The organism is Pseudomonas syringae (assembly GCF_002157375.1).
Taxonomy (GTDB): domain Bacteria; phylum Pseudomonadota; class Gammaproteobacteria; order Pseudomonadales; family Pseudomonadaceae; genus Aquipseudomonas; species Aquipseudomonas syringae_T.
Genome location: NZ_MTSA01000005.1, coordinates 57,672 through 115,342 on the forward strand (window position 1 = coordinate 57,672; position 57,671 = coordinate 115,342).

General features: G+C 58.0%; 49 protein-coding genes and 1 pseudogene (2 of these 50 cut by a window edge). 22 read left to right on the forward strand and 28 right to left on the reverse strand.

Going from position 1 to position 57,671, the window contains the following annotated elements:
• Together BW686_RS07325 and BW686_RS07330 are read left to right on the forward strand one after the other, a co-directional pair.
• Positions 1–977: the 3' portion of a hypothetical protein gene (locus BW686_RS07325; RefSeq protein ID WP_084915685.1), read on the forward strand. It extends 166 nt beyond the left edge of the window; only the last 977 of its 1,143 coding nucleotides appear in the window; its start codon lies off the left edge, out of view; the stop codon is at positions 975–977.
• A 330-nt stretch (positions 978–1,307) separates the two neighbouring features.
• A complete protein-coding gene (locus BW686_RS07330; RefSeq protein WP_084915686.1) occupies positions 1,308–1,526 on the forward strand; it encodes an antitoxin Xre/MbcA/ParS toxin-binding domain-containing protein in 219 nt (72 codons plus the stop codon).
• A 551-nt stretch (positions 1,527–2,077) separates the two neighbouring features.
• On the opposite strand, the gene BW686_RS07335 is transcribed toward BW686_RS07330, so the two are convergent.
• Together BW686_RS07335 and BW686_RS26425 are read right to left on the reverse strand one after the other, a co-directional pair.
• The gene (locus BW686_RS07335; protein ID WP_084915687.1) at positions 2,078–3,388 is read right to left on the reverse strand and encodes a tyrosine-type recombinase/integrase; all 1,311 of its coding nucleotides are present in this window, start codon (positions 3,386–3,388) and stop codon (positions 2,078–2,080) included.
• A 2,346-nt stretch (positions 3,389–5,734) separates the two neighbouring features.
• On the reverse strand, positions 5,735–5,992 hold the full coding sequence (locus BW686_RS26425; protein ID WP_057430696.1) for a hypothetical protein: 258 nt from the start codon (positions 5,990–5,992) through the stop codon (positions 5,735–5,737).
• Positions 5,993–6,190: 198 nt separating this feature from the next.
• Between BW686_RS26425 and BW686_RS07350 the strand changes: the two genes are divergently transcribed.
• Together BW686_RS07350 and BW686_RS07355 are read left to right on the forward strand one after the other, a co-directional pair.
• A complete protein-coding gene (locus tag BW686_RS07350) occupies positions 6,191–6,376 on the forward strand; it encodes a hypothetical protein (protein ID WP_084915689.1) in 186 nt (61 codons plus the stop codon).
• Positions 6,377–6,380: 4 nt separating this feature from the next.
• Positions 6,381–6,575: a hypothetical protein gene (locus BW686_RS07355; protein ID WP_256898310.1), complete on the forward strand. Its 195-nt coding sequence runs from the start codon at positions 6,381–6,383 to the stop codon at positions 6,573–6,575.
• A 969-nt stretch (positions 6,576–7,544) separates the two neighbouring features.
• Here the strand turns inward: BW686_RS07355 and BW686_RS26430 are convergent.
• Positions 7,545–7,802 (reverse strand): hypothetical protein, encoded by a 258-nt coding sequence (locus BW686_RS26430; protein ID WP_057430696.1) that lies wholly within the window; start codon positions 7,800–7,802, stop codon positions 7,545–7,547.
• A gap of 1,541 nt (positions 7,803–9,343) precedes the next feature.
• Complete coding sequence (locus tag BW686_RS07375) at positions 9,344–10,669, reverse strand: NAD(P)/FAD-dependent oxidoreductase (RefSeq protein ID WP_084915690.1); 1,326 nt, start codon at positions 10,667–10,669, stop codon at positions 9,344–9,346.
• Positions 10,670–11,254: 585 nt separating this feature from the next.
• On the opposite strand from BW686_RS07375, the gene arnB reads away from it, so the two are divergent.
• From arnB to BW686_RS07415, 8 genes are read left to right on the forward strand one after another with little or no spacing between them, the layout of a single operon-like run.
• Positions 11,255–12,403, forward strand: a complete 1,149-nt coding sequence (arnB, locus tag BW686_RS07380) for a UDP-4-amino-4-deoxy-L-arabinose aminotransferase (RefSeq protein WP_084915691.1) — start codon at positions 11,255–11,257, stop codon at positions 12,401–12,403.
• Entirely contained in the window at positions 12,400–13,413 is a 1,014-nt protein-coding gene (arnC, locus tag BW686_RS07385; RefSeq protein ID WP_084915692.1) for an undecaprenyl-phosphate 4-deoxy-4-formamido-L-arabinose transferase, read from the forward strand. Before arnB ends, arnC begins: the two co-directional genes overlap by 4 nt.
• Complete coding sequence (arnA, locus tag BW686_RS07390) at positions 13,410–15,401, forward strand: bifunctional UDP-4-amino-4-deoxy-L-arabinose formyltransferase/UDP-glucuronic acid oxidase ArnA (RefSeq protein ID WP_084915693.1); 1,992 nt, start codon at positions 13,410–13,412, stop codon at positions 15,399–15,401. Before arnC ends, arnA begins: the two co-directional genes overlap by 4 nt.
• Positions 15,401–16,282, forward strand: coding sequence for a 4-deoxy-4-formamido-L-arabinose-phosphoundecaprenol deformylase (gene arnD, locus BW686_RS07395; protein WP_084915694.1), 882 nt, complete (start codon positions 15,401–15,403; stop codon positions 16,280–16,282). Before arnA ends, arnD begins: the two co-directional genes overlap by 1 nt.
• Entirely contained in the window at positions 16,279–17,931 is a 1,653-nt protein-coding gene (arnT, locus tag BW686_RS07400; protein WP_084915695.1) for a lipid IV(A) 4-amino-4-deoxy-L-arabinosyltransferase, read from the forward strand. The genes arnD and arnT overlap by 4 nt, the downstream gene beginning before the upstream one ends.
• Positions 17,928–18,272, forward strand: a complete 345-nt coding sequence (gene arnE, locus BW686_RS07405) for a 4-amino-4-deoxy-L-arabinose-phosphoundecaprenol flippase subunit ArnE (protein WP_084915696.1) — start codon at positions 17,928–17,930, stop codon at positions 18,270–18,272. The genes arnT and arnE overlap by 4 nt, the downstream gene beginning before the upstream one ends.
• 26 nt (positions 18,273–18,298) lie before the next feature.
• The gene (arnF, locus tag BW686_RS07410) at positions 18,299–18,703 is read left to right on the forward strand and encodes a 4-amino-4-deoxy-L-arabinose-phosphoundecaprenol flippase subunit ArnF (RefSeq protein ID WP_245399172.1); all 405 of its coding nucleotides are present in this window, start codon (positions 18,299–18,301) and stop codon (positions 18,701–18,703) included.
• Positions 18,681–20,075, forward strand: a complete 1,395-nt coding sequence (locus BW686_RS07415) for a UDP-glucose dehydrogenase family protein (protein ID WP_084915698.1) — start codon at positions 18,681–18,683, stop codon at positions 20,073–20,075. Before arnF ends, BW686_RS07415 begins: the two co-directional genes overlap by 23 nt.
• A 22-nt stretch (positions 20,076–20,097) precedes the next feature.
• Here BW686_RS07415 and BW686_RS07420 read toward each other — a convergent pair whose 3' ends face one another.
• From BW686_RS07420 to BW686_RS07445, 6 genes are all read right to left on the reverse strand, one after another.
• Positions 20,098–21,573, reverse strand: coding sequence for an ArnT family glycosyltransferase (locus BW686_RS07420; protein WP_084915926.1), 1,476 nt, complete (start codon positions 21,571–21,573; stop codon positions 20,098–20,100).
• Positions 21,574–21,761: 188 nt separating this feature from the next.
• Positions 21,762–22,781, reverse strand: coding sequence for a hypothetical protein (locus BW686_RS07425; protein ID WP_084915699.1), 1,020 nt, complete (start codon positions 22,779–22,781; stop codon positions 21,762–21,764).
• A gap of 362 nt (positions 22,782–23,143) precedes the next feature.
• On the reverse strand, positions 23,144–24,748 hold the full coding sequence (locus tag BW686_RS07430; protein WP_084915700.1) for a hybrid sensor histidine kinase/response regulator: 1,605 nt from the start codon (positions 24,746–24,748) through the stop codon (positions 23,144–23,146).
• Positions 24,749–24,904: 156 nt separating this feature from the next.
• Positions 24,905–26,005: a family 1 glycosylhydrolase gene (locus tag BW686_RS07435; protein WP_084915701.1), complete on the reverse strand. Its 1,101-nt coding sequence runs from the start codon at positions 26,003–26,005 to the stop codon at positions 24,905–24,907.
• Positions 26,006–26,034: 29 nt separating this feature from the next.
• A complete protein-coding gene (gene glf, locus BW686_RS07440) occupies positions 26,035–27,231 on the reverse strand; it encodes a UDP-galactopyranose mutase (protein ID WP_084915702.1) in 1,197 nt (398 codons plus the stop codon).
• Entirely contained in the window at positions 27,219–28,412 is a 1,194-nt protein-coding gene (locus BW686_RS07445; RefSeq protein ID WP_084915703.1) for a glycosyltransferase family 1 protein, read from the reverse strand. The genes glf and BW686_RS07445 overlap by 13 nt, the downstream gene beginning before the upstream one ends.
• A 354-nt stretch (positions 28,413–28,766) precedes the next feature.
• On the opposite strand from BW686_RS07445, the pseudogene galE reads away from it, so the two are divergent.
• A pseudogene (gene galE / locus BW686_RS07450) lies at positions 28,767–29,778 on the forward strand (UDP-glucose 4-epimerase GalE).
• A gap of 33 nt (positions 29,779–29,811) precedes the next feature.
• On the opposite strand, the gene BW686_RS07455 reads toward galE, so the two are convergent.
• The gene (locus BW686_RS07455; protein WP_084915704.1) at positions 29,812–30,360 is read right to left on the reverse strand and encodes a cupin domain-containing protein; all 549 of its coding nucleotides are present in this window, start codon (positions 30,358–30,360) and stop codon (positions 29,812–29,814) included.
• A 110-nt stretch (positions 30,361–30,470) separates the two neighbouring features.
• Positions 30,471–31,235: a gamma-glutamyl-gamma-aminobutyrate hydrolase family protein gene (locus BW686_RS07460; protein ID WP_084915705.1), complete on the reverse strand. Its 765-nt coding sequence runs from the start codon at positions 31,233–31,235 to the stop codon at positions 30,471–30,473.
• A 126-nt stretch (positions 31,236–31,361) separates the two neighbouring features.
• Here BW686_RS07460 and BW686_RS07465 point away from each other — a divergent pair, with 126 nt between their 5' ends.
• From BW686_RS07465 to BW686_RS07475, 3 genes are all read left to right on the forward strand, one after another.
• Positions 31,362–32,249 (forward strand): LysR family transcriptional regulator, encoded by an 888-nt coding sequence (locus BW686_RS07465; RefSeq protein ID WP_084915706.1) that lies wholly within the window; start codon positions 31,362–31,364, stop codon positions 32,247–32,249.
• Positions 32,250–32,395: 146 nt separating this feature from the next.
• Positions 32,396–33,460 carry an aromatic ring-hydroxylating dioxygenase subunit alpha gene (locus tag BW686_RS07470; protein ID WP_084915707.1) on the forward strand — a complete coding sequence of 355 codons (1,065 nt, stop codon included), beginning with the start codon at positions 32,396–32,398 and terminating at the stop codon, positions 33,458–33,460.
• 72 nt (positions 33,461–33,532) lie between these two features.
• Positions 33,533–34,483, forward strand: a complete 951-nt coding sequence (locus BW686_RS07475; protein WP_084915708.1) for a PDR/VanB family oxidoreductase — start codon at positions 33,533–33,535, stop codon at positions 34,481–34,483.
• Here the strand turns inward: BW686_RS07475 and BW686_RS07480 are convergent, their stop codons facing one another.
• From BW686_RS07480 to BW686_RS07495, 4 genes are all read right to left on the reverse strand, one after another.
• Positions 34,484–35,194, reverse strand: coding sequence for a GntR family transcriptional regulator (locus BW686_RS07480; protein WP_084915709.1), 711 nt, complete (start codon positions 35,192–35,194; stop codon positions 34,484–34,486).
• Between the two features lie 75 nt (positions 35,195–35,269).
• Positions 35,270–37,240: a putative bifunctional diguanylate cyclase/phosphodiesterase gene (locus BW686_RS07485; RefSeq protein WP_084915710.1), complete on the reverse strand. Its 1,971-nt coding sequence runs from the start codon at positions 37,238–37,240 to the stop codon at positions 35,270–35,272.
• Positions 37,241–37,653: 413 nt separating this feature from the next.
• The gene (locus tag BW686_RS07490) at positions 37,654–38,346 is read right to left on the reverse strand and encodes an ATPase (protein WP_084915711.1); all 693 of its coding nucleotides are present in this window, start codon (positions 38,344–38,346) and stop codon (positions 37,654–37,656) included.
• A gap of 138 nt (positions 38,347–38,484) precedes the next feature.
• Entirely contained in the window at positions 38,485–39,384 is a 900-nt protein-coding gene (locus tag BW686_RS07495) for a LysR substrate-binding domain-containing protein (RefSeq protein ID WP_084915712.1), read from the reverse strand.
• Positions 39,385–39,524: 140 nt separating this feature from the next.
• Here BW686_RS07495 and BW686_RS07500 point away from each other — a divergent pair, with 140 nt between their 5' ends.
• Together BW686_RS07500 and BW686_RS07505 are read left to right on the forward strand one after the other, a co-directional pair.
• A complete protein-coding gene (locus BW686_RS07500) occupies positions 39,525–40,865 on the forward strand; it encodes an MFS transporter (protein WP_179149208.1) in 1,341 nt (446 codons plus the stop codon).
• An 18-nt stretch (positions 40,866–40,883) separates the two neighbouring features.
• A complete protein-coding gene (locus BW686_RS07505; RefSeq protein WP_084915714.1) occupies positions 40,884–42,158 on the forward strand; it encodes a glucarate dehydratase family protein in 1,275 nt (424 codons plus the stop codon).
• 192 nt (positions 42,159–42,350) lie between these two features.
• On the opposite strand, the gene BW686_RS07510 is transcribed toward BW686_RS07505, so the two are convergent.
• Complete coding sequence (locus BW686_RS07510) at positions 42,351–42,659, reverse strand: putative quinol monooxygenase (RefSeq protein ID WP_084915715.1); 309 nt, start codon at positions 42,657–42,659, stop codon at positions 42,351–42,353.
• Between the two features lie 31 nt (positions 42,660–42,690).
• Entirely contained in the window at positions 42,691–43,875 is a 1,185-nt protein-coding gene (locus tag BW686_RS07515) for an L-dopachrome tautomerase-related protein (protein WP_084915716.1), read from the reverse strand.
• Between the two features lie 270 nt (positions 43,876–44,145).
• Here BW686_RS07515 and BW686_RS07520 point away from each other — a divergent pair, with 270 nt between their 5' ends.
• Complete coding sequence (locus BW686_RS07520; RefSeq protein WP_084915717.1) at positions 44,146–44,727, forward strand: TetR/AcrR family transcriptional regulator; 582 nt, start codon at positions 44,146–44,148, stop codon at positions 44,725–44,727.
• A 51-nt stretch (positions 44,728–44,778) separates the two neighbouring features.
• Here BW686_RS07520 and BW686_RS07525 read toward each other — a convergent pair whose 3' ends face one another.
• From BW686_RS07525 to BW686_RS07535, 3 genes are all read right to left on the reverse strand, one after another.
• Positions 44,779–45,753 carry a biotin-dependent carboxyltransferase family protein gene (locus BW686_RS07525; protein ID WP_084915718.1) on the reverse strand — a complete coding sequence of 325 codons (975 nt, stop codon included), beginning with the start codon at positions 45,751–45,753 and terminating at the stop codon, positions 44,779–44,781.
• On the reverse strand, positions 45,750–46,622 hold the full coding sequence (locus BW686_RS07530; RefSeq protein ID WP_084915719.1) for a 5-oxoprolinase subunit B family protein: 873 nt from the start codon (positions 46,620–46,622) through the stop codon (positions 45,750–45,752). The genes BW686_RS07525 and BW686_RS07530 overlap by 4 nt, the downstream gene beginning before the upstream one ends.
• An 87-nt stretch (positions 46,623–46,709) precedes the next feature.
• The gene (locus BW686_RS07535; RefSeq protein WP_084915720.1) at positions 46,710–47,465 is read right to left on the reverse strand and encodes a 5-oxoprolinase subunit PxpA; all 756 of its coding nucleotides are present in this window, start codon (positions 47,463–47,465) and stop codon (positions 46,710–46,712) included.
• A 125-nt stretch (positions 47,466–47,590) separates the two neighbouring features.
• On the opposite strand from BW686_RS07535, the gene BW686_RS07540 reads away from it, so the two are divergent.
• Positions 47,591–48,508, forward strand: coding sequence for a LysR family transcriptional regulator (locus tag BW686_RS07540; RefSeq protein WP_084915721.1), 918 nt, complete (start codon positions 47,591–47,593; stop codon positions 48,506–48,508).
• 10 nt (positions 48,509–48,518) lie between these two features.
• On the opposite strand, the gene BW686_RS07545 is transcribed toward BW686_RS07540, so the two are convergent.
• Positions 48,519–49,454 carry a LysR family transcriptional regulator gene (locus BW686_RS07545; RefSeq protein ID WP_084915722.1) on the reverse strand — a complete coding sequence of 312 codons (936 nt, stop codon included), beginning with the start codon at positions 49,452–49,454 and terminating at the stop codon, positions 48,519–48,521.
• Positions 49,455–49,596: 142 nt separating this feature from the next.
• Between BW686_RS07545 and BW686_RS07550 the strand changes: the two genes are divergently transcribed.
• Positions 49,597–50,001, forward strand: a complete 405-nt coding sequence (locus BW686_RS07550; RefSeq protein ID WP_084915723.1) for a RidA family protein — start codon at positions 49,597–49,599, stop codon at positions 49,999–50,001.
• A gap of 19 nt (positions 50,002–50,020) precedes the next feature.
• Here the strand turns inward: BW686_RS07550 and BW686_RS07555 are convergent, their stop codons facing one another.
• From BW686_RS07555 to BW686_RS07575, 5 genes are all read right to left on the reverse strand, one after another.
• Complete coding sequence (locus BW686_RS07555) at positions 50,021–50,365, reverse strand: hypothetical protein (protein ID WP_084915724.1); 345 nt, start codon at positions 50,363–50,365, stop codon at positions 50,021–50,023.
• Positions 50,366–50,499: 134 nt separating this feature from the next.
• Complete coding sequence (locus BW686_RS07560) at positions 50,500–51,744, reverse strand: thiolase family protein (RefSeq protein ID WP_084915725.1); 1,245 nt, start codon at positions 51,742–51,744, stop codon at positions 50,500–50,502.
• Entirely contained in the window at positions 51,741–53,627 is a 1,887-nt protein-coding gene (locus BW686_RS07565; RefSeq protein WP_179149195.1) for a feruloyl-CoA synthase, read from the reverse strand. The genes BW686_RS07560 and BW686_RS07565 overlap by 4 nt, the downstream gene beginning before the upstream one ends.
• 156 nt (positions 53,628–53,783) lie before the next feature.
• Positions 53,784–55,232 carry an aldehyde dehydrogenase gene (locus BW686_RS07570; RefSeq protein ID WP_084915727.1) on the reverse strand — a complete coding sequence of 483 codons (1,449 nt, stop codon included), beginning with the start codon at positions 55,230–55,232 and terminating at the stop codon, positions 53,784–53,786.
• 47 nt (positions 55,233–55,279) lie between these two features.
• A complete protein-coding gene (locus BW686_RS07575) occupies positions 55,280–56,110 on the reverse strand; it encodes a p-hydroxycinnamoyl CoA hydratase/lyase (protein ID WP_084915728.1) in 831 nt (276 codons plus the stop codon).
• Between the two features lie 210 nt (positions 56,111–56,320).
• Here BW686_RS07575 and BW686_RS07580 point away from each other — a divergent pair, with 210 nt between their 5' ends.
• Entirely contained in the window at positions 56,321–56,809 is a 489-nt protein-coding gene (locus tag BW686_RS07580) for a MarR family winged helix-turn-helix transcriptional regulator (protein WP_084915729.1), read from the forward strand.
• A 48-nt stretch (positions 56,810–56,857) separates the two neighbouring features.
• On the opposite strand, the gene BW686_RS07585 is transcribed toward BW686_RS07580, so the two are convergent.
• Positions 56,858–57,671 carry the 3' portion of an OprD family porin gene (locus BW686_RS07585; RefSeq protein WP_084915730.1) on the reverse strand. Its footprint extends 509 nt past the window's final position, so only the last 814 of its 1,323 coding nucleotides appear in the window; its start codon lies beyond the right edge, outside the window; its stop codon occupies positions 56,858–56,860.

The window sequence follows — 57,671 nt, forward strand, 5'->3', positions numbered from 1 at the left end:
GCTCTCAGCCTTCACAGCCGATCCAGCAAGCCGCTGTAATCATTTGGGACGAAGACACACCGGGCCTTGAAGCCTCGGATGCCCAGATCCAGCAGCGACTGGTTCAGTGTTCGTATCTCGCATTCTCTGCCTTAGTAGGTCGGTCGTTGTGCTCAACTTCCGACTATTGCAACGCCGACACACTCCAGGTCGTTGCGCAGCGGTTTGATGCCGCGTCACCGGCTCATTCCTGTGTGACCACGCGCCGGCGTGACGGTGGAACACAAATCATGCTGGCGGGCAGGGCAGGGCTCAAGTTCATTCGGCCGTACCACGTCGACAACAGCTCGCGGATTACGCTCGACACCCCACTGCTTGAGGCACTACTCAAGCTACCTGCTGGGGAACTTAAGGAACGTATCGACGAGGCGGTCGTTTCCTTTCTCAGAGCCAATACCGATGCGTCATCCATAGATGAACGATCCGAACTGATCCTGATGCGGGTCGCCATAGACACGCTGCTTGACGTTCCTCATGACAAAGCTGCCTTCCGCAGAGCCATCAACGAACACTTCGACGAGCTACCGAACCCGCCCATCTGGCATAAAGGGAGACTGGACGAACAGTGGTGGTGCAAGCACTGGGACAAACACGTAAATCGCCCGCTCGACGCCTGGGTACACGATTTCTGTGCCGCTCGTAACGCGGCAGCTCATGGCCCCGCAAATGGTGAGAAGGGAAGCATCTGGCCTCGCCATAACCACCTCATTTTCTCCGCCTGGTTGCTGCCGCTGATCGTCAAAAAGCTACTTGTCCAAGCAGGGCTCTACGAGTTCACCGCCGAAGATAAGGTCGCGAGGGCGGGCTTTGAGGTCTTTCTGGCGCACGATCTGCTGGCCATGACCGACAAAGATGAGAACAAGGTTTGGTGGCAAATAGCCGAGTCTGAGCTTTATCTGCCTCTGTTTGCTGAGCGATTGCAGCGAGCATGCGAATGACGAAAACATGGTGTTGTGGACTTGAGTCAAAGCGTGCTGATACGCAGTGGGATACGGGGAGGGAATCCGGGTGAGAAGAGAGGATCTAGCTTGAAACAGCCCTTGCCCCGGTGTGTTAACCAATTTTTTGATGTGTAAACCACCGCGCTTTACACGTCAAAAAGCTGGTTTACACCTTTTGTGAGACGCCAGCCTCAGGCCAACGTAACCTCCTGCCGGGATCGTAGTAATAGGCACGCCTGAAACTGGCGCCAGGCTCGCCTATAAGGAGGGACATTGAGCGGATGGCGATGGTGTAGTCTAGGATCAGACCGCAGAAGGAGCGTACTCATGAGCACTTTGCCCCCCGATCAACAGGCGCGTTATTTAGAAGTTCTCGACGCCGCTAAGCGCTTGTATGGCGGCGATATCGACGCAGCGATGAATTGGATGTCACGTCCGGTAAAAGCATTTGGCGGCAAAGCCCCTGCCGCTATGATCGCAACCAGGCTGGAGACGGACACGGTTATCGAGTTTATCAGGCGCTTGGAGCATGGATTTGTCGCCTGATTGTTAGTGAACAACGTTCTAAAGGCGTGTCAGATCTCGAGCCTGATTCGGTTCAGGGCTGCCAAGCCAGCCACACCCTGATGATGTAAACCTCCATATGCCCATCGGGCGAATTGGCCGTGCGCCTCCTGAGCGGCCCTGGGTGAGGTTAGTTCCTTCTCGATCTATGCTGAGTGCGGGGCGTCTAGGTGTCTCTCAGCAACTTTTCTAACGTGACCTGCCCCCTAGTGCTCAACAGCTCCACAGGGTCGGTACTGTACGACTGCAGCGAGTCAAAAACGTAAGCACGTCACTCGGGGCTGTTGCAGCTGTCGCAATAATCGAGGGTGTCTCAGAACACCCAAGGAGCGAATCAGAATGGTGACATGGGCTTGGCTAACTGGTAAATGCGCCCCTGCGCAAGCCAACGCCTCGATGGCTCGGGCGCATGGTCAAAAGCCTGTGGAAATCGCTGGCGGTTTCCTTGCGGCGCCATCCATCAACTACCACGGCCTGTGTAAGCATTCGCCATCGAAGGCTTGAGTGGCTTCTCTACCTTGCACCAGTGAAGATTACCCTCTGTCACGCATACCGATTTTCTTGACGGATCGACTGCGTTCTTGGTCGTGCGAGTGGTAATAGACATTCTGAGTGGTGCTGAGATTACTGTGGCGCAAATCCATCTGCAGATCCTTGGCACTACGCAGCGGCGCATCAAATGTGGCTGCTGTGTGCCTCAGCCAATGGGCAGAAGCAGCCTTAAGGCTATTCATCTCATGCTCTTCGCGCTCCTCATCGCGCATTCGCGCCAAAGCGTTGTCGAAGACTGATTGGAGGAGGGCGCGTACTTGTCGCCCTGATAGTCCTGAGCGACCTCGAAGAGTCATCAGCAGAGGTGTCTGCTCGTTCCATTCTGGCAACGGCGGAAGGCCAACAAACCGGCGGTAGCGCTTCAGGTACTTGGAGACGTACTCATCTCTGACTGCGACCTTGCCGGCTTTGTTGCCTTTGCCGATGACGTGGTACCACCAGTTTCCTTCTTCGTCCTGTCGAAAATCGCCCATGACCGGGTGCCAGTTGGGCCTGCCGACGATATCTGAAACCCGAAGGTACATGGCGAAGAGGGTAGCTAAGATGAACAGCGTCCGCTCGTGCCGTTCAGGCTCGGCGAGCGCCATCTGTTCAGCGGTTTCCAGAACGTAGTCCCATTGAAGAGGCGTCAACGCGCGATGAGCGCCTTCTTCCTGCGGGGTGCTGCGAGTCTGCCCCTTTTTTTTGATCATCCGAAACGGATTGGCAGCGGCGGCTCCGTCTTCGACCAGATGCTCGAAAAAGCGGCTACTGATTGAGTACACCTGATTGATGGTGCCTTGGGACGCTTGGTAGCTCGCGGGTACTACCACCCCTGAGGGCTGATCGCAGCATCCCTTCTCATGATGAGTAGCTTTGGAAGATTTCAGGCTGAATGGCCTCCATTTGTCGTTCGGCATAACCAAATCGCCCCACGTTGACTCTGTGTGGCTGCTGGAGACAAACCGTCCGCGAACAACCGGGCCAATCCAGTCCGCCGGCGGGTTTCGGCAGAATTCAAGATAGTCCTCAGCGTCTTGGCGCTTGAGCTGAGCGAAAGGTTTGCGCTTAACAAGCATCGACCATAGGAGCAAACGTTCCACATGCGTGCGGTAAGACGTAAACGTGAAACTGTTGTCCGAGAATGACCTCAGAAAACTACGTGCCGTCAGGTAACCCTTGTGTGCCTCTACCTCGGGTTCGAATGAGTCCAAGTAAACTCGGACACACACCATGCCAGGCTCAGGCAAACTGAAGTCCTGATCAATAAAGATCTCATAGGACTCGAAGATGGGCCGTGGCAGCTGAGGCATTAGAAAGATTTACCAAGTGGTTAGCTTTGCGAGAAACTTCCAGTATTGGCAGTAACTGGAAGTTGGAAGGGTGCGTATCACAACCCTGCTCTCGCCATCCGCTGATTAATAGAATGATTGTTTAACAATGGGCGATAGTAGCGCTCTACGTACTGGCGCGCAACTCCACTCTTGAAATTTCATGACGCTTAGATGGTTGATAGAATTCGACAGCAAGCCTTGACTTGCATCTTTAGCTGTACTAGCTGTATGGCCTGATATACTCAATTGTTCGGTTTAAAACTATATTGTCGATATGGTTATTTATTCGTGGGCTCAGTTTTGCCAAGCGTTTTTTAATTGCAGGGTTTACTTGTTAATTGAGCGTATCAATTCGGGTGTCTGCATTACTCTACTTTGACGTAAATTGAGTACCGGGACTGCCGGGAGGTTGGGGTTGGCTTGGGAGCACGCCTACGGGTTGGCTTGCCTATGCGGACTCCGGGTGCTGGCTGGCGGCTGGCGGGGACAGCCTAAGCGTTACGCAGGTTCTATCGACAAAATTGGAGCGGCCCGCCGCGTAAACCGACCGCAGTATCAGCGAGCATTCGGCTATGGCCGGCGAGGCCCATTGCAGATAAATGCAGTGGGTTACAGAGTTGAATTTCGGCTTTCAGTGCACGACGGTAAATTGTGCAGGCTTATGTGCTTTAAGCGTATTTACGTATGTTTACGTTGATGGATCTGTAGTGACTCTCACTCATCGGATATTGCATCGGCCGCAACTGCAATGGGCTCTTGATGAGTAAAGGTGTCGAGCAGGTTTTCTTTGCATTGCGAACAGCTCAATCACATTTCACCGGAATGAATTTCTACAGGTTTTCGCAATTAACGTTTCTACAGGTTTGTGAACAATAAACTTTTCTACAAGTTCTTGAAAAAATGCCGTTTCTACTTGTTGTTGAATAAACAGCCCTTAACTACCCAGATTCACTAGAGCGCGTGCGTGGAAACGAGGTGGTCGAGCGGTAATCCTGAGCTAACTCCTAGCGTGAGAATGTTGATTGAGCGCGTCAGTACTTACTGGGCTGACGTAGCTTCGGAGGTGGCGCTGTCAGCGCAGAAAAACAGCCTGTAGCCCCGCACAGCGAGGCTTCCGGGCGCGAGGGCTGCTTGGATACCAATCCAGCGACTGAACCAGCTGACGTTTCTCCGAGTAAGTGAAAGGTGGGCGTTTATCTTCGTTTGTGAAAATCGGGCTGGAGGCCATGAAATACGAGCCTTTCAGGCTATTTTGGGGGAGTAGATGCGGGCGCGACCATTCTGGTAGTTTTTGCAAAAAAGGGCTACGCCGCAACTCGGCGTAAATTCGGACTGAAACCCGATAATCTTCATGTATAACAACAGGATAGCTCGGCTTTTGGTGTCTACAGGTTTTTGCAAGATTGACGCGCTGTGCAAACACATCAAGACCGCTGGAGGTCACGTCTGACGCGGGGTTCAAGGAAGGCCGGGGTGGTTTTCTACTAGTTTCGCGAACGCTTCAGCGTGCTCGGCAAGAAGCCAGGAAGGGGATCATTTGTTCGGCGATATGCGGCGCTAACTGCGAGAAAGTTACAAACAGATAAAATTTAACATAATATACATTATGCGTACCTATGGGTTCGCATGCTGCGTCGTTATGCTGATCAATTGATCGTGCGCGCTGTGCGGCTGCTGTCAGAAACCACAGTGAAGCTGGCGCCTTTCGAGGCTGGCGTTTGTGTACCTGGGGTTGATGTGGACGAATGAGAGGATGAAGGATTCGGTCCAGCGGCGGCGGCTCGTCGCTCTGCACCGAGCCACTTCTCGCCACCGCCGCTGGACGATGAGAAAAGACAGGCAACGGTACGTTGCTGACCAGGGTAATGCAGTTCAGCCACACAGCCGCCATTGTGATGTGGATCTAGGAAAATACAGCGACAACGGTTAAGGCTGAAACAGGTACGTATTCATCGTCTGAACCATCATCAGGACGAAGAAGTAGCTGAGATTCAATACCATGGCCTATGGCACCGACTTGAAAGCCAACAACAACAGCATCGTAAGATAGGCGCTGGACTGAATATTGCTGATCATGCTGGACATGGACATGCCTGCCGAGCAAAGCAGACGGATCAAGGCCAGAGAATGGCGAAAACGAACATGATATTTTTTCACTTTGGAGGGCGGAAAATAGAGGGTGTGAAAACAAAGGGGAGCCCAATAGGCAAGACGGAGCTGTAGTATGTGTATTAGCCATTTTTGATCCTCCACAGATCGGTAATGGTCAGCAGGTATGGGGAGGTGCTACTCCCCTAACCTGCATATCGGCGGGATTGCCAAATATTAAATAAGCGTTTGAGTCCTGACAGCCTCAGTAATGTAGCGCTTAACTTCACGACTCAAAGTCGTATGCTCGGACTTACACAACTCCTCAAAATGAGATTTAAGACGACTGTTGATGCGTAAGGTCAATGTCGTGTCTAAATCGCCAGAGTTTTGAGCCTCACGGACCTTGTAAGGGCCTGTAGATCGATCCTTATCCTTGATGCGATTAGCCTTATCTCGAAACGGAATGATTGGGCTGTTATCGTCTTCGCTCATGTGGAAACCCTGTATGTATTTTGTATAAACAAAGATAATACACGGTAAAAACAAAAAGGCAATTTTTTAAAAAAAGACGAATTGGCGGGGAAAAAGAGCACTGTTTTAAAAGGGAAAATACAAAAAGTATGCGATTGCATACCAAAGTGGGGGTGTTACAGCACCCCCACCCGGCCGGCAAAAATCGCAGGAGGCGTGATGCACTGGATACTGGCGATAACGATGGCAGGATCAAGCACAGCGACCGTAATGAAGACCTACAGCACGGAAAGCGAGTGCAGAAAAGCACAGGAAGAGTTTTTCAGGGGAAAAGACGGAAAAACGCAGTACAGCGGCGGATGCTTCCGAGAGGACAGCAAAGTACTGAAAATCCTGCAGGACTGAGACGATGCAAAAAGCAAAGGCAATACTGGTGTACAGAATCGGCGAAACGCTCTCAGAAGAGCTTTGGGAGTCGCCGCAAGACGACGTTCTGCGCCGGTTCGGGGAAGAGCTGATGCGCTTGAGCGGAATCTGCGTGCATTGCGGTGGTGAAGACGATGAATGCCAGGCTTGCAACGGGACTGGCATCGAGCGCGACTGAGGACGTGCTGCAAGTACGAGCCTCCGGGACCTGACCACCTCAGTGCTGTGCGTTATTGGTCCGTTGCGGTAAAGCATAGTGATCATGGCGCGAAGTCAGATCAGGCGGGGCCTGAGAGCATCACACGCGATCAGGAGAGGTGGTGCCACGCATAATTGACGTTATGGATAAATCGATCGCCGGGGGCTGCGCAATGGTCCCGACGATCGATTCTGGCCGTTGGCCGCAAGTACCATAACGTCCACACATTATGCGTACCTATGGGTTCGCATGCTGCGTCGTTATGCTGATCAATTGATCGTGCGCGCTGTGCGGCTGCTGTCAGAAACCACAGTGAAGCTGGCGCCTTTCGAGGCTGGCGTTTGTGTACCTGGGGTTGATGTGGACGAATGAGAGGATGAAGGATTCGGTCCAGCGGCGGCGGCTCGTCGCTCTGCACCGAGCCACTTCTCGCCACCGCCGCTGGACGATGAGAAAAGACAGGCAACGGTACGTTGCTGACCAGGGTAATGCAGTTCAGCCACACAGCCGCCATTGTGATGTGGATCTAGGAAAATACAGCGACAACGGTTAAGGCTGAAACAGGTACGTATTCATCGTCTGAACCATCATCAGGACGAAGAAGTAGCTGAGATTCAATACCATGGCCTATGGCACCGACTTGAAAGCCAACAACAACAGCATCGTAAGATAGGCGCTGGACTGAATATTGCTGATCATGCTGGACATGGACATGCCTGCCGAGCAAAGCAGACGGATCAAGGCCAGAGAATGGCGAAAACGAACATGATATTTTTTCACTTTGGAGGGCGGAAAATAGAGGGTGTGAAAACAAAGGGGAGCCCAATAGGCAAGACGGAGCTGTAGTATGTGTATTAGCCATTTTTGATCCTCCACAGATCGGTAATGGTCAGCAGGTATGGGGAGGTGCTACTCCCCTAACCTGCATATCGGCGGGATTGCCAAATATTAAATAAGCGTTTGAGTCCTGACAGCCTCAGTAATGTAGCGCTTAACTTCACGACTCAAAGTCGTATGCTCGGACTTACACAACTCCTCAAAATGAGATTTAAGACGACTGTTGATGCGTAAGGTCAATGTCGTGTCTAAATCGCCAGAGTTTTGAGCCTCACGGACCTTGTAAGGGCCTGTAGATCGATCCTTATCCTTGATGCGATTAGCCTTATCTCGAAACGGAATGATTGGGCTGTTATCGTCTTCGCTCATGTGGAAACCCTGTATGTATTTTGTATAAACAAAGATAATACACGGTAAAAACAAAAAGGCAATTTTTTAAAAAAAGACGAATTGGCGGGGAAAAAGAGCACTGTTTTAAAAGGGAAAATACAAAAAGTATGCGATTGCATACCAAAGTGGGGGTGTTACAGCACCCCCACCCTCGCCGCTCCAAAATCGCAAAAGGGCACACAGCATGGCAGACGCAAAATCGGTACGAATGTACGCAATCGGAGAAACGCTCTCAGAGGAGCTTTGGGAGTCGCCGCAGGATGATGTTCTGCGCAGGTTCGGGCAGGAGCTGATGCGCTTGAGCGGGATCTGCGTGCATTGCGGTGGTGAAGACGATGAATGCCAGGCTTGCAATGGGACTGGCATCGAGCGGGACTGAGAACGTGCTGCAGGTACGAGCCTCCGGGACCTGACCACCTCAGTGCTGTGCGTTATGGGTCCGTTGCGGTAAAGCATAGTGATCATGGCGCGAAGTGGACTCACAGAGGGCCTGAGAGCGTCACACGCGATCAGAAGAGGTTGAGCCACGCATAATTGACGTTATGGCTAAATCGAACGCCGGGAGGCTACGCAATGGTCCCGGCGATCGATTCTGGCCGTTGGCCGCAAGTACCATAACGTCCACACATTATGCGTAACAATGTGTTACGCATTGAGGGCGCCACCTTTCAGATTTCTACAGCTAGAAACCATCTTTTCCATCACCTGGGTCAGCCTTGACTTAAACCTGAGCAAAACCTCCATCCGCGAACATTCCGCTACCCGTTACAAGCCTCTTTCATCTGACGCCAAAAAAAGCTGCCGTTACGACATCTTCTGGCTTGCTCATACGCCCAAGTGGCAAATGCGCGATCATTCCGTCGACACTGACATCGTGCAGACCTGTCGTTGCCGACACCAAATCCAGACCCTGGTGCCGAGATCGGTCCAGGTGAAACCACATTGATGTGGACGCCTGTACCGTTGAGATTGAGTGCCCAGTTCCTGACGAAGTTCGTAGCCTGGCCTTTGAGGCGCTGATGAGGATTACCGAACCCGCAGCCTGCATCAACGGCAGCGCTTCTTAGTGGTGAACAGCGTGCCTTTGACATGGGCATCAATGGAGCGATGAAAACCCTTGGCTATTTATGACCTGACGCATAACACCCATCGTTGCTGCAAATCAAGGCTTGCGATTGGCAACGTCACGAATACGGTATGATCCAACAGTTCAAGGCGTTAGGGCGTGATGACGTTATCGGGTGTGAAGACTTTCAGGTAATACCGTCCCCCTACATCATCGTTTAAACAGTCCTTCGCAATCGCACAGGGACCTTATGTTTAGAGGCTTCAACGCCTGGGTAGGCTGTTGAACGCCTCAATGAATGTCGTGCATTTGCCCTCTTCCATCTTTAAGACCCTGCCTGATATATAACTCAACTAAATGACGATTTAGTTGAGTTATATATCACCCTCTGCAAAAACACTCTTCTGGTCAATGCCCTGCTTGCTGTCTGATTCAACAGCAAGCAGGCAAGCATTTAAAAGTCTGCAACCTTGCCCCAAGCCGACGCCTTGAAGCGATCAGGGTGATACGGGGCGGGATCGACAAGAGGCGTAACGCCGCTGACGATGTCGGCAATCAGGTGGCCCGCTCCCGGTCCGATGCCAAAACCGTGGCCGCTGAATCCGGCTGCCAGCACAAGGCCAGGCAAGCTGGCCATTTCACCAATGCCGGGAACGCCGTCCGGCGTGCTGTCCACGTAGCCCGCCCACGAAGCCTTGACCGATGACTCTTTCAGCAACGGAATCAGCTCCACCGCACGCTTATAGGTGAGCTCTACAGCAGACGCGTCCGCCTTGGGATCGAGGATTCGCATCTTCTCCATCGGCGTTGGCTCGTCCAGACGCCAGCGTTTCCAGCTTTCATGGCCCGCGCGCAGACCTTCAAATCCGCCAGGCGCCAGATTGCGCCACCTGCGTTGAAACATCGGCAGGAAATTCATGGCGAAGCCCAGCAATTGCGGCGTGATGTCCACGCGCCCTCTCCCACTGATTGCCAACGTATAGCTGCCATCGAATCGGCGCGTCATGGACACGCCCGCTGTGTGCAATGCGCTGGGTATTTCTTGGCGCGGAGGTGAAACCGAGAGCACGGTCTGGCGAATAGTGGCTTGCGGGAAGCGGATGCCGTACTGGCGGCAGAACGAAGATGCCCAGGCACCGGCGGCGAGGACTGCAACAGGGGTACGAATGGTGCCTTTTTCGGTGACGACCGCGCAAAGTCGACCGGCTTGGGTCTCGATTCCACGGACAGCGCAGCCCTGATGCACCGTGCCGCCCAAGGCCATGATGGCGCGAGCGACTGCCGGGGCTGCTCGTGAAGGGTCGGCAATGCCATCAGAGGGTGAAAACACCCCTCCTTTCCATTGTTTGCCCGTGACTTTGGCTCGCTCAGCGGCTTGTTGCGCGGTAAGCATATAGGTCTCGACGTTGACGGTGCGTGCAAACTCACCCCAACGTGCCCACCCGGCAAGCTCTGCTTCGTTATTGCTGAGGTAAAGCAGGCCGCAGCGCGTGAAGCCTGTCTGCTCGCCTGTATCTGCGCCGAACTGCTCCCACAATTCAAGGCTTTTGGTGGCCATCGGAAGCTCGCGGGCGTCTCGATTCTGCTGCCGGCACCAGCCCCAGTTACGACTCGACTGTTCAGCCCCGATACGGCCCTTTTCGACCAAAGCGACCTTCATGCCGCGTTTGGCAAGGTAATAGGCAGTAAACGCACCAATGATACCGCCGCCAATCACGACCACATCTGCGTCTGTCGGCAGATCGGGAGAGGTTTCCACAAGCGTCAGGGGTGCTGGCATATTCTGAATATCCGTTGAGGGTCGGGAAGCGTCACTCGATGCGTGTGCATCATGGGTTTATTACAACACCATGACGCCATACAAAACGGGTTAATCGCAGGCCTGCGCTGGCACAAACCACTGTTTGACGCGCCCGCCCCGGCAAACTATGCCGATGAAAAAGCTACCGTGTAAGGCACGCGGCGCTTGTCAGGTGGGCAGCCGTGTTCCGTTGACGGCCCGGCCATCCTCACACTTTTAATACAGCCAATACACACTCAGTAGTATCACGACCAACCTGAACTTTAGCTGTCCACACCTAATGAGTTAATTTAAATTAAAACGCCACATTAATAATTTTACATAGAGCCACTGCCACATTGCCACCGATATAAAATCCGCCCTACCCTACGGCCATCGAACGGTAACGCATTACGAAAAACCAACCTATTTTCAACGCCATTTTTATAGGGTGCCGACTAACTTCGCGGTGTCCGTTTTCGCCACACGTTGTTTCTGATGTCTGGCAATGACGCTCTATATTCGCCGGTCCGTTCTATTCACTGTTCATGCAGTATTCATACAGCGTACATGAGGAAGAAATAAATGCGTCAGGCCTTTCTTGCTTTTTCGCGACCGTCCGTGGGCGATGAAGAAATTGCTGCGATGACGCGCGTACTTCGTTCCGGCTGGATCACCACCGGCCCGGAATGTCAGAAGCTCGAGGAGCAATTCGCTGAACGGGTCGGCGCTCGACATGCTGTGGCACTGTCGTCAGCCACCGGGGCGATGCATGTCGCGCTGCTGGCGCTGGGCGTGGGGCCAGGTGATGAAGTGATCACACCGTCGCAAACCTGGGTATCGACGGCGAACATGATTTGCCTGCTGGGGGCCACGCCGGTTTTTGTCGATGTGGACCGCGACACACTGATGACCAGCGCTGCGTTGATCGAGCGTGCCATCACCCCGCGAACCAAAGCCATTGTGCCGGTCCATTATGCGGGCGCAGCGTTCGACCTGGACCCGCTTTATGCGCTGGCCAAACGGCACGGCATAGCAGTGATCGAAGACGCGGCCCATGCCGTTGGCACCGGTTACAAAGGCCGTCCGGTGGGGCGTCAGGGCACGGCCATATTTTCGTTTCACGCGATCAAGAACATGACCTGTGCCGAAGGCGCAATGTTCGTCACCGATGACGCACTGCTGGCTGATCACGTGCGTCAGCTGAAATTCCACGGGCTGGGCGTGGATGCCTACGATCGCTTGACGCTGGGCCGAAAACCTCAGGCTGAAGTCATCGAACCAGGCTTCAAATACAACCTGGCAGACATCAACGCCAGTATCGCGCTGGTGCAATTGCAGCGCCTGGACGCCATCAACGCCAGGCGCCAGGTACTCGCCAATCACTATCTCGAGCGCCTGGCCACAAGCCCCGTGCTTCCTCTTGGCCTGCCGCGCTATGCACAACAACACGCCTGGCATCTGTTCATCCTGCGCATTGATCCCGAACGTTGCGGGCTTGATCGTGACGCGTTCATGCAAGCCCTCCAGGCCCATAACATCGGCACAGGCATTCATTTCATCGCCACTCATTTGCACAGTTACTACCGCCAGCGCTTTCCCGATGTTTGCCTGCCCGACACCGAATGGAATTCATCGAGGCTGTGCTCCATCCCCCTGTTTCCCGACATGACCCTCGATGATGTCGATCGGGTTGTCAGGGCCATTGAATCGACCGTGGAATCCAGCCAGTGAGACCGTACCCCATCAACTTCGTGTCGATCGTCATCCCGGTCTACAACGAACGGCAAAGCCTGCCAGAACTGCTGCGTCGAACTGAATCCGCGTGCCGGCAATTGAACCACGCGTTCGAAATCGTGCTGGTGGACGACGGCAGCCGCGACGACTCGGCCGACATTCTCCAGCAGGCCGCCGAGCGCGATGACAGTCCCTTCGTTGCGGTGATCCTGAACCGGAACTACGGTCAGCACGCCGCGATCATGGCCGGATTCGAGCAGTGCAAAGGCGATGTGGTGATCACCCTCGACGCAGATCTGCAAAACCCACCCGAGGAAATCCCGCGGCTGGTGACCCTAGCCGAACAAGGGTACGACGTTGTCGGCACGGTGCGCAGCAATCGTCAGGACTCTGCCTGGCGACGCTGGCCTTCCAGGCTCATCAATCTGGCCGTGCAGCGTTCCACCGGCGTTGCCATGAGCGATTACGGCTGCATGCTGAGGGCTTACCGGCGCACGATTGTCGACGCGATGCTTGCTTGCCGGGAACGCAGCACCTTCATCCCGATTCTGGCCAACAGTTTCGCGCGGCACACCACTGAAGTGCTGGTCGAGCATGCCGAGCGTGAGCACGGGGATTCCAAATACAGCCCGATGCGGCTGGTCAATCTCATGTTCGACCTGATCACCTGCATGACCACCACGCCCCTTCGCCTGCTCAGCATCATCGGTTTCAGCATGGCGTTGCTCGGCGGTCTGTTCGCGACCCTGTTGATTGTCTTACGCCTGATATTCGGTGCGACATGGGCTGGCGACGGCACCTTCGTACTGTTTGCCGTGCTGTTTGTGTTCACCGGAGGCCAGTTCATCGGCATGGGACTGCTGGGTGAATACCTCGGCCGGATGTACAGCGATGTGCGCGCACGTCCGCGCTTCTTTATCGAAAAAGTGGTGCGCAGTTCATCCGAGATTGCGACCCAAAGCGTTGATTCTTCCGTCACTCCCTACATGAACAAGGTTGCGCCATGAGCCCTAAAGCTGTCGTCTTTGCTTATCACGATATTGGCTGTGCCGGTTTGCAGGCATTGCTGGACGCGGGTTACGACATTGCGGCGGTGTACACCCATGCCGACGATCCCGGAGAAAACACCTTCTTCGGTTCAGTGGCCAGACTCTGCGCGCAGCACGGCATTACCGTGCATGCGCCTGAAGACCCGAACCATCCGCTGTGGGTCGAGCGCATCGGCACGCTGGCGCCGGACTTCATCTTTTCCTTCTATTACCGACAACTTCTCGGTGATCCGTTGCTGGCCTGTGCGAAAAAAGGAGCTTTTAATCTTCACGGCTCGCTATTACCCCGCTACCGAGGACGGGCGCCGGCCAACTGGGTGCTGGTAAACGGCGAAATCGAGACCGGCGTGACCCTGCACCAGATGGTCAAACGTGCCGACGCAGGCCCGATTTTCGCGCAACAACGGGTCTCGATCAGCGACACTGATACAGCGTTGACGTTGCATGGCAAACTGCGCGAAGCCGCCACTGACCTGCTTTCCGAAACACTGCCATTGCTCGCCCAGGACAAGCTGTCCGGCACCCCCCAGGACGAATCCCGGGCGACCTGTTTCGGTCGACGCACCCCGGCTGACGGCCTGATCGACTGGTCGCTCCCGGCCTCGCGCCTGTATGACCTGATTCGTGCCGTTACGCAGCCTTACCCCGGCGCGTTCTACCCGGTGGGCGACAACAAGCTGATCATCTGGGCCGCCAGAGTGGAGCCGCATAATGGCGGTGAAGCGCCAGGCACCGTCATCAGCCATGATCCTCTGCGTATCGCATGCGGCAAAGGTTCGCTGGTGATCAGTGCCGGACAACGTGACGACAACGGCCTGTACCTCAGCGGCGCTCAATTGGCTCGCGAGTTCGGGCTTGTGGAAGGGTCCCGGTTACTCGACACGGAAAAACGCCGCCCGGTTCGCCGCACTCGCGTGCTGATACTGGGTGTCAACGGTTTCATCGGCAACCACCTGTCAGAGCGCCTGCTGCAGGATGATCGTTACGAAATCTACGGCATGGACATCGGTTCGGACGCCATAGAACGTCTGCGTGCAAAACCGAACTTCCACTTCATCGAAGGCGACATCAGCATCCATACGGAATGGATCGAATACCACATCAAGAAGTGCGACGTGGTATTGCCGCTGGTGGCCATCGCAACACCCATTGAATACACACGTAACCCCTTGCGGGTGTTCGAGCTGGATTTCGAAGAGAACCTGAAGATCGTCCGCTACTGCGTGAAATACAACAAGCGCGTGATTTTCCCGTCGACGTCCGAAGTCTATGGCATGTGTCAGGACGAAAGCTTCAACGAGGACACGTCAAACCTGGTGGTCGGCCCGATCAACAAACAGCGCTGGATCTATTCGGTTTCCAAGCAACTGCTGGACCGCGTGATCTGGGCGTATGGGCAGAAAGGCCTGCAGTTCACGCTGTTTCGTCCGTTCAACTGGATGGGGCCGCGTCTGGACCGGCTGGACTCGGCACGCATCGGCAGCTCCCGGGCCATTACCCAGCTGATTTTGCACTTGGTGGAAGGTACGCCGATCCGGCTGGTGGATGGCGGCGCGCAAAAACGCTGTTTTACAGATGTCGCCGACGGCATCGAGGCGTTGGCGCGAATTATTGAAAATCGCGCTGGGCGCTGTAACGGTCAGATCATCAACATCGGCAACCCGGACAACGAAGCCAGCATCCGGCAATTGGGTGAAGAACTGTTGCGTCAGTTTGAAGCGCATCCGCTGCGTGAACACTTCCCACCGTTTGCCGGTTTTCGAGATGTCGAAAGCCAGTCGTTCTATGGCAAGGGTTATCAAGACGTCAGTCATCGCAAACCGAGCATCGACAATGCCAGACAGTTGATCGATTGGGCGCCGGGTATCGAGCTGAGCACAACCATCGGCAAAACCCTGGATTTCTTTCTTCGGGAAGCCATGACTGAAAAGGCGGGCCAGCGCTGATGCAGGCAGGCCTGAGAATTGATGTCGACACTTATCGTGGCACGCGAGAAGGTGTGCCAAGGCTGCTGGAAATACTCGACGAAGCACAGGTCAAGGCGACGTTTTTCTTCAGTGTCGGCCCCGACAACATGGGACGCCATCTCTGGCGTCTCGCCCGGCCGCAGTTTCTCTGGAAGATGCTCCGCTCTCGGGCGGCCAGCCTGTATGGCTGGGATATTCTGCTGGCAGGCACTGCCTGGCCGGGCAAACAGATCGGCCGAGACCTTGGCCCGCTGATGCGCCGGGCTCTGGATGCAGGCCACGAAGTCGGGCTGCATGCCTGGGATCACCACGGCTGGCAGGCCAATGCCGGGCACTGGAACGATACGCAACTGACGGCACAGATACACCGAGGCGTCGATTGCCTGAGCCACATTCTGGGCCATCCGGTGACGTGCTCCGCAGCGGCCGGCTGGCGTGCCGACCAGCACATTGTGCAGGCCAAACAGGCGTTCGGCTTTCGTTACAACAGTGATTGTCGCGGCGCCTCCCTGTTCCGCCCGGTGCTGGCAGACGGCAGCCTCGCCACGCCGCAAATCCCCGTGGACCTGCCGACGTTCGATGAAGTGGTCGGCCCTCACCTGCAGGCCGACGCGTTCAACGACTACATTCTGCAACGCTTTGCCGAGCATCGGCTTAACGTCTATACCCTTCACGCCGAAGTCGAAGGCATCATCATGGCCGACGCCTTCAGGCAGTTGTTGAAGCAGGCCCGGAGTCAGGGTATCCACTTCAGACCGCTGGGCGAGTTGCTACCCGCCTCCCTCGAACAACTGCCCCCCGGGCGAGTCGTTCGAGGTGTGCTCGCAGGCCGTGAAGGCTGGTTGGGGGTGCAGCAATGATAGAGCGCAGAACGCGTGACATCGCACTGCTCATGCTGTTTTTTGCGTTGGCCTACCTGCTGCCGCTCGGCTCCCACGGCCTGTGGATTCCCGATGAAACCCGCTACGCCCAGATCAGCCAGGAAATGCTTCACAGCGGAAACTGGGTGGCCCCGCACTTCATGGGCTTGCGCTATTTCGAAAAACCCGTTGCCGGTTACTGGTGGATCGCTTTCGGGCAAGCGGTGTTCGGCGAGAACCTGTTCGGTGTCCGGATCGCTTCGGCATTGAGCACCGGCCTGAGTGTCGCCCTCGCCTACCTGCTGGCGGCAAAGATGTGGAACGACCCACGCAAAAGCTTCGCCAGCGCGCTGCTGTTGATGAGCTTCGGTTTCGTTGCCGGTCAGGCCGGCTATAGCAACCTTGATCCGCAATTTACGCTCTGGACCAACCTGACCCTGGTGTCGTTCTGGTACGCCATCCACAGTGTCGGTCGGGCACGTCTGACGGCTTGGACGCTGATCGGTGTGGCGTGTGGCATAGGGTTCATGACCAAGGGATTTCTGGCCTGGGTGTTGCCGGTGATCGTCGTCCTGCCTTACATGCTGTGGCAGAAACGTCTGGCCGAGCTGTTCAGGTTCGGCCCCCTTGCGGTATTGATCGCCGTCGCGATCAGCCTCCCGTGGGTCTGGGCGGTGCATCAGCAAGAGCCTGACTACTGGCACTACTTTTTCTGGCACGAGCACATCCGGCGCTTCATCGGGAACAACGCGCAGCACGCCGAACCCTGGTGGTTCTACCTGCCACTGCTGATCGTCGCCTGCCTGCCGTGGGCCTTGCTGCTGCCGACGACGCTGAAACAGGCGTGGCAACAAAAGCACCAGACCGACACCGCTTTCCTGTGCCTGTGGTTGTGGGTGCCGCTGGTGTTTCTGAGCCTGAGCAAGGGCAAACTGCCGACGTACCTGCTGCCCTGCCTGCTGCCTCTGGCCTTGCTGATGGCGGATGCGCTGGTTACCCGCCTAAGGCACGGCCGCAGTACAGCGCTGCGTGCCAACGGAATAGTCAATGCAGCGGCAAGCCTCATCGCTCTTCTGGCGCTGTTGTACCTGCAATGGAAACAACCGGTGTATGAAAATGAACCGTCGCACCTGCTGTTGGCGGTTGTCGTGCTGGTCGGCTGGATGCTCGCCAACGCCCTTCAAGGGCTTCGTCCGCTGACTTTCTGGGCAGCGCCGGCCATCGGCAGCTGGTTGCTGATTGCCACGCTGCCGGCAGCGTTGCCCGATGACGTGGTGTACAACAAAACGCCAGACTCGTTCGTGTCCAGGCATCAGACGGAGCTGGCAGCCAGTACGCATTTACTGAGCAACGACCTGGGCGCCGCCTCGGCTCTGGCGTGGCGCCTGGGGCGGCCGGAAATAACCCTGTTCAACACTTGGGGCGAACTTGAGTACGGTCTCGGCTATCCGGATGCAGAGGGTCGCGAGGTACGTCTGCAGGATATCGATGCCTGGATGACCAAGGCCCGACGCGAAGGTCAGGTCGGCGTCATCATGCGTGGCAAAAGCGACGAAGAGCTGAGCGAGCTTGAGTCGTTGCCCGAAGGGGCCACACGCTATGACGAAGGCAACCTGGTCATTCTGATTTACGGGCAGTCCGCGTCATGACAGGGCTGCTGCTGATAACGGCGTGCCTGCTGACGTGCCTGGGCCAGATTGCACAAAAAAAAGCGGTAGAGGACTGGCGTGGAAGGTTCCCTGGCGCGCTGGCCGCACTGTGCTCGAGATGGCTCTGGCTGGCGGTTGCCTGCCTCGGCCTCGGCCTGCTGACCTGGCTGATAGTGTTGCAGCACATGGAAGTCGGCGTCGCGTACCCCATGCTCGGCGTCAACTTCGTGCTGATCACCCTGGTGGGCCGTTTTGTTTTCAAGGAGCCGGTGGACCCTCAACACTGGCTGGGCATTGTGCTGATTATCGGCGGCGTGCTGTTGCTGGGGCGTCAGGCATGAGCCGCCGCGACGCAACACTGTGCGCCATGACCAGTGTAGTGCTGGTCAGCTCGGCGCAATTGGGTATGCGCTGGGGCATGAGCCACTTGCCACCCTTCCTGCACTGGGCGGCCCTGCAGGACGACGCACCGATCGACCTCAATGCAGTCGTTGTGATCATTGCTTCGATCATCGCGTATGCACTCTCCATGCTTTTCTGGCTGCTGGCGCTTCGGCATCTGCCCCTGAGTCGCGCCTATTCATTACTGAGCATCAGCTACGCACTGGTTTATACCCTGGCCGCCGTTCTGCCATTTTTCCATGAGGCATTCACAGTATCGAAAACTGTGGGTGTCACGCTGATCGTGGCAGGTGTCTTGACCATCAACCTCCGGCGCGTCCCCACCCCACAACATCAGGATATTTCTCATGAAAATCAGCGTTTTCGGTAGTGGATATGTCGGCCTTGTACAAGCGACCGTGCTGGCCGAAGTCGGCCATGATGTTGTCTGCATGGACATTGATCAGACCAAAATCGATCAGCTACGCCAAGGCCAGGTGCATATTTTCGAGCCTGGACTGGCCAACCTGGTGCGTGAAAACCTGGATCACAAGCGCCTGCATTTCACCACCGACGAGCAACTGGCAGTTGAACACGCAGACGTGCTGTTCATTGCGGTAGGTACGCCCTCGCGGGAAGACGGCTCCGCCGACCTCAGCGGCTTTTTCGCGGTGGGCGATGCAATTGCCCGGTATCGACGCGAACCGCTGATCATCGTCGAGAAGTCCACCGTACCGGTCGGCAGCGGCGACGCCTTGCGCGCCCATATCGACAAGGCCCTGCGTCAGGCCGGCAGGTTGCTGCAGTTCGATGTGGTGTCCAACCCTGAATTCCTCAAGGAAGGCTCGGCGGTCAACGACTGCCGTCGCCCGGACCGGATCGTCATCGGTTGCGAAAACGACGCAGTGCGCAAGGTCATGCGCGAGCTGTATGCGCCGTTCAACCGCAACCACGACCGGATCATGTTCATGGACCTGCGCAGCGCCGAACTGACCAAGTACGCGGCCAACTGCATGCTGGCGACCAAGATCAGCTTCATCAACCAGATCGCCGAACTGGCGGAACACTTGGGCGCGGACGTCGAGTCCGTGCGCCTGGGCATCGGCGCTGACTCACGCATTGGCTACGATTTCATTTATCCCGGCTGCGGTTATGGTGGCTCCTGCTTCGGCAAAGACATTCGCGCGTTGATTCACAGCGCCAAAGAGGCCCATTGCTCAAACGACCTGTTGTCGGTGGTCGAAGCCATCAATGAACGACAGAAGAGCAAGCTGTTCGAGCGGGTCAACGCTTTTTACCAGGGTGATTTGCGTGGCAAGACGTTTGCGCTGTGGGGCCTGGCGTTCAAACCCAACACCGATGACATGCGTGACGCGCCCAGCAGAGTATTGATGGAGGCCCTCTGGGCAGCCGGCGCTACCGTTCGAGCATTCGACCCCGAAGCCATGCAGGAAACCCAACGCATTTACGGTCATCGCAAGGACCTGATCCTGCTGGGCACGCCGGAGGCGGCGCTTGATGAGGCCGACGCGCTGATCATCTGCACGGAATGGCAGCAGTTCAAGGCCCCGGATTTCGAGTTAATCCAGCAACGACTGGGCGCGCCGGTCATTTTCGACGGGCGCAATCTGTATGACACCGACCGCCTGGCAACCCACGGCTTCCACTATTTCCCCATCGGCCGCGGGGAGTCTTGCGACCTGCCTATCCCGCAGAAACAGTGGACGCCTTATAACCCGTTGGTCAGCAGCCAGGTCGTGTAAGCACGCTCGTCTGGCTGCCTGCTCAATGGCTGGCAGCCAGTGGCCCCTGACTGACAAAATAATAGACACGGTCTCCGACCTTGACGCTGTCAACGATCCGCAACGGTGGCTCAGGCGCAGACAGGCTTTCCATGATGGCGATGTTGTCGCCGGAGCGCGTCAGGAACGTATTCAGCTCAGCGCTGGTATTGAACGTGTCCAGCAAACTCTGGCTATAGAACACGCTGGCACCTGCAAGCCGCTCGCTGGGCTGGAACAGCACGACATGGCGACCTTCAATCTGCAGGGCATGGACCTTGTCGGTCAGCGGCACAAATGACAACTGCCTGTCCGCTCGGGGTGCCAGCCACAGCGCTGCCCCCAGATACCCGGCAACCACCAGCGATACACCTGCCGTGGCCATCAAGCGTCGATTTCGCACCATAAAGGCGGCTATCGCAGAACGCACAGACAGCGCCTGTACCCGCTCGGCCAAAACAAAAACGTACTCCGCTGCAATCACCGCTGCTGCGGGTGCCAGCGACATCAGATAAACCATGCGTTTACTGGACGCCAGCGTCAGCAGCAGGAACTGCGCCACCAGCCACACGCTGAAAAACAGCAGATAGCGGTTCGTGAGGAGCTGTCTGCGAAAGTGCCACAGGCCCAGGTAGACAAGCATATTCCACGGCAAAAATGCCTCGGGCAGCTTTGTCAGGTAGTAATAGAAGGGTTCGTAATGACCAGCGTCCTCAAACGAGCCGCTGAAACGCCCCACGCTGTTGGTCCAGAGCACCTCTTTCAATAAGGGCACTCCGCCCTGCCCGTACAGAAAATACAGCCATACAAACAGCGGCACCAAAGCCAGAACAGTGAACATTGCCGGACGTAACCAATGGGCTGGCACGACACGCCGTTGCCGCACGGACTCACACACCAGCCAGGCAAAAATCACCACACCGGGCATCGCAAGCCCCAGCACGCCTTTGCTCAAGGTCGCTACGGCGATGCCCAGCGTGAACAGCCACCAGAGACCTGTTGAAGAGGTGTTTGCGCGCGAACGGTCGCTCGCATGAAAAAAGGCCAGCAACGCCATCGTCACCCCCAACGTCAACAAGGCATCTTCGCCCACTTGCCGCGAATTGCTCCAGAAACTGGCCTGGGTCGCGAGCAGAAAGGCTGCTGCCCAAGCCACGCGGGCCGGGCGTCCGAAACGGCGCAGTTGGGTGTAAAGCAGCCATATACTGAACAGCCCCGCGAAGGCAGAGGCCAGCCTGACCGCCCAAGGTGTTGCGCCAAACTGGCGAATAGCCGCAGCGTCCAGCCAGACACTCAGCGGCGGTTTCTCCAGAAACGGCTGATGGTTCAGTGTTGGCGTTACCCAGTTACCGCTGAGTTGCATTTCCATGGCGATGCCCGCCACCCGAGGTTCCGTCGAATTTTGCAGTTGGTGATTACCCAGCGCGAAGAACAACAGTGCAACACTCAACAGCATCAACGAAAGAGCACGGGAAGTGATCAAGGCGCATACCGATGTTTAAAAGAGGTCAGGTCCGGAGGGAGGTTTGGCTGTCGGGAGTATAAGCGGCCAAGTGTTGAAGAATTGTTAAGCGCCAGGCGCATTACCGCACTCACGCTCATGACAAAAAATGGGGAGCCATAAGGCTCCCCATTCCTGTGCTTCAGTTTACGAGTGACGCCCCGGTATCAGACCGCAGCAACCACCTTGGCTGGCGGCTGAGTACGACGACCCAATACACCGGCACCCGCTGCAACCAGACCCGAAATCACCAGCGTGATCAGCAGGATCCAGGCACCTTGCGAAACGCGCTTGGCAGTCACTTCAGCCGCTTCGCGAGCTTTCTGTTCTGCCTGTGCTTTCAGCTCCTGATACTTGGCATAAGCCTGACGGTAGCTGGCCTGAGCCTGGTCAACAATCTGGTTGGCCTCGGCATCGGTTTTATTGCCACGGGCCTTGATCAGATTGACCAGCGCCTGACGATCGGCAGCATCCCAAGCCTGGTCGCCCTTGGCTTTGATACGGTCCATCAGGCCGCCCAGTTGTTCATCGGCTTGCTGAGGGTTTTGAGCGCTTTGCTTGGCAGTGTTCTGCGCGTCTTGCTGAGTGGCCTGAGCCTCTTGCTTGACGTTGTCCGGGTTTAGTTCAGGCTTGCCTGTCTGGCGCATGGCTGTTTCGATCTCGCCCTGAATATCGTCCAGGTTGAAGTCGATGCCTTGTTCGCGCAGTTGGTCCTGAATCTTGCCGCCCACTGCCGGCGCGACCTGAGCAATACCGCTGCCCAATGCCGACATACCGCTGCCGGCCAGATTGAGGCCACCACGAACCACACCGGTCACGGCGCTGGAAACCAGATAAACGGTGATCAGCGACACCGACGCCCACACCAGCAGACCGTGAAAAGCACCTTCACGCTGAGCCAGACGTCCTGCCGCCCAACCCCCTACGAACAGCGAGATCACGGAACTGACCACCACCCAGATGCCTGCGCCAGTGCCGATTCCGGAAAGCGGATTGGCTTCCTGCATAGGATCAATACTGGCGGAGCCAATAGCGGTACCCAATAGATTCAGCAAAAGCGAAACAACCATGGCCAATACAACACCGGCCAGAATCGCACTCCAGGATATACGTTTAAGCAATGGGGCCATTGCATGAGTGTCTTGATAGATAGGGGCGCCTGGGGCGATACGGTCGTCGCGAATCATAGTAGTGGTCCTTTGAGTCATTGGCAGAGAACGCAGAGAGGTCCGCGTTCTAATTTAATGACCTGATCAGCACGTCAGAAGTTTAAAACTTTTCATCACTTTTTTTGAGCGATTAAAAAAACAGGTCAACGGCTGAATATTCAAGGAACGTCATGTCTCATCCTTGTTCCAACGGCGTCACTGTTTGGCAGCACCGTAATAAACAATGTGCCTGTAAAGAACGTTGTCAGTTGTCTGTTAATACAACCCACGGTCAAAAGAGTCTGCCGGGCCGCCCACGTGGAACAGACCGTCAGTTGATATTAAAACGCAGGAATAATGAAGGGAGGAGCCGAACAGCGTGTCCGGCTCATTTCACAGGCTCAGGTAACCCCGTTCGGCCCGTCCAGCACTTGCCTGACCTTCCGGGCGAGGTCATGAGGCATACAGGGTTTGGAGACCACATCAAACTCGGCCCCTCCGATATCCGTTCGCTCGATAGAACTTTCGGCATAACCGGTCGTCAACAACACCTTTACTTTCGGATAACGGCGTTTGACTTCACGCGCCAACATCACGCCGTTCATGCCACCCGGCATGATCAGGTCGGTAAACAGCAATTCGTACGTGCAACCGGATTCAAACTTTTTCAATGCCTCTCGTGCATTGAGGGCAATGTCGGAGACATAACCGTAATCATCCAGCACCATCTTCGCCAACTCGGCAACGTCCGGCCGATCTTCCACAATCAGAATGCGCTCACTGCTGCCAAGACGCTTCTCTGTTGCTTGAGGCGATTCGGTTTTTGTCAGCCCGGCTTCGTCGACCGGGAAATAAAGCCGTAGCGTCGTGCCGATACCTTCTTCAGTATAAATACGTGCCGCACCGCCCGACTGTTTGGCGAAGCCGTATACCATCGACAGGCCAAGCCCGGAGCCTTTGCCCTCTTCCTTGGTGGTAAAGAACGGGTCCATCACCCGGTCTCGGATGCTGGCAGGCATACCGATCCCGTTGTCGGTCACGGCAATGCTGACATAACGGCCAGGCAGCAAACCGTCGTAGGACACATTGGCGAGTTCATCGACGACCAGGTTGCGCGTCTCGATAAACACCTTGGGGTTGGACCTGCCGATCAACGCATCCCGAGCGTTGATGAAAATATTGAGCAACGCGACCTCTGCCTGGGTCGGGTCAATACGGCAGTTCTTGAGGGCTGGTTCAAGATCGGTTTCGATCATCACTTCCGGCCCAAAAGTGCGCTCCAGAAGCGATTCGGTGGTGGACACCAGGCCGTTGAGGTTCAACACCCGCCCTTGCAGCTTCTGTTTACGGGCAAAAGCCAGCAATTGCTTGGTCAAGGTGCTGGCCCGCTCAACAGCAGACTTGGCGTGATAGACACTGCGCCGCACACGCTGCACATCAATGTCGGATTTCTCCGCCGCACTGCCGATCAGATCGATATAACCGCCCATGACCTGCAGCAGGTTATTGAAGTCGTGGGCAATACCGCCGGTGAGTTGCCCCAGGGCTTCCATTTTTTGCGCTTGACGCAACGCTTCTTCCGCGTCCTTGCGACGGCTGATATCCAGCTGTGACGCAAAGAAATAGATCAGATCACCGGCGTCGTTATACACCGGAGAAATGAACAGCGCATTCCAGAAAGACGAGCCGTCTTTGCGATAATTGAGAATCTCGGTGGAGATATCCGTCCGATCCCGAATGGCTTCGCGAACGGATTGCACCACCGCCCGGTCGGTGTCCGGCCCTTGAAGAAATCGACAGTTGGTGCCGATGATCTCGCTTGCCGAATACCCGGTCATTTCCAGAAACGCACGATTGGAAAAGATAATGGGATTGTCCGGACGATTAGGGTCCGTCACGATCATCGGCATACGCGTCGTTTCTACCGCCGCGAAAAAAATATCCCTGCCTTCATGCTGGATATCTCCCGTCGCAGTATTGTCGACACGGGCTTTATTTTCCGACACGCCAGAAACTCCAGAACGATTGATAGAAGCAGAGGTAATCTCCAAGGCTAGGACTGGCAAACACTCAAAAGGGTTCTCGGCTTTCTGACAAAAAGCGGATTATATTCCTTTGAATTGCAAAAAAACCCGAAAATGGTCGTTTGGCAGGGTCATTGACTATCTGTTTGACCGGTTGAGTGCCGCGAACGCGGCGGCGGTAATGCGCAATTCCCCCTGCAACGGGCTGAAAACAGTCCGCTGGCCTTGACTGTCGGCGTACCCCAAAAGCCCTGCAGGGCAATGACGATTATTATCCCAGCCGGGGTAATCAAGAATCGGATACCAGCACAGCCCCTCGACAGGTACACCGGCCATCTGTGCCTGCATCACCTCGCCGGTGACGTACTTGCACCAGCTCAGGCGCTGTTCGTCCTCCGCGCCGGTTTCGGAAATCAATAACTGTTTCCCGTAACGCGCATGCAGTTCCTTCAACATGCCTTGAAAAGGCCGGTATTGCGGCTCACCAGGCACCAGACGCCGCCCGTTGAACACCCACTGGTTGTGCGGGTAAAAGTTGACGCCGAGCACATCCAGGTAGTCGGGGTGCCCACCCAGCCCAGGCCACAGTTTCCCGGCCAGCAGGTCCCAGGCTTCAAACTGTGCGCGCCGGTAATTTTCTGCGGCCTGCGCATCACGGCTTTTGCGCGTCCCTGGCACCACATGAATCAGCGGTTCGGCCTGAACAAAGCGTGCATTGGGCTCGACTTCGCGTATGGCATCAATTGCTGCGATGCTGGCCCGCACCAATTGATGTTTGAGTTCCATGCTCCGATGCTCGGCGCAAGGGTTGAAGTAAGCGACTTCTCCTCCCGCCCAGCTCCAGAATGAAATCTCGTTGATGGGTGAATAGACTGGCGCGCACTCCCCTTCATCCTTGACCACTTGGGCCACCGCCGCCGCGAAGCGCGCGAAACGCTCCACAAACTCCGGCCTCCAGATGTCCAGATTGTCGGGGTAGCCGTAATGGCACAGATCCCAGATCACCTGGGTCTCGCGGTCCCGTGCCGCGCGCAACATGGGCAGAAAGCTGCTCCAGTCGTAACGGTTGGGGATCGTCTCTATCAAGTGCCAACGCAAACCGTCACGAACCGTGCGTATTCCGCAGGCCGCCATCGCCGCAAAGTCCTTGTCGGCCCAGCGGTCATGGCCTGTGGAATCAAGCAGGTCCAGTCTCACGCCGTCGCAACGGCGTTGACTGGAACACTCGAAGCCGCCCATGAGAAAGCTATCGAACAGCCGTGGCGTGCTCAACGTCTCGCAGGCCGTGCAACGGAATCGTCCGGCATCGACTCAGGTACCGGGGCCATGCTTGCTTCCAGCAAGCGTTGATACGCCGCCAACGCCTGACCGACCACCTGATCCATGTTGTAGTACTTGTAGGTGCCCAGCCGACCGAGAAACGTCACGTTGTCCAGTTCGTCAGCCAGCAACGCATAACGCTTGTACAACTCGGCATTTTCCGGGCGGGGAACAGGGTAATACGGATCGCCTTCAGCGCAGGGAAACTCATACGTCAGGCTGGTCCGGGCATGTTGCTGGCCGGTGAGATGCTTGTACTCGGTGATGCGGGTATAGGGCACCGTCTCATCCGGGTAATTGACCACGGCCACCGATTGAAACTGTTCCTGATCAACGGTTTTATGCTCGAAACGCAATGATCGATAGGGCAAGTGCCCATAACAGTAATCGAAATACTCGTCGATCGGACCGCAGTAGACCAGGTGCTGGTAGTTGATACCTCTAGGTAGGCCTTTAAAGTTCGTCCCCAGCGAGACATCGATCAATTCGTGATCCAGCATCCGCTCGAACATCCGGGTATAGCCCAGCAAGGGCATTTTCTGGAAGCTGTCCGTAAAATACCGGCTGTCCGTGGTGGTCCGGGTCGGCACTCGCGCCGTGACGGATTTGTCCAGTTGCGACGGGTCCAGCCCCCATTGTTTGCGGGTATAGCCACGAAAGAACTTCTCGTACAACTCGCGGCCTATCTGATTGATCACCACGTCTTCAGAGGTTCGTATCATCGCCACCGGTTCGGCCCGGCCAGTAAGAAACGCTTCGGCTTCCTGCTCATTCATGTGCAACCCGTACAGACCGTTAAGCGTATCCAGGTTGATCGGCACAGGCAGTAACTGACCGTCTACCCTGGCCAGCACGCGGTGTTCATAGTCGCGCCACTCGGTAAACCGTGACAGATAGTCGACAATGCGCTGAGCGTTGGTGTGGAAGATATGCGGCCCGTACTGATGAACCAGCACACCGGCATCGTCGAGGTGATCATAGGCATTGCCCGCCACATGTGGCCGACGGTCGATCAACAGAACGCGCTTCCCCATGCCGGCGGCCAGTCGTTCTGCCAGCACACTCCCGGCAAAGCCCGCACCGACGATCAAAAAGTCGTAGTGCTTAGGTTTGAAAGAGTCTGGTTCAAGTGTTATCCGAGGCATTGGATCTGCTCCTGAACCATCACGCGGGTGATTTGCGCTTTCATGGCTGCACAGGTGCTGTCCCAGGACTTGCCGGCGAGCACCGCATCGGCTTTCTGCAGAAACCCGACAGTACCCTTTTGGCTCAAGGCTTCGATAACGGCTAGCGCGAACCCTTCTGCATCTTTCGCAATAGCCACTGCACCGCAGTCACCATAAGTTCTGACCACATCGGTAATCGGCGTAGAAACGACCGGGCATCCGCCGGCCAGGTATTCCGGCGTCTTGGTGGGGCTGATGAAACGGGTCGATTCGTTCAAGGCAAATGGCATCAGCGCAACATCCCAGCCGGCCAGATAAGTGGGCAGTTCGTCGTAGGTCTTGCCGCCCAGATAATGAATGTTGGCCAGCCGTGGCAGGCTTGCCGGGTCAATCTTTACCACCGGGCCAATCAATACGATATGCCAGTCGGGCCGGGATTCGGCCAGCTGTCGAATCAGCTCAATATCAAAGCGCTCGTCGATGACACCGAAAAAACCGAGTCGCGGATGCGGGATGTGTCGCTGATCGACCGGGTCGTGGTCGTACGGCGCGTGACGGGCGGTAGCGAAGTGTTCGATATCGACGCTGCTGGGCATGGCATGGGCATTGGCGTGCTGCAAACGCTTGACCTCCCACAGGCTGATGCCTCCGGTGAACACCACATCCGCGCGCTTCATCAGCGCTTGCTCCTGCCCCACCAGTTCGGGCGGCGCACCCTTGAAGGCGGACAGCTCGTCCATGCAATCGAAGATGGTTACCTGCGCGTCCAGATGATGAGTAAACGCCAGGCTCATGGGCGTGAAGTACCAGAGCAACAACTCGTCGAACGGTTGCGTTTCGAGAAAATCATCCAGCAGCTTGCGCTGACACACCGTCACGTCATGGGCCGGCATCCCAGAAGGCAGGTGCGGTACCAGCACGGTTAGCCCGGCAGTGTTCTGAGGGAGTCGTTCAAGCCAGACACGGGCAGAATCCGACAGAACAGGCTCTTCCAGAAACAGCACCTCATAATCCTGCGCCATGCGCGACATGATGTGCTGCGGACGCTGGTACACAAATCCCCACCGCAGGTGGGAGAGGCACAACAGCAAAGGCCGTGTTGCGGTTCCGGCTCGGGTCGAGGCCGGCACAGTGGAATGAATCGTCTGAACACCGTTCATACAGTTTCCCTTCTGTTAAAAGTTTCGGATGAAACTGAAGGGCGCCGCGGAGGGCTGAGCTTCGACTGCATTCATGGTGATAGATACGCGGTGACCCGCCATATAAGCATTGAGATGCCATTGGCGGCAACCTGTTCAAGGGTTCCGATGAAGGGTCTGTGCCATCGGGAACAAATCGTTGAACTCCCCCGCGCAATCAAGCCCTTAATCTTGAGCGAATGCTTTTTGGCACCTGCAGTACGGCATGCCCACAGCGTGGTCTGGTCCTGATTTTCGCAATGAACCCCTTTTTTAATCGGCAAGGGGCTATCAGTTCGCCTCTTGCGAGGCGGCGAACATCCAGGAAGGACAGCCATGATTCTGGTTACCGGAGGTGCGGGATATATCGGCGCTCATGTAGTGCTTGAGCTGCTCAACGATGGCAGCGACGTGTTGGTCCTCGACAACTTGTGCAACAGCACGCGAGAACCCTTGAAACGGGTCGAATGCCTCAGTCGTCGCCACGTTGATTTGCAGCCGTGCCACGCTGCACAGGGTGTTCGCTCACTACCCCATTACGGCCGTGGTGCATTGCGCCGGGCTCAAGGCCGTGGGTGAAAGTGTTCGGGAGCCGCTGCGCTATTTCGAAACCAATGTCAGTGGCAGCGTCAACCTGTGTCAGGCGATGGCCGACGCCGGTGTATTCAAGTTGCTGTTCAGCTCATCGGCGACCGTGTACGGCGACGGTGGACGAATGCCGCTGAACGAAGGCTGCCCGGTGGGTCTTCCGACCAATCCCTACGGGCACTCCAAGCTGATGGCCGAGCATGTCATGAAGAGCGTTGCCCTTTCGGACCCTCGCTGGGCCATCGGTCTGTTGCGCTATTTCAACCCGATAGGTGCCCACCCTTCAGGCCTGCTGGGTGAATCGCCGCGTAACATCCCGAATAACCTGCTGCCATTTTTACTGCAGGTGGCCAATCGGCAACGCCCGGCCCTGCACATTTTCGGCAATGACTACCCGACACCGGACGGCACAGGCGTGCGCGACTACCTGCATGTCATGGATCTGGCTGACGGTCACCTGAAAGCGCTGGAGCGGATTCGTAGCACACGTGGCGTATCGATCTGGAACCTGGGAACCGGACGGGGTTACTCGGTGCTGGAAGTGGTTCAGGCGTTCGAGCGGGTCTCGGGAAAAACAGTCCCCCTGGTGTTTGAAGCTCGACGCGCTGGCGATATCGCGGCGTGCTGGTCCGACCCGTCAAAGGCGATGCACGAACTGGACTGGCGCGCCCGATACGACCTTGACTCGATGCTCACGGACGCCTGGCGCTGGCAATGCATGAACCCGCAGGGCTACACGCCGACGGCGCTGGTGGGTTGAGTTGTACGGCGGTCGTTGACTTTCAGCGGCTGCCTAGAAGTTGGCGGGCGTATTGGCACTGACAATCTCGGCTTCATCCTGGCCGATGTTGCGGAAGCGATGCGGGAGCGTGGTCGGAAAGTAGTAGCCGTCTCCCGGACCGAGGATGTTGACCTGACCGTCAATGGTCAGCTCCACGGTGCCTCGTGTGACCAGCCCGCACTCCTCGCCTTCGCTATGCACGATGGGCTCTTCGCCAGAATCTGCACCGGGCGCGTACTGCTCGCGCAGAAAACGCATCTGCCGACTCGGCAGGGTCGCGCCGACGAGCAGCAATCGCACCCCGTTGCGGCCCAGGTCAGGCTGGTCACCGGCCCGGAAGACATACTGATCCGGCCCCGGAGGCTGATCAAAAGTAAAGAAATCCGCCAGCGTCATGGGGATGCCTTCGAGCAGCTTCTTCAGTGAGCTGATCGAGGGGCTGACACGGTTCTGTTCGATCAGGGAAATCGTGGCATTGGTCACACCACTGCGTCTGGCGAGTTCGCGCTGCGACAGCTTGTAGCTTTCACGCACCAGCTTGAGTCGTGCTCCCGTATCCATAGAGGCCTTATGCGAAAGATATCCGGTGAATAACGCAAAGCCCCGGCGTAATGAACCGTCATTTGCCGAGGCCTTAAAGCCGGATATTAAATCACGTTTGCCGGCAACACTCAGCCGCTGATCACTTCGTCACGGTGTCGGGCATACGCCAGGCAGGCCTCACGAAACGCAGTGAACATGCGCAAAGACACCGGGTTGTCCCTGAATGCCCACTCCGGGTGCCACTGCACACCCAGAACAAACCCCGGAGCACCGGGCAGTGAAACCGCTTCTACCAGCCCGTCAGGCGCCAGCGCCTCCGCGCGCAAATCCAATGCCAGTCGATCAATGCCCTGGCTGTGCAGGCTGTTCACCTCGAACCCCGGTGCCAGGCCGAGCGACTCCAGCAGGCCACCGGGCTGCACTTGCACCGCATGCTGCGGCGCGTACTGCACAGACAGCACCTCGCTTTTTGGCTCGCGGTGGTCCAGATAGCCCGGCAGTTCCTGCACGCGCTGATGCAGGCTGCCACCCAAGGCGACATTCAGCTCCTGAAAACCACGGCAGATGCACAACACCGGCACACCGCGAGCAATGGCGGCCCTGAGCAGCGGCAATGTCGTCCGATCCCGAAACACGTCATGGACGGTACCTTCCAGGCTCGGCGCGCCCTGATAATGGTGCGGTTCAACGTTGGACGGTGATCCCGTGAACAGCAAGCCATCGAGCGAAGCCAGCAACTGTGCAGGCTCGGTGGGCACGTCGAGCGCTGGCAGGATCACTGGAATGCCGGCAAAACCGGCAGCCTCGACGTATTTGTCGCCTGCGGTATGAGACGAGTACTTGCCCAACTGCTGGCGGCAAGCGGTGACACCGATCAAAGGAAGTCGTGACATGGTGAACCCTTCATGAAATCAAGCACCCGGACAGCACAGAGTCGGCTATCCGGCAACGATGAAACCAGTCTAGGATAGTCACTGACGCAAACGACATGGGCATTCTGGCAAGGGAACATTGCAGCCATGCAATATGAAATCAATCACGCTGACCTTTCACTGGTATTGGCGCTGGTTCGGGGCCGGACGTTGGCGCGGGCTGCCGAACTTCTGCATGTCGATATTTCCACGGTATTCCGCTCGATCCGCCGCCTGGAAGCAGCGCTCGGCGCAGCGCTCTTCGAAAAAAATCGTCGCGGCTACATTCCCACCGACACGGCCCAGGCAATGGCCGAGCAGGCAGAACAGGCAGAAATGGCGCTCGCCGCTGCACGGGTGGCCTTGCAACAAGGTGAACACGTGGTCAGCGGCACGGTTCGCCTGACCTGTACCGATGCCGTACTGCACAGCCTGCTGTTGCCGGCGCTCGCGACGTTCATGCCGCAGTACCCTGCCCTCACCCTTGAACTGGCGACCTCCAATGCGTTCGCCAACCTCAGTCGCCGGGATGCCGACATTGCGCTGCGCCTGACCAACTCGCCGCCCGAGCACCTGATCGGACGATGCCTGGGCAGTGCCGACTACCTCATCTGCGGTCGCGCCGACTACCGCGAGGCACTGGCGCAGAACCCTGCCTCGGTGCCGTGGATCAGCCCGGACGACTCGATGCCGGACCACCCCTCGGTGATCTGGCGCAAGCAGGCGTTCCCGGCCGTCATACCGCGCTACCGCTGCAGCAGCATGTCGGCCGTTTCTCAATTGGTCACTGCGGGGATGGGCGTGGCGGCGATAACGGACTTTACGGCCCGAAGCCTCACCGGCGTGGAGTGCCTGAGCGAACCACTGGCGGGTTGCCGCACCGACTTGTGGCTGCTGACCCGCCCTGACTGCCGGGCACTGCGCTCTGTCCAGACGTTGCTGGAAGCGATGGCGCCCTTGTTACGAGCGGCGCTGGTGGCCGACGCAGCACGCTGACCAGGTCGCTGTGGATCCATTAAATAATAGTTAATCAAATTAATCATTGGATTAATGCCTTTCCTGTGGCATTAATGAACTCAAGGAAATCAAGTGCTCATCCCTGTGGATCCATAAGACCAATAACCGAACCGTGGAGAACCCTCATGCACCCGAAAAATGCGTGGTATGTCGCTTGCACTGCTGACGAGATCACCGACAAGCCGCTCGGCCGTCAGATCTGCAACGAGAAGATGGTGTTCTACCGTGATCAGCACCAGCAGATCGTCGCCGTCGAAGACTTCTGCCCGCACCGGGGCGCTCCGCTGTCGCTGGGTTATGTCGAGAACGGGCAGTTGGTGTGCGGTTACCACGGGCTGGTGATGGGCGGCGACGGCAAGACCGTCTCGATGCCTGGCCAGCGGGTTCGGGGTTTTCCCTGCAACAAGACCTTCGCGGCCGTCGAGCGTTATGGCTTTATCTGGGTATGGCCGGGCGACCGGGAAAAAGCCGACCCCGCCCTCATCCACCATCTGGAATGGGCAGTCAGTGATGAATGGGCCTACGGCGGCGGTCTGTTTCATATCCAGTGTGACTACCGCCTGATGATCGATAACCTGATGGACCTCACTCACGAAACCTACGTGCATGCGTCAAGCATCGGCCAGAAGGAAATCGACGAAGCGCCACCTGTCACCACCGTCGAAGGCGAAGAAGTCGTCACCGCACGGCACATGGAAAACATCATGCCGCCGCCCTTCTGGCAAATGGCCTTGCGCGGCAATAACCTCGCAGATGACGTACCGGTTGATCGCTGGCAGATTTGCCGCTTCACCCCGCCCAGCCACGTCATGATCGAAGTGGGTGTGGCGCACGCGGGCAAAGGCGGCTATCACGCGCCGCACGACGTCAAGGCCTCGAGCATCGTCGTCGATTTCATCACCCCCGAAACCGATACCTCCATCTGGTACTTCTGGGGCATGGCACGCAACTTCAACCCCGGTGATGAGCAACTGACAGCCACGGTCCGCGAAGGCCAGCGCAAGATTTTCAGCGAAGACCTGGAGATGCTCGAACGCCAGCAACAGAACCTGCTTCAACACCCTCATCGCAACCTGCTCAAGCTCAACATTGATGCGGGCGGCGTGCAGTCACGCAAGATTCTGGAGCGCCTGATCGCTGCCGAACAGGCCAGTACGGGTGAACAGATTCCGGTCATGGCCACCAAGTGACCGGTGCGACCAGGGCCACAAGCCTTGAAAACAATCAGAAGTGACCCTGCGGCGGTCACCCGAGGAACCATCATGATCGACGTGACCGTGTCATCGCGCAACGACGAGGCGCTGGATATCTGCAGTTTTGAACTGGTGCGCACCGATGGCGAGCCGCTACCGCCTTTCACGGCCGGCGCGCACATCGACGTTCACCTGCCTGACGGTCTGATTCGACAATATTCGCTGTGCAACGCCCCCGACGAGCGTCACCGTTACCTGATCGGCGTACTCAACGACCCGGCCTCACGCGGCGGGTCGCGCAGCCTGCATCAACAGATCCAGCCGGGCGCATCGTTACGCATCAGCGAACCGCGCAACCTGTTCCCACTGGCCGCGAACAGCCGTCGCACGTTGTTGTTTGGTGGTGGTATCGGCATTACGCCCATCCTGTGCATGGCTGAGCAACTGGCAATGGACGGTGCGGATTTCGACCTGCACTACTGCATACGCTCCGCCGAACGCGGCGCTTTTATCGAGCGTTTGAAGCAGTCACGCTTTGCCGATCGGGTAACGCTGCACCTCGATGAACAACCGGGCACGGCACTGAACGCCGCCCAAGTGCTGGCCGACCCACTGCCCGACACCCACTTGTACGTCTGTGGCCCGGGTGGCTTCATGCAGCACATCCTCGACAGCGCCCGTGCGGCGGGATGGTCTGAAGACAACATGCATCGGGAGCATTTTTCCGCCGAGCCGATAGACACCAGCAACGACGGCAGCTTTTCAATCGAGATTGCCAGCACTGGCCAGGTGCTGGCCGTGCCGGCCAACAAGACCGTGGCTCAGGTGCTTGAAAGCCACGGTATCGACATTCCTCTGTCCTGCGAACAAGGCGTCTGCGGCACATGCCTGACACGGGTATTGAAAGGCATCCCCGATCACCGGGATCTGTTTCTGACCGAAGACGAGCAAGCGCTCAACGACCAGTTCACGCCCTGCTGCTCGCGCTCCAGAACGCCCCTGCTGGTACTCGATATCTGATCAGTCGGCGGGCTGGATGACCTTCATGCGATCAGGCACGCCTGCGCCGAATATCTCGGCATAACGCAGCGTGGCATTGGCGTGCTCACGCATGATGGCTTCAGCGCGGGCACTCTGGCCATTGATCAGCGCATCCACCACAGCGTGATGCTGCATGTGCGCGAAATTGAAGCGCCGGTATTCGCGAATCAGGTTGTTGCGATCCACAGCCAGTGCCGTGACCGACGCAAAAGGCAGGTGATCGTTACGTGCCAGCGCATCGGCAATGGCCCGGTTGCCGCTGCCTTCCACAATCACGCGGTGCAAGCGCATGTTCAGGTCGTGATAGACCTCAAGATCATCTTCGGTGACGTGGCCCTTTTCGAACAGCGAGTCCCCCAGATCCAGACAGGCCTGAAGCTCCTCCCGGGCTTGCTGCGTCAATCCGCGCTCGGCCAGCTGCCGTGCCGCCAGCCCCTCCAGCACACCGCGCACATCCACCGCGCCGGCGATCTCTTGCGGGGTGATCGAGCGTACCTGAAAACCGCGTCCGCCAAAGGGCACAAGCAAGCCTTCCTGCTCCAGCGTGCGGAACGCCATGCGCACCGGCATGCGAGAAACGCCGAACAATTCGGCAGTCGGCACTTCCATCAACCGTTCGCCAGCCGCCAGCTCGCCTGATGCGATCATCTTGCGCAGTGCGACAAGCACGGTCTGTCCGGGTTTGCTCATGAAAAGGGTCCGGTAGGCATCGAAAAATGCATCTTACCCCACTCACGCACCGGTGAACGGTTCAAGCACAGCCGATCAGATACGGCACGAGGCTGCATAGCCAAACGTGCGCTCGTCATCCGGCGTTTCAATCCAGACCAGGGTCTCTTCAAAACTGATCGGCGGACTGTAAAAGTAGCCTTGCACCATCGTACAGCCCAGGCTCGTCAACGCATTCAGTTCATCCTGCGTCTCGACGCCTTCGATCACGCAGCCCAGCGACATGTCCAGACTCAGGGCAACCAGCGACTTGACGATCTTGTAACTGGCCGGGTTGTCATGCACGCCGGTCACAAAGCTGCGGTCGATCTTCAGCTTGGTCAATGCCAGGGCGTGCAACTGACTGAGGCTGGAGTAGCCGGTGCCAAAGTCGTCCAGCGAAATGCCGCAGCCCAGTTGGCGAAACTGGGCAATGGCTTGTTGAACCTGGCCGATGTCCTGCATAACGGCAGTTTCAGTGATCTCCAGATCAAGACGTGAGGCATCGAACCCGCTGTTTTCGATAATCTCGACAATGCTGTTGACGCTTTCCCAAGTGGCGCAGTCGTGTGCCGACAGATTGAACGAGAGCCTGATCGGTGATGGCCAGGACAGCGCTTTCTGCAACGCGTGGGTCAGTAAAGGCGCTGTCAGTTTGTTGATCATGCCGATCCGTTCGGCAATCGGGATGAAGTGCGCGGGCGACACCGCCCCGAGTTCAGGGCTGTTCCAGCGAGCGAGCGCTTCGAACGCGACCGTTTCACGCGTACAGCTTTCAATGATCGGCTGAAACAGGACATGAAACTCGGTGTCCAGGTTCGCCCGCCGCAACGCCTGTTCGGTCACGCCATCAGCGTGCAACTGCTCACGGTGACTGGATGAAAACAGGCACGTGGACCCCGGGTTATGGTTCTTGCCTTGGTAAAGGGCGTAATCCGCGTATTCAAACAGTTGGGTGGCATTATCGGCGGTGGCCGGAAACGTCGCGAAGCCCAAAGTGGCACCGATCTGGATCGGCATGTCCGACAACTCGAAACTTTCATGCATCAACGCACAGAGATGCTTGCCGAACATCAGCAATGCCTCGTTGCTGATGTCGCCTTTGATGACCAGCGCGAACTCATCGCCCCCCAGTCGAGAAACATGCACTGTGTCGCTGGCGGCAGTGGTCAGACGCTCGGCAACCAGCATCAGCATCCGGTCGCCGATACGATGGCCGTAAAGGTCGTTGACCGGTTTGAACCCGTCCAGGTCCAGCACGCCCACTGCCAGCCCGCTGCCCTGCGCCAGCGCCTCGTTCATCGCAGCGTCCAGCGTCTGGAAAAACTGCCGCCGATTGGGCAGCCCGGTCAGGCTGTCCTGATTGGCCAGCAACAGGTTTTCATTGCTCAGTTGTTCAGTTCTGACCTGCACGTCCACCAGACTGGTGAAGTCGCGGTATTGATAGCGAAGAATGATCAACATACCAATCGACACCAGCACGATATTGGCCGCTGTCGCAATGAACGTGATGTTGTGTGTCGAAGCGAAGAAAATAACGAACGCTGTATTGACGATCACAGCCGTGGTCAAGGCGGCGGGTTGCAAATGCATCATGCAAAAGATGCAGACAATCACCGTGATCCCCATGAAGAACGCAACGTGCGCCTGGGTGTAAGCATCGCCATAGGGATAAAGCGACAATGACCATCCCGCAAAAGCGGCGGCGATAATACCCGCCAGCACATTAGTGCCACGCAACGTGGCCAGAATCGTACCGGGGGCCGGCGCGGGCCTGTTTACTGTCAGTAGCCACTTGCGCGCGCGGATACCGCACACCACCGTCAGAACGGTCGGCACTAACAACGTCAGCCACACGGGAGCGGTTGCCCAATGCGTAAACGCGAGCGCCCAGGTGTTGACCAGCAGCACGAAGTACATCAGGGGCAATTGTCGGGACAATGCAACGTATTGGGCCTGCAACAGCCTCGGGTTACCGGAAGGCACAGACATCAGGGTGCGCAAGGCACCCGGGAGTTTTCTCAGCATCGCAAGGCTTCTCTGTCACTACAGTCAAAGCGCACGTGGCTTGCTGCTCATCATGCGAGTCAGGCCATAACCTGCTCACCTGTCATGCTCTCGGCAGGTGTGATTAATTCTTTACGGTAAAACCGAACCACGCATCGGTTTTAAATAAAATAAACAGGCTGTCACTCGTCCAGCACCTGTTCGACCCTGATGTCTGGCGCAGGTAAAGAACAATAAAACTAAGACAGCCGGATCTCGCAGACATTCAAAAACGGTATAAAAGACCGCGCAAGGCGTCAGACAACGTTTCATTCGACGCCTTTATAACGTTTGTCCGGTCATCACACAGGAGGCACACAGCGCCGTGAAATACATGCCAACGTGAAAGTTGGCACACTTATCAACCGGGTTGGTATTAATCGATAAACACGCGCTCAATTAGCCGCCACCTGCGCCTGGTCGGCTTGCATCACCAGCGACTTGAGCGACACATCGAACTGCTTCAACGCATTCACCTGAAGTTCACGCTGTTGATCGATCTGCGCAGCAATCTCGGGAGCGGCCTTGCCTTTCACCCAGACTGACGTCATTTCCTTCACCACTTCGCCTTCCGCCTTGCCGATATAGCGCAGATTGCTGTCGTAAAACCGCGCCATGAAACGCGCTTCGACCTGACTGTTGCGCTTGCTCACCAACCGGTTATAAGTGTCGAGCATCACCACCACGTCCGGGCGCGCCTGCATCAATGCATCCAGGTTGTCGTAGACCGTCACCGAAGCAAACTCTTTCTTCAGCGAACCCACTAGCCAGTCGGTGGCCAGTTCAGGATCTGAACTGCTGATGAATGCATTGCGGATGCGTGAATCAAGCTCGCCGTTCTTCCCGCTTCTGAGCGCAACCGAGTGGTAGTTGTTCAGGTACTGAAGATTGCTGACGGTGTTTTCGCTGTACAGCACACCCACCGATTGAGTGTGTTGAAGGCTGGCGGCACTGTCGACGACGGGCGCGAAATGGCAAGACTGTTCGGAGGTGGTAGTGGCGGAAGAGACGGCCGCACCGGCAGGTGCCGTGAAGGCAACACTGGTGCTTAATACGGCAGCAAGCGTCAACAGAGTGAACATTCTCATCGCGTCGTCTCCCTTGGAGCAAGTGGCTATGACGCCATCCTCCTCCTTTGCCGGAAAAACAGAACTTGCCTTGCTTGATGATGACTATCGACTGAACAAATGATAGTTGATGCCCACCACCTGCAAGGTGTTTCAGACTTATTTTTCATCCGGCCTCACGGCCGCACGAATCGCTTCAAGCAGCATCCTGCAAGCCGGATTGTCATTGTCCGAACGCCAGACCAGATGCAGTTCGCTTTGCACCCCCTCGCCCAGATCAATGCCACGAAAAACAACATCCTTGAACACCACATTGGTCGCGCAACGCGGCACCAGTGCCAGGCCCATGCCAGCATTGACCAACGCCAGGATAGTCAGTGACGACCCAAGCCATTGGACATACTCCGGAGCCACTCGTGCCGAACGAAACATACCGGTCAGCAGTTCGTTGAACGGCGGGTAGGCCGAGTGCGAATACATCAGAAAAGGAACGCCATCGAGATCTGCAACGCCCACAGCGTCGGCACGGGCCAACGGGTGGTTGCGCGGGACCGCCAGTACAAAAGGCTCACGCACCAGGCACTCGCTCTCATAGCCCGGCTGGAACAGTGGCGCACGGACAATGCCCAGATCGATGCGCCGCGCCCTCAACGCTTCATGCTGCTGGTAGGTGTTCATTTCCGTCAGGGAAATTTTCACTTGCGGCTGCTTGAGCCGCGCTTCGGCGATCACTCTCGGCAGAAACTCATACACCGCGCTTCCCACAAAGCTGATGGTCACCGAACCGATATCCCCCTCCGCGAAGCGCCGGGCAGAAATGGCCGCTTGCTGCGCCCGCTCCAGCAGGGTCTGGGCTTCGATGAAAAACGCCCGGCCTGCGGCCGTCAATGCCACGCTGCGGGTGCTGCGCGTGAGCAGTTCGACGCCGAGGTTATGTTCCAGCAACTGAATCTGCCGGCTCAGCGGTGGCTGAGTCATGTTGAGTCGTTCGGCAGCACGGCGAAAATTCAGCTCTGTCGCCACCGTGGTAAAGCAGCGCAATTGCGAAAGCTCAAACATTGATCCATTCCGGGTATCAATCAAGTCAATAACTAGATTAGACGGGAATAATCAACGCGTCCATGATCGGCTCATCCCTCAAAAAAACAATGAATGGGAGTCGCCTCTTGAATACCGCCCCTTACACGCCGGACGTCACGGTGCTTGCCCGTGCAGCCTCCAAAGTGAAACGCCACGTGTTGCCGCTGTTCGTGGTGATGTTCATCGTCAACTACATCGACCGGGTCAACATTGGCTTTGTGCGCAGCCATCTGGAAACCGATCTGGGCATCGGCGCTGCGGCTTACGGGCTGGGTGCCGGGTTGTTCTTTGTCGGTTATGCGCTGTTTGAAGTGCCGTCCAATATGCTGCTGCAGCGCTACGGCGCCCGCGCCTGGCTGACCCGCATCATGTTCACTTGGGGCGCCGCAGCAATGGCCATGGCCTTCGTGCAGGGCGAAACCAGCTTTTACGTGTTGCGCTTCATCCTTGGCGCGGCGGAAGCCGGTTTCTTTCCGGGGATCATTTACTACTTTACCCAGTGGCTGCCCTCCAGTGATCGTGGCAAGGCGATGGCGCTGTTTCTCAGTGGTTCAGCGATTGCGTCGGTCATCTCCGGCCCGGTATCGGGCGCGTTGCTCAGCGTGGAAGGGTTGAACCTGCATGGCTGGCAATGGATGTTTCTGATCGAGGGCTTCGCCTCCATTGCCCTGTGCGGCTTTGTCTGGTTCTGGTTGCAGTCGCATCCGCATGAAGCACGCTGGCTGAGCGATGAAGAAAAAACCGTACTGATCTCTGCCATCGCTGAAGAACAACGTCTGCGGGAGGCCAGCCAGACCGTCAGGCCATCGGTCTTCAGGTTGCTGGCTGACCGACAGATTCTGCTGTTCTGCTTCATCTACTTTTCGGTAGCGCTGACCATCTACGGCGCAACGTTCTGGCTGCCGAGCATGATCCGCAAAATGGGCAGCTTCAGCGATTTCGAGGTCGGCCTGTTCAACTCGGTGCCGTGGATCATCTCGATTGTCGCCATGTACGGTTTTGCCGCCCTTGCCGCGCGCTTCAAACACCAACAGGCATGGGTTGCGGTCACGCTGGTGATTGCCTCTGTCGGCATGTTCATGTCGACCATTGGCGGTCCGGTATTCGCTTTTGTCGCTATCTGTTTCGCGGCAATCGGCTTCAAGGCCGCCTCCGCTCTGTTCTGGCCAATCCCTCAAGGCTACCTGGATGCACGCATCGCCGCAGCGGTGATCGCGCTGATCAACTCCATCGGCAACCTGGGCGGTTTTGTGGCCCCCACCACTTTCGGTTTCCTGGAGCAGACCACCGGCTCGATTCAGGGTGGGCTGTACGGGCTGGCCGCCACGTCACTGCTGGCCGCCATCGTGATTTTCTTCGCCCGCACCACTCCGCGCGGTGACAAACGCCTCTCTGACACCGAGCCAGCCGCGTTGCACAACGCCGGTCCACTTGGCACCCCTTCCAGCCTCAAACCCTGACCCTCGGGAGACAGCCCTTTGAAAATCACACGTGTGACCGTCACCCCTATCGCCTTTCGCGATCCGCCGCTGCTCAACGCCAGCGGCATCCATGAGCCCTTTGCTCTGCGCTCGATCATTGAGGTGGAGACCGACAACGGCTACATCGGCCTTGGCGAAAGCTACGGCGACGCTCCGGCACTGGCGATTCAACAACAGGTGCAACATCAGTTGATCGGCGTCGACCCGTTCAATCTCAATCTGTTACGCAATATTGTTCAGGCAACGGTAGCAGCGCACAAACCGGTCAGCCTGGCCGGTGCCGAACTGGCGCCGGGTTCACATGCCAGCAAGGCTGTCAGCAATGCCTATTCAGCGTTTGAAGTGGCGTTTCTGGATGTGCAGGCCCGTTCCCTGAACAGGCCTCTGGTGGACCTGCTCGGCGGTGCAATTCGCGACCGGATTCCGTTCAGCGCCTACCTGTTTTTCAAGTACGCACAGCACGCCGACACACCTTATGCGCCCGACAGTTGGGGCGAAGCGTTGAATGAGGAACAGATCGTCGCCCAGGCGCGACGCATGATTGACGCCTACGGTTTCAAAAGCATCAAGCTCAAGGCCGGGGCACTGGACCCCGAGCATGAAGTGTCATGCATCAAAGCGCTGAAAAAAGCGTTCCCCGGTTACCCGCTGCGTATCGACCCCAACGGCAACTGGTCGCTGGAAACGTCGATTCGCATGGCCGAACTGCTGGGCGATGACCTGCAATATTACGAAGACCCGACGCCGGGCCTGGAGGGCATGTCTGAACTGCATAAACGTACCGGCCTGCCTTTGGCGACCAACATGGTCGTGACCGATTTCGATGAATTCCGCCGCAGCGTGGCGCTCGACAGTGTGCAGATCGTCCTCGCCGATCACCACTACTGGGGCGGCCTGCACGACACTCAAGTGTTGGCGAAGATGTGTGACACGTTCGGCCTTGGCGTGTCGATGCACTCCAACTCTCATCTGGGCATCAGCCTTATGGCGATGGCTCATGTGGCAGCGTCAGTGCCTAACCTGGATTACGCCTGTGACACCCACTACCCGTGGCAGGAACCGGACGAAGAAGTCATCAAGGGTGGAAAACTGCCGATTGTCGACGGTTGCGTCAGCATCACCCGCGCGCCCGGCCTGGGGCTTGAGCTGGACTACGACCAGCTAGGCAAGCTCAACGACCAGTACCACAGCTGCGGCATCCGACAGCGCGATGACGTGAGGCAGATGCAGAAGTACAAGCCAGAATGGAAGGCGGTGAAGCCGAGGTATTGAGGGCGTCCGGTCCGAGTCAGTCAGCGCTGAAGGGAGGATTGACCTGCTAACGTACCGGGGAGTCTTCACACTGACACTGGCCCTGCGTACCTGGCGAGGGCCTAAAGCATGTGAAAGGTGGCACGCCAGATAAGCAATCGGCTTCAGGCTGCACGTCCGCAGCCTGAAGCATTACCCAGTGCCCGCCCCGACTCAGTCCGATACCGGGTCAAGAAATATCAACTGCGGCGCTTGCGCAAACAACTCACCGCCGACGGCAGCAAACTGCTGATAGTGTGCCGTGGCCACATGGGCGTCCAGCGCTGCCTGGTTTTCGAAGCATTCACGCATGTAGAACGTTCCGGCCTCATCGCGCTTTTCGAACAGCACGTACTCGATGTTGCCCGGCTCTGCCCGGGTCGGCTCCACCAGTGCCAGCAGTGCTTCTTTCAATGCCGCTTCTTTGCCCGTCTTGGCGTTCAGAACGGCGATCAAGACGATGGGCTTTGCCTGTGTGCTCATTTCCAACTCTCCACGGTTCAGTTCGATCCTGTTAATGCGTAGGGGCCGGCGCAACGCCGACTTTCACGCGCAGCAAGCTGTATGGTTTTTCCCGCTTGTCCTGGCCTGAATTGAAACCGGCCTGACGGTGCAACTGGTTGACGATGAAATACAGGTAGCCATCCGGGCCTATCGACAAGGTATCCGGCCACAGCATGCGAGGATCGTGCGCCACGGTCTGCCAGACACCATTCGACAGACGTTTGCGAATGGCATTGTGTTCGTAGTCACCTGCATACACGGCCCCGTCGGCATCGGACTCCAGCCCATCCGAAGCGCCTTTTTCGCCCAGATCCTGAACCGCCGCGGCCAGTTGCGAATCGCTTACCCGGCTGTCGTCCAGCAGGTCGGTGGCGACGGAGTACAGATGGCGGCTGGACAATGGCGAGAAATACAGTGTCTTGCCATCTGCCGACAACGCAATGCCATCGGCTGCAACGCTCACGGGTTTGCGCGTGCCATTCGGACCATCGCCCAGAACCGGCACGCCCTCGACGACGGGCACGAAAGCCGGATCTGCGGACGTTGCCTTCGCCCCGCTCAATCGCCGTACCGCATGCCCGGTGGCGATGTCCATGACGATGATCGCGCCCGGACCGCTCACCGACGAGTCGGTCACATACACCGTCCCCTGCGCCCCTTTGCGGAAATCGAAGCGCATGTCGTTGACATAGGTGCTGGGCAAAATGACGTTATCCGGAAACACCAGTCGCTTGACGATCTTATTGGTGGCCAGGTCCACCGCGATCAGCTTGGCCCCACGGGGACGCGGAGCCGCAAACTCGGGCGCTGCGGTGTCAAGAAGCCAGACGCGGCCTTTGCCGTCAGCCACCACACTTTGTACGCTGATCAACCCGTCAGCGGGGTCTTTGGGGTTCTCCCGGTTGACTGCCAGATCCGGATAGGCAACCACCTTGCCGTCGCGAATCTCGCCCACGGTAAACGGCACCTTGTCACCCCAGCGCGGGAAGTTGACGAAAATTCGCCCGGTTTCGGTCACCGTCACGCCGGTAGGCATCGCGTCGTAGAAGGCATGAACCTGTTCAAGCTTGCCAACGGCTTTGTCGGCCGGGGCGCCGGCAGGCAACTCGATGGCATTCATGCCATAGGCCAGCGAGGTGGTGAGTGCGGCTGCGGAAATGATGGCACGTGCTGCGTAAATTGATTTTCGATGCATGGTGCTCTCCTGACGAGTCAGCCAACGCTGCTCATCGGTAATACGGGCTCAGCGCACAGTGGCGTGAAACGCTCATTGCAACGTGCGGCCAAGGGGGAAACAGAACGGCGGGTATTCTGGTCTTTTTTGTTACAAAGGAAAACGCCAGTAACCGGTAAACACTTTCAACGTTACGACGAAGATCCGCAAAATCGCCTGCACTTTAATGACGTTCAGCATCAATGCTATATTCCCCGTCTGTCGAACGGAGCAGACGAACGAGGAACACACATGAGGGTCACCAAGGCGCAGGCGCAGGCCAATCGGGCGCACATTGTCGAAACGGCCTCCGTGCAGTTTCGTGAGCACGGTTTTGACGGCGTGGGGGTCGCGGACCTGATGGCAGCCGCAGGCTTTACCCACGGCGGGTTCTACAAGCACTTCGGCTCCAAGTCAGACCTGATGGCAGAGTCGGCCGCCTGCTCCATCTCACAGACCGTGGAACAATCGAAGGGCATCGATCCTGCGCAGTTCATCGACTACTACCTGTCCAGAGAGCACCGTGACAACCCTGGCACCGGCTGCACGATGGCGGCGCTGGGTGGCGACGCCGCGCGTCAGTCGGACGATGTCAAAGCGACTTTTGCCGATGGCATTGAGCGCATGCTGGCAGCACTTGTGCCTTCAGGCGAACACACCGATGACGCAGATCAGCAACAGGCGCGGGCACACACCCTTGACAGGTTTGCCCATGCGCTCGGCGCGGTGCTGCTGTCGCGCAGTTGCCCGGACAACTTGCCGCTGGCCGATGAAATACTGAACGTGTGCCGCACAAAGATGCGGGCGCAACTGACGCCCGCACCTGCCGACTGACGGCCCTTCTGACTAGCGAACAAAACGTAAACGCCCTGCCCGCTCTGTATTTCAGTAAGGAAACAATTTGCTCAGGCAGGCCAGTTTCTTCTTGTAGGATTTTCGTGCCAGCAAGGCATCCTCCAGCGTCACGGCCACGAATCGGGCTTTCTGGTTGGGCTGCATCTGACCGATCAGGTCAAGGTCGGCGCTGATCACGGTGCCTATCATCGCGTAGCCTCCGCCAGACACCGCGTCGCGGTGCAACACGATCGGCTCCAGACCGGCAGGGACCTGAATCGAGCCGATCGGATAGCAACTGTCGACAATGTTCGACGGATCGGAACCGGCACCAAACGGCTGCTCCCGTGGCTGAAAGGTCAGTGCCCTGCCACCCTTGAAGCGATAACCGATACGGTCTGCCTCCGAACCGACCGCCCAGGACTCGGAGAAAAAGCTGGTCGCCGCAAACTCGGTCAGACGCTCGTAATACAGCCCAGGCACCACGCGCAGGTAGACTTCGCCGCCCAGAGACTGGCGCAGCGCCATCGGCAGACTGGCGCCTGCACGGCCTTTGCCGCTGGCGGTGCCGATCGGCAGCAGATCATCGGCCGCCAGCCTGCGTCCCTGTAAACCGCCGAGCGCCCCCAGCGTGTAAGTCGACCGACTGCCCAATACCAGCGGCACGTCAATGCCGCCCGCAACGGCCAGATAGGTGCGCGCGCCGTCCTTGGGGAAATCGAAACGCAGCACCTGACCGGTTTTTACCGAAAATGCGGTGTCAGGGTGCATTTCCACCCCGTCCAGCCGTGCGGCCATGTGCGCACCGCAGACCGCCACCAGAGCGTCGCACTGAAATTCCAGCTCCGGACCGACCAGGGTGCATTCAAGTCCGGCGGCGCCGGGCGGGTTGCCGACCAGATGGTTGGCGGCGCTGAGCGCGTACTGGTCCAGCGCACCGGAAGGCGGAATACCCAGATGATAGTAGCCCTCGCGGCCAAGATCCTGAACCGAGGTTGCCAGACCGGGTTTGAGTACCTTGATCATGCCAGCACCTCCTGCAGCGATTTTGGATAGCCGGCGGGATCGGCCAGAAAGGCATCCAGTGAAAACTCGACCGGACGGATCCGCAGGTCGAAACGCCCCGCCTCCACCTCGGCAACGGCCTCATCGTAGCCTTCCCGATCCAGCGGTTTGAACTGCACGATGTCCCCCGGACGGAAAAACACCATGTGCTCTTTCAGGTACGCCAGCCGCTGTTGCGGGTCGTAGATAGGGGCCGGGGTGACGCCGAACATTTGATAACCGCCAGCACCGCGCACCGAATAGATACAGCCAAAGCAACCGCCATGCCCCAGGGTCAGTTTGGGCGTGTCGGTGCGCGGACGCAGGTATTTGGGCACCTGCAACTGCCGCTCACGCTCGACCATCTGGAACATGAACGGCAGACCGGCAACAAAGCCGACCATCGAAACGAACCACGGCGCACCGCTGTGCGCCGCAATGAACGCATCGACGTCGGCCAGGTTATTGATGCGCGCAGCGTATTCCAGGTCTGTGGCATTCGGGTCCTGATGACGGTCGCGAAAGCGCATCAGGGTTTCGTGGGTCCAGGGATCGTTGTAAAGCACCGGGATCTCGATGATACGGGTTTGCAAGGTGCGCTCGGCGACAGCCCCCGCCTCAGCCTGCCTCACCGCCTCAAGCAGGGCCTGAGGCGCAATGCGGTCCGGGTCGAAACGGATCTGGAAAGAGGCGTTGGCCAGGCATACATCCAGCACGCCATCCAGCGCCAGGCGCTCGACCGCGCGAGTGACCGCCAGACCCTTGAAAAAGGCTTCCAGCGACATGCTGTCACTGACCTCGGCAAACAGGTGTTCATCGGCGCCAAAGCTGTAGCGAATCGGATCGGCCATGTCTGTTCCTTTTGGAATCGTTATAGAAAGGCAGGCAAAGATCGTTGCGGCGGCCCAAGGGTCTTTGCCCCCGGTGCCGCGTACCGGCTAACGTGGCGTGCGCACGGCTATTCCGGCATCGTCCAGTGCCCGGCGCGTCGCTTCGGCCAGGGCCAGCGCTCCCGGCGTGTCACTGTGCAGACAGATCGAATCGAAGGCGATGGCCAGATCCTCACCCTCGACCGTTCGCACCACACCTTGCTGACAGGCGCGAACCACCCTGGCCGCCACCTCGGCGGGGTCATGAGCCCTGACGTTTCGGGTAAAAACAATAGAGCCACTGAGGTCGTAGTCGCGGTCAGCGTAGAACTCGCGAACCACCGGCTGCCCCAGTTCCACAGCGATTTTGCAAATGACCGAGCCGGGCATGCAGTAAAGCAGCAGGTCAGGCTCCAGACGCTGAAGGTTTTCCACCAGCAACCGGGCAGCCTCTTCGTCACGGGCCAGGTGCATGTACAACGCGCCATGAGGTTTGAAGTGCTGCAGTGCAACACCCTGAACCTTGGCCAGTTCACGCAGCGCGCCCAGTTGGTAAAGCATGTCGTCGACCAGCTCCTGAGCCGGCGAGTTGATATGCCGCCGGCCGAAGCCGACCAGATCGCGGAACCCCGGGTGCGCGCCGATGGCGACACCCAGGCGTTTGGCCTGCTCGATCGTGCGGCGCATGGTGCCCGGGTCACCGGCGTGGAAACCGGTGGCGATATTGGCCGAACTGATAAACCCCATGAGTTCGGTATCGACACCGTCCCCGATGGTCCAGGCGCCGAAGCTTTCGCCCATGTCCGAGTTGAAATCCACTTGCATGGCATTTGCTCCTGAAGCTAGGTAACGGATGCAAACCACGTTAAATTCTCGCTCCCCCCTTGGGTAGATCTATTATCAGATACGCTATCTTCTGAAAAACAGATACCCCGCAGACCGGAGTGCTTATGTCCCTGACCTTGCGCCAGGTTCGTTATTTCGTCGCCACCGCCGAGATCGGACAAATCTCGCAGGCGGCCATCCATCTCAACATTTCACAGTCGGCGGTCACCACCGCGATCAAGGAACTGGAGAGCATGCTCGGCTCCCTTCTGTTTCAGCGCTCGGCACAGGGCATGAGCCTGACCGAGGCCGGTCGACACTTTCTCAACCGTGCGTATGTGATTCTGCGCAGCGTCGATGATGCACTCAACAGCCCGCTGCCGGACCTTCGCGCCAGTGGCGTATTGCGCCTGGCGGCAAGCTACACCGTCATTGGCTACTTCCTGCCGCACCATTTGCAACGTCTGGAGCACTGGCACCCGGACGTCGCCATCGAAGTGCATGAACAGGAGCGGCAATCCATCGAACAGGGCCTGCTGGAAGGCCGATTCGACATGGCGGTGGTGCTGACAGCCAACATCACTCACCCGGATATCATTTCGGAAACGCTGTTCAATTCAGAGCGCCGCTTATGGCTGTGCAGTCACCACCCGCTGTGCCAGCGCGCATCGGTCAGCCTCGCCGATGTGGCCAAGGAACCCTACATCCTGCTGACCGTGGACGAAGCCGAGCAAAGCGCGATGCGTTACTGGGAAATGGCCGGTCAACAACCTGGTGTGCGCGTACGCACCAGTTCGGTCGAAGCAGTACGCAGCATGGTCGCCAACGGCAGCGGCGTGGCGATTCTGTCGGACCTGGTGCATCGCCCCTGGTCGCTGGAAGGCAAGCGAATCGAAACCCTGACCGTCACCGATCAGGTAACGCCCATGAGCGTCGGCCTTGCCTGGCACCGCGAACGGGAACCCAGTCCGGCGATGCAGGCGTTTCGTAACTACTTCCACGACGCGTTTCTGGCACCGCAACAACTGTCGGCGCGACGTTGAGGGGCATGCGCTAACCCCGGCCAAGCCTTTGATGCCCGCCAACCGGCCCATGCTCGGCCATCAGCTCGGTGACCCAGTCGATAAACACGCGCACTTTGATGCTGACGTGCCGGTTCGGGGGAAAGGCTACGTACATCGGCATGCTCTCCAGTTGCCAGTCCTCGAACAGCGGGACCAGATCACCGCGTGCCACGTGAGGTCGCGCCATGTAATCCGGAAGCCAGAGGATGCCCATTCCGGCAAGTCCGGCGGCAATGTACGCATTGCCATCATCCACCGCCAGCGTATAGCGGCCCTGAACATGCACCTGTTCGCCCTCGCGCTGCATGGCATAGGGAAGCGCCTTGCCCGTTCGCGCCCACAGATAGCCGACGATACGATGGGACGAGTCTTCAAGCTCCCTCGGGTGGACGGGCGTGCCCGTTCGCTGCAGATAACCGGGGGCGGCGTAGACGCCCAGTCGCAGGTCGCCCACCCGGCGCGCCATCAATGACTGATCGGTTATCTCGCCACCGCGCACGACGCAATCCACATTTTCGCCGATCAGGTCGACGATACGGTCGCTGACGCCCATGTCGATCTGAATGTCCGGGTAACGGGCATGAAAGGCAGGCATCGCCGGCATCAGCAGCAGGCTGGCGAACGGGCTGGGCACGTCCACACGCAATCGGCCTCTGGGCAGAGAGGCGGCACTCGACAGGCTGGTCTCGGCGTCATCCATGTCCGCCAGCAACCTGACGACCCTTTCGTAATAGGCAGCGCCGTCAGCGGTTACATTGACCTTGCGCGTGGTGCGATTGAGCAGCCGTACCCGCAGACGGGCCTCCAGTTGCTGCACCAGCTGCGTCACACTGGTCTTGCTCATGTGCAGCGTGTCGGCGGCCTTGGTGAAGCTGCCGGTTTCCACCACCCGGGCAAACGCCTGCATCGCGTCGAAACGGTCCATTCTCACCCTGCCTGACAGTTGAATTGTTTGGTTTTCCCAAACAGTGCTGATCAAGGTTGCGCGTTTATCGGTCCAGTGCAAGCGCTTAAAGTCGCTCCATTACAGAGTTTCAGGTCGCCCCGACCTCTTGATGGAGACAGCCATGACACAGCGTGACGTTGTATTTCCTGCCGGCCGCCAGGCGCTTTACGAGCGCAACCATTACTCCCCGGCGATTCGCTCGGATGGCTTTTTGTTCGTGTCGGGACAAGTCGGCAGCAGAGAGGACGGTTCGCCTGAACCCGACCTTGAAAAGCAGGTACGCCTTGCATTCACCCACCTGAACGCGGTTCTGCTGGCGGCGGGCTGCACCTTCGAGGACGTGATCGACGTGACGGTGTTCATTGTCGACCCCGAGACGACGTTCGAACGGGTATGGAGTGTGTTTCCGGAGTTCTGGGGCAACGCGCCTCACCCGACCCTGACCGGTGTGGGTGTCACTTGGCTCTATGGCTTCGATTTCGAAATCAAGGTCATTGCACGGCTGCCGCAGGCCATCGGGTCATAACCGTTGCGACATCGACCCTTCAGCGGCTGCGGATCGGTACCACGCAGTCGCCCGCCTCGAATGTCAGAGGGGCTTCAAACTGCTGAAAGAACTGTCCGGAAACAACCTGCTCGAGAAACTGCGCCTGGTCTTCAGTCACCAGCGTCACCGGAGAGTACCCATCGGCATCGGGCAAGGCCAGCATGCGCGCCTTGCGCTCATGCGCCACGGCGATGAACGCCCTTTTTTCTTCATCGGACATGGCGGAAAAATAGTCCGACAGATTCTCCAGCGAGCGTACCGCCAGATCCTGATCGAGCTGATCGTCATCCGTGAACATCAAATGCCAGACGAAATCGAAAGATAGCTCAGCGAGGGCACGCATAGACGGGGTTCCGTAGTGTTTCAGAGGCGCGAGATTCGCCTTTCATCATGATTCGGTCAAGCGGTAAAAATTGACCTGCGTCATGCCCAGTGCTTATCGCCATCGAAATTCGCTTTCCGCGAGCAAATATTGAGCTAACGGGTGGCTCGATAGAAAGGATTCTCGATCAGCAGTGCCATGCCCTGCCCTCCGCCCACGCAGGCGGCGGCAATGCCGTAACGCAGGTTTTCTTCGCGCAGTTGTCGGGCCAGGGTCATGACCAGACGCAGTCCGGTGGCGGCCAGCGGATGACCCAGGCCCAGAGAGCCGCCCTGACAGTTAAGCCTTTCGATGCCCACTTCCAGTGTCTGCGCCACGGCAAGCACCTGAGCGGCCTGTGCTTCGTTGATTTCCAGTCGATCGATGTCATCCAGCCTCAGCCCGCTGCGCTGCAACAACAGCTGGATGGCGGGTGTCGGACCGATGCCCATGAACTCCGGAGCGACACCGACCACCGCGCTGGCCAACAGGTGCGCGATGACCGGCCGGTCTGACTGCGAAGCACGCCCCACCAGCGCTGCCGCCGCACCGTCGACCACCGCGCAGCTGTTGCCCGCGGTCTGCACGCCATCGGCGTGGATGGCGCGTAAACGCGACAACGCCTCCAGGCTGGTCGCGCGGGGATGGCTGTCTTGCGTGACGCATTCAACCCTGCGCGGCAACTCTATGCAGCGCGGCTGGAACACTGCCAGTTCAAAGCACTCGTTGCTGACCGGAACAATTTCCGAAAGCCACCGGCCATCCACCTGAGATTGCAGGGCTCGCTGATGGCTGAGCAAAGCGTATTCATCCACCGCTTCGCGGTTCAGCCCGTAACGTCTGGCCAGGTTGTCCGCGGTGGCGATCATGTCCATGGCCGGGGCCGGATCGTAAAGCGCCTCCCAGAGAAAGTCCTTGAACTGCACGCCGCCGCCCAGCGCGAAGCCGTCCCGATGGGTGTACGCAGCAATCGGGTTGCGTGACATGGACTCGGCCGCCACACACAACGCCATCTGGCCTCCATCGCCCACATGCAGCGCCGCTTGCCGCAACACCTCGAAACCGGTGGCGCAGATTCGCTGCACACCCAGTGCCGGCACGCTTTGTGGCACGCCGCTGTACAAACCGATGTGCCGGGGCAGCAGATACGCATCGAAACTGGCCTGTGCCATCGAGCCGGCCAGTACGCTGTCGACCCTCGACGGTGAGACCGCGGCGCGCGCCAGCACTTCCCGCGCAACCTTGATACCCAGGTCAATGGGCGAAATCTTCGCCAGTGCCCCGCCGATGTCTACCCAGGGAGTGCGCACTGCATCGATGATTGCGACATCACTGAACGCAGAATATTGACCGCCGCTCACGCCTTCGGTCCTGCATCCAGCCTGTCAGGATCGCGATTGCCATACAGTGCGTCGACTCTGGCCGCGCGCCACTGCAACACCGCGCGCTGATTGATCGACCCCTTGTCGGTGATCTCACCCCGATCAATGGACGCGGGTTCATCCAGCAACGCGATCCACTCCAGACGACTGGCGTTGCCGTTGGCGCCCTGATTCAGGCCTGCCAGCCATTCGGCGAACCACTCACGCACCGGCGCGCTGGCCAGTACTTGTGCATCGGTCGCCTGCGCGCCAAGACCGGCCAGTTGCCGACACTCGTGCAAGCGGGGGAATACCAGCGCACCCAGGCATTCGCGATCCGGTGCAGTGATGACGACGTCCTGAACGTACGGTGAGCCTTCCAGCACCGCACGGTTGCGCATCGGGCCGACGCTGACAAACACGCCCGATGACAGCTTGAAGTCCTCGGCCAGACGCCCGTCGAACATCAGCCCCAGCCCTGGAGCGGAAGGATCGGCCAGCTTGATCGCATCGCCGGAACAATAAAACCCGTTCTCGTCGAACACCTCGGCAGTCTGCTGCGGCGAGCGCCAGTAGCCCGGCATGATGTGCGGACCGCGAAAACGCCCTTCCAGCTTGCCGTCCACCGGCACCAGGCACACTTCACACCCCGGCGCAGGCAGGCCGATGTAACCGGCCATCGACAGCGGTCCGGTGGTAAAGGTGCAGGACGGCGCGGCCTCGGTCATGCCCAGCCCGGCCATCATGCGAATGCGTTCGCCACAATGCTGCTCGGCGACCCGGTCAAGGCGATCCCAGATGCTCTGCGACAGCCCGGCCGCAGCGAAGAAGAACAGCTTCATGCGCGAGAAGAATCGCTCACGCAGGTCCGCATCCTGCTCCAGTGCATTGACCAGCTCTTCCCAGCCCTTGGGCACGGTCAGGTAAGCCGTGGGCGAGATTTCCTTGAGGTTGCGCAGCGTCTCGGCAAAGCCCTGTGCGGTCGGCTTGCCGTTGTCCAGATAGAACGTGCCGCCGTTGTACAGCACGATGCCAAGGTTATGGCTGCCACCAAACGTGTGATTCCACGGCAGCCAGTCCACCAGCACCGGCGGCTCCTCGCCGAACACCGGGAAGGTCTGCAGCAGCATCTGTTGATTGGCGCACAGCATGCGCTGAGTCGTCACCACAGCCTTGGGCAGCTTGGTCGAGCCCGAAGTGAAGAGGAACTTGGCGATGCTGTCCGGCCCGCTGGCCAAGAATGCTGCTTCGGCTTCAGGACCGCCCGGCTGTTCGAGCAGGCTGGCAAAGCTCGACTGACGCCGACCGCTCACCTGTCCGCGTACGGTGATCATCGGTGTGTCGACCGGGATAACAGCGTCGATGGCGCGCTGGAACGGTGCGGCATCGCTGACGAATACCAGCCCGGGTTGCAGCACGTCGCAGACATGCCGCAATTTGGCGAAATCCTGGGACATGACCGAATACGCCGGCGACACCGGGCAATAGGGAATCCCGGCGTACATGGCGCCGAGGGCGATCTGCAGATGTTCGATGTCGTTGCCCGACAGCAACGCCAGCGGCCGCTCGGCTGAAAGGCCGTACGCCAGCAAGCCCTGCGCGATGGCGCGGACATCAACCAGCATGTCGGCGTAACTGACCTTGCGCCAGCCTCCCCGGCTGTCGCGGGCGGCAATAAAAGTCTGCTGCGGTCTGACATGAGCCCAATACACCAGCCGGTCAAGCAGCCGGTGGGGCAATTCGGCCAGCGGTTCGAGGGCACGCATGTGCAGAATGCCCTGCTCTTCGCGCACCTCGATGGGCGGATGACCGATGGAAACCTGACGATAGCGCGGCGAACCGGCTTCACTCTGCAACAACGATGATCTGATATCGGAACTCACGGGCGTTCTCTCCATCAAGGCACGCAGACGCCAAACAGTCGGCAGCGGTTCGGGTCAGGCGTGGCAGCGTCGGGCTGCAGCCTTGTTATTGTTGTACCTGGCTCACTGACGAAAACGGCGGTATGCAACAGGCCGTCATCGCCAGCGCGAGAGGGTTCAGATCGGGTAATGCCGAGGTCCGTTTTGCAAGGTCACCCAGCGTAACTGGGTAAAGTGCTCAATCGACGCCTTGCCACCGAAGCTGCCATAGCCACTGGACTTCACTCCGCCAAAAGGCATGTGTGCCTCGTCATGCACAGTAGGCCCGTTGATGTGGCAAATGCCCGACTCGACCCGTTGCGCCAGAGCCAGCGCACGGCCGGTGTCGCGACTGAAAATCGCCGCAGACAGGCCGAATTCCGAATCGTTGGCCAGCCGCAGCAGGGCTTCGTCACCCTCCCCGCGGATCACCACCGCCACCGGGCCAAAGGACTCTTCGCGGTACAGACGCATGGCGTCCGTCACCCCGTCGAGCAACGTCGGTTGCAGAATGCTGCCCTGCAACTGACCGCCGATCACCAGCGTGGCGCCCAGATTGACGGCGTCGTCGATCAACGCCTTGATACGCGTCCCGGCACCGATGTCCACCAACGACCCCAGCACCGACTGGCTGTCCGCCGGGTTACCGGCACGCAGGGTTTTGATCTTGGCCGTCAGCCTGGCCACAAATACATCGGCCACCTTCTGATCGACGATCAACCGTTCGGTGGACATGCAAATCTGACCCTGATTGAAATAGGCGCCGAATGCGGCTGCTTCCACCGCGGCATCAAGGTCGGCGTCGTCCAGCACCAGAAACGGTGCCTTGCCCCCCAATTCCAGCAGTGCCGGCTTCAAGTGCCGGGCTGAAAGCTCACCGACGATGCGCCCCACATGGGTCGAACCGGTGAAATTGACCCGACGCACCGCCGGGTTGGCAATCAGACGTTCGACAATCGCCGGCGCATCCGCAGGCGCATTGCTGATCACATTGACCACGCCATCGCCCAGCCCGGCGTCCTGCAATACCTGGCCGATCAATCGATGCACCGCCGGGCTGAGTTCAGAGGCTTTCAGCACCACGGTGTTGCCGCAGGCGAGCGGCATGGCGATGGCGCGTGTGGCCAGAATCACCGGGGCATTCCACGGCGCAATACCGAGCACGACGCCGCAGGGTTGGCGCAGGGCCATGGCGAAGCTGCCGGGAACGTTGGAAGGAATGACATCGCCGGTGATCTGCGTGGTCATCGACGCGGCTTCGCGCAACATGTTGGCGGCCAGTTGCACGTTGAAACCGTACCAGTTGGCCATCGCTCCGGTTTCTCCCGCCGCAGCGATGAATTCGTCACTACGGGCCTGTAATTGCTCGGCAGCCTTGAGCAGGCGCGCCCGCCGTTCGCCGGGCGGCAGCGCCGCCCAACCGGGAAACGCAGCCTGAGCGGCGGCGACTGCAGCGTCCGCGTCTTCCAGCGTCGCAGCCGCTACCCGCGAAACCACTTCGCCGGTCACCGGATTGCAGCGTTCAAAAGTACGACCATCTCGGGCGGGGCACGACTGACCGCCGATCAGCAGGGGCACGTCCAGCATGTTGATTCCTCTTTATTATTGTTTAACAACAGCTAACAGCGTGACAGCTACCTTTTATAGGCTTCCAGCCCCGGTTTGATGCTCTTGTCGTCGAGGAATTGCTTCATGCCTTGTTCGCGGCCACCCTCCTTGTCCAGCAGGCGAGACTGATCGAGCTTCGCGTACAGGTAATCTTCGTTCTGTTCCCAGGTCAGTTCGCGGCAACGCTTGAAGCCGTGTTTGGCCGCGCGCAACACCACCGGATTCTTTTCCAGCAGATTGAGCGCCAGATCGATTGTCACCTGACGCAATTGCGCCAACGGCACGCTTTCGTTGACCAGGCCCATTTCGGCGGCTTTCCGGCCATCGAAGGTCTTGCCGGTCATGATGTAGTACAACGACTGGCGATGGCCCACGGTGTCGGCCATGGCCTTGCTCACCAGGTTGCCTGGCGGAATGCCCCAGTTGATTTCCGACAGCCCGAAGGTAGCCTCATCGGCACAAATCGCCAGGTCACACGCCACCAGCGGACTGAACCCGCCACCGAAACACCAGCCGTTGACCATTGCGATGGTCGGCTTGGCGTACATGCGCAGCAACTTCCATTGCCACTGCGAGGCTTCACGGCGAATCTTTTCCTGAAGAATTTCCGGACCCGCATCCACCTCGCGAAAATACTCCTTGAGGTCCATGCCGGCAGTCCAGGCTTCGCCAGCACCGGTCAGCACCAACACACCCGCATCAGGGTCCTGTTCGAGTGTTTCCAGCACATCGATCATTTCCCGGTTCAGGGTCGGGCTCATGGCATTGCGCTTTTCGGGACGGTTGAGGATGACCCACGCGATACCCTGCTCAATCTCGACCTTGACGGTTGTCCAGCGACCTTCGTAATTGCTCATGGCATGCTCTCTTGTTCTTGATCGGAAGATGACTCAAAGCTAAACCGCAAATATAGTTATGTCAATTAACCATTATCGTAGTTAATCAATATCTTTGCACTCCGCCCGAATAGGCTGGTCACAGTCACGTATGCCCCATAGCTATCGTTCGCCAACCTCGGCAAACTGATCGGCTGATTGACCCACACCATCAAAAGGACCGCATTTTCAATGGCCAAGCCCTCCGACATCGCCGACGCTTTTCAGTCTCCTGCCCAGGCTGCCGAGGCACCTTTGCCCACGGACTCTGCGCTGGATGATCTGATCGGTTATGCCATGCGCCGGGCACAGCTCAAACTGTTCCAGAACCTGATCGGGCGCCTTGCTGTTCACGATCTGCGTCCTGCCCAGTTCTCGGCACTGGCGATCATCGAGCAGAACCCAGGCCTCATGCAGGCTGATCTGGCCAAAGCGCTGGCGATCGAACCGCCTCAGGTTGTGCCATTGTTGAACAAGCTGGAAGAACGTGCGCTGGCCGTGCGTGTTCGCTGCAAGCCGGACAAGCGTTCGTACGGCATCTTTCTCAGCAAGACGGGCGAGACGTTGCTCCGCGAGCTGAAGCAAATCGCGGTGGACAGCGATCTGGATGCCACCTCAGCGCTGGATAACCAGGAACGCCGGGACTTGCTCAGGCTGCTGAAAAAAGTCTATCTGACGTAAGACCATTGCCTGCGGCAACGCATGAACGTTGCCACTGATGCCGCCGACCTACCAGAGCGGCAAGCTGTACTGCACGATAAAGCGCGTCTGGTTTTCATCACGAAAGGCTGCGCCTGCCGGGAAGTCATTGCGGTAGATGGACTTGCGTGCCAGCAGCGCGACGTTCTTCATTGGGCCGCTTTGAACGACGTAGCCCAACTCCATCTGAAACTCGCGCTCTTTTCGATCATCGGCATTGAAGGCGGTCAGCTCAATGTTGTCACCCCGCACATAGCGCAGGCGGCTGCGCAGCCCGACCAGGCCCAGCGCAGTGAAATCGTAGTCATAGATGGCTTGCCAGGTACGCTCTTTGGCGTTGAGGAAGTCGGAGCTCATGGTCATTTCGCTCAGCCCCATCAGCTCGGTGCCCGACACATAAGGTGTCGCCGTGTCGCCGCTGGAATGCATGTAGCCCAGGCTGACACTGTGCCCTCCCCACTTGTAACCGAGCAGGGCCGACAGGTTCTGATTATCGACCTCTCCGGCTTTTGCACTGCCGGTGTCGCTGCTGAAGAAACTGCGCAGATCGGTGGTCAACACGCCGTTGCCGATGTCCAGCTTGTGCAGCAGTGCCAGGGTGTTCTGGGTGTAGAGGTCGGCCACTTCGGCGTGATAGACACGTACGCCCAGCTCTTTGGTGAGCTGATAATCACCCCCGGCATAGGCCATGTGCGATGAGGTCGCCGCACCGTTGAAACGACGGTTCGGTGCGGCAATGGTGATGGCCTGGTAGTTGGTGGAGTCACGCTTGTTGACCCGGTCGATGTAGCCAGCGTTGAGTGTCAGGCCGTCGAACTCCTTCGAGGTCAGTGCAGTGCCGCGG

Coding starts and splice junctions, on each gene's coding strand:
- BW686_RS07330 (WP_084915686.1), top strand. CDS start 1,308: ATGAGCACTTTGCCCCCCGATCAACAGGCGCGTTATTTAGAAGTTCTC.
- BW686_RS07335 (WP_084915687.1), bottom strand. CDS start 3,388: ATGCCTCAGCTGCCACGGCCCATCTTCGAGTCCTATGAGATCTTTATT.
- BW686_RS26425 (WP_057430696.1), bottom strand. CDS start 5,992: ATGAGCGAAGACGATAACAGCCCAATCATTCCGTTTCGAGATAAGGCT.
- BW686_RS07350 (WP_084915689.1), top strand. CDS start 6,191: ATGCACTGGATACTGGCGATAACGATGGCAGGATCAAGCACAGCGACC.
- BW686_RS07355 (WP_256898310.1), top strand. CDS start 6,381: ATGCAAAAAGCAAAGGCAATACTGGTGTACAGAATCGGCGAAACGCTC.
- BW686_RS26430 (WP_057430696.1), bottom strand. CDS start 7,802: ATGAGCGAAGACGATAACAGCCCAATCATTCCGTTTCGAGATAAGGCT.
- BW686_RS07375 (WP_084915690.1), bottom strand. CDS start 10,669: ATGCCAGCACCCCTGACGCTTGTGGAAACCTCTCCCGATCTGCCGACA.
- arnB (WP_084915691.1), top strand. CDS start 11,255: ATGCGTCAGGCCTTTCTTGCTTTTTCGCGACCGTCCGTGGGCGATGAA.
- arnA (WP_084915693.1), top strand. CDS start 13,410: ATGAGCCCTAAAGCTGTCGTCTTTGCTTATCACGATATTGGCTGTGCC.
- arnD (WP_084915694.1), top strand. CDS start 15,401: ATGCAGGCAGGCCTGAGAATTGATGTCGACACTTATCGTGGCACGCGA.
- arnT (WP_084915695.1), top strand. CDS start 16,279: ATGATAGAGCGCAGAACGCGTGACATCGCACTGCTCATGCTGTTTTTT.
- arnE (WP_084915696.1), top strand. CDS start 17,928: ATGACAGGGCTGCTGCTGATAACGGCGTGCCTGCTGACGTGCCTGGGC.
- arnF (WP_245399172.1), top strand. CDS start 18,299: ATGACCAGTGTAGTGCTGGTCAGCTCGGCGCAATTGGGTATGCGCTGG.
- BW686_RS07415 (WP_084915698.1), top strand. CDS start 18,681: ATGAAAATCAGCGTTTTCGGTAGTGGATATGTCGGCCTTGTACAAGCG.
- BW686_RS07425 (WP_084915699.1), bottom strand. CDS start 22,781: ATGATTCGCGACGACCGTATCGCCCCAGGCGCCCCTATCTATCAAGAC.
- BW686_RS07435 (WP_084915701.1), bottom strand. CDS start 26,005: ATGGGCGGCTTCGAGTGTTCCAGTCAACGCCGTTGCGACGGCGTGAGA.
- glf (WP_084915702.1), bottom strand. CDS start 27,231: ATGCCTCGGATAACACTTGAACCAGACTCTTTCAAACCTAAGCACTAC.
- BW686_RS07445 (WP_084915703.1), bottom strand. CDS start 28,412: ATGAACGGTGTTCAGACGATTCATTCCACTGTGCCGGCCTCGACCCGA.
- BW686_RS07455 (WP_084915704.1), bottom strand. CDS start 30,360: ATGGATACGGGAGCACGACTCAAGCTGGTGCGTGAAAGCTACAAGCTG.
- BW686_RS07460 (WP_084915705.1), bottom strand. CDS start 31,235: ATGTCACGACTTCCTTTGATCGGTGTCACCGCTTGCCGCCAGCAGTTG.
- BW686_RS07465 (WP_084915706.1), top strand. CDS start 31,362: ATGCAATATGAAATCAATCACGCTGACCTTTCACTGGTATTGGCGCTG.
- BW686_RS07470 (WP_084915707.1), top strand. CDS start 32,396: ATGCACCCGAAAAATGCGTGGTATGTCGCTTGCACTGCTGACGAGATC.
- BW686_RS07475 (WP_084915708.1), top strand. CDS start 33,533: ATGATCGACGTGACCGTGTCATCGCGCAACGACGAGGCGCTGGATATC.
- BW686_RS07480 (WP_084915709.1), bottom strand. CDS start 35,194: ATGAGCAAACCCGGACAGACCGTGCTTGTCGCACTGCGCAAGATGATC.
- BW686_RS07485 (WP_084915710.1), bottom strand. CDS start 37,240: ATGCTGAGAAAACTCCCGGGTGCCTTGCGCACCCTGATGTCTGTGCCT.
- BW686_RS07490 (WP_084915711.1), bottom strand. CDS start 38,346: ATGAGAATGTTCACTCTGTTGACGCTTGCTGCCGTATTAAGCACCAGT.
- BW686_RS07495 (WP_084915712.1), bottom strand. CDS start 39,384: ATGTTTGAGCTTTCGCAATTGCGCTGCTTTACCACGGTGGCGACAGAG.
- BW686_RS07510 (WP_084915715.1), bottom strand. CDS start 42,659: ATGAGCACACAGGCAAAGCCCATCGTCTTGATCGCCGTTCTGAACGCC.
- BW686_RS07515 (WP_084915716.1), bottom strand. CDS start 43,875: ATGCATCGAAAATCAATTTACGCAGCACGTGCCATCATTTCCGCAGCC.
- BW686_RS07520 (WP_084915717.1), top strand. CDS start 44,146: ATGAGGGTCACCAAGGCGCAGGCGCAGGCCAATCGGGCGCACATTGTC.
- BW686_RS07525 (WP_084915718.1), bottom strand. CDS start 45,753: ATGATCAAGGTACTCAAACCCGGTCTGGCAACCTCGGTTCAGGATCTT.
- BW686_RS07530 (WP_084915719.1), bottom strand. CDS start 46,622: ATGGCCGATCCGATTCGCTACAGCTTTGGCGCCGATGAACACCTGTTT.
- BW686_RS07535 (WP_084915720.1), bottom strand. CDS start 47,465: ATGCAAGTGGATTTCAACTCGGACATGGGCGAAAGCTTCGGCGCCTGG.
- BW686_RS07540 (WP_084915721.1), top strand. CDS start 47,591: ATGTCCCTGACCTTGCGCCAGGTTCGTTATTTCGTCGCCACCGCCGAG.
- BW686_RS07545 (WP_084915722.1), bottom strand. CDS start 49,454: ATGGACCGTTTCGACGCGATGCAGGCGTTTGCCCGGGTGGTGGAAACC.
- BW686_RS07550 (WP_084915723.1), top strand. CDS start 49,597: ATGACACAGCGTGACGTTGTATTTCCTGCCGGCCGCCAGGCGCTTTAC.
- BW686_RS07555 (WP_084915724.1), bottom strand. CDS start 50,365: ATGCGTGCCCTCGCTGAGCTATCTTTCGATTTCGTCTGGCATTTGATG.
- BW686_RS07570 (WP_084915727.1), bottom strand. CDS start 55,232: ATGCTGGACGTGCCCCTGCTGATCGGCGGTCAGTCGTGCCCCGCCCGA.
- BW686_RS07575 (WP_084915728.1), bottom strand. CDS start 56,110: ATGAGCAATTACGAAGGTCGCTGGACAACCGTCAAGGTCGAGATTGAG.
- BW686_RS07580 (WP_084915729.1), top strand. CDS start 56,321: ATGGCCAAGCCCTCCGACATCGCCGACGCTTTTCAGTCTCCTGCCCAG.